The following is a 57,671-nucleotide window of genomic DNA, read 5'->3' on the forward strand; positions in this document are numbered from 1 at the left end:
ATGAAAAAAAATGTCTGGTCGATAAGAGTTCTTGAAAAGATTGGACTTCAGTATGAAAGAGATATAGAATTCGATGGATGTGAAGGTGCAATTTACAAAGTTGAAAAATAATTAGCATAGAAATATCACCAATAGTCTTGTTTGCCGATATAAGGACATTGTCCAAAATGATGTGTAAATGAAAAACTACAGGCTGTAAGGCTTGTAGTTTTTCATTTATTAATAACTTTATAAAAAGTGTTTATTATGGACGTTCCAAAAAATTTGTTTAGTAAAGAGTTCTTATCTCAATTTAAGACACGCGAAGAAGTTGATTCCTTTTAAAGCAGCTTCACGTTCAGGTTTATGAACAGATGCTTCAGGCAGAGATGGATAACCATTTAGGCTATGAAAGGCATCAAAAAGGAGATTTAATCACCGACAACTCCCGCAATGGGATCTATACCAAGAAAGTTCAGGGAGAATATGGAGAATCCACCATAGAAGTTCCCCGTGACCGTAATGGCGAATTTGAACCGGTGGTTATCCCCAAACATGAGAACCGTGGTTCGAGTATTGACAGATTAATAATCTCTTTGTATGCCAAAGGTATGAGCGTTTCGGATATTGAACAGGAAATGCATGAGATATCCGGTTTTAAACTATCCACATCTTCCATCCCCACATTACCAATAAGGTAAATCAGGAAGCTTTTGAGTGGCAGAACCGCCCGTTAGAAAACTTATACCTGATAGTTCGGATGGATGGGATTATTTTTAAAGTCAGAGAGGCAGGTAAGGTTATCAATAAGACAGTCTATTTGTGTGTAGGGCTAAATAAGGAAGGCTTTAAAGAAGTCCTGGGCATGTGGGTTGGTAAAACAGAATTTTCTTCGTTTTGGATGGGTGTCCTAACTGACTTAAAAGCCCGTGGAGTGCAAGACATCCTCATTACAGTTACAGATAATCTGTGTGGATTTACAGATACAATAAAAAGTGTCTTTACTGAATCAACGACTCAAATATGCGTAGTCCATCAAATCCGTAACTCGTGCCGTTATGTTGTTTGGAAAGAAAAGAAAGAGTTTACTTCTGATTTAAAGAACATCTACAATGCTCCTACAAAAGATGCAGCTAAACTTGAATTGGATGATTTCGAACAAAAATGGGGTTCTAAATATCCTTATGCTATCCGTTCGTGGCGTAACAACTGGGATGAACTGACTTCTTTTTTTGACTTCCCGCTGGAAATCCATAAAATCATCTATACCACCAATCTGATAGAAAATCTGAACGGTAAGATACGCAAATACACCAAAAACAAGTTATCATTCTCAACGGATGATGCCTTGGAAAAGTCTGTATATCTGGCTATCAGCGAGATTGAGAAAAAATGGACGATGCCCATTCATAACTGGGGTTTAATACTCAATCAATTTTTAGCTATCTTTGAGAGCAGAGTAGTACGATAAAGAAATATATAGGATAAAAGCCCTAAGGCTAGTTTTTCATTTACACAAGGTTATGGACAGTCCCTTTTATTTTTTTGATAATTCAATAGATACTTTACGGAATTCGTTGAGTACAAGAAGAGGACTGTCATAGATTATTGCTTCAAATTACAGAATGTTGTGCAATTTTATATATTGCAGTAACATGATTGTTTTACCATCCCTAATCTCTCCATTTTTTATCATTTCCATTGCTCTGTCAACCTTCAACTCTAGAACTTCTATGTTTTCTTGTTCTTCATCGAGCCCCCCTCCTTCGTTCACTTTCATATCCTTGGTGTATTCAGCAATAAAAAAATAAACAATCTCGGTAACAGAACCGGGAGACATATACGCCTCAAAAATTTTTTGAACTTGTGAAATTTTGTACCCTGTTTCCTCTTCTGTTTCTCTTTTAATACACACTTCAGCATTGTCTTTATCTAATAATCCAGCACAAGATTCTATAAGCATTCCTGAATCATTGCCATTGAGATAAGTGGGCAACCTAAATTGTCGTGTGAGAATAACTGTTTGGTTCTCCTTATTATACAACAAGATAGTAGCGCCGTTACCTCTGTCATAAGCCTCTCTGCTTTGTGTATCTATAGTGCCATCCTCTTTTAAGTATTCATAGGTTACTTTTCGGAGTGTGTACCAATTGTCTGACAATACTTCTGTTTTTATTATTTTTACTTTTTCATTCATATTCATTTATTTTATGCATACTAAAGTTAAGCTTTTTCTGATTAGTCCAATACTGTTTTGATCTTTCATAACTGATCTCTTTAGTATAATTAATAATTTTTAGTCTGATATCTGATAATACTTTAGTTATTATAAAAGATGAAAATTAAGATCATACAAATTATTAATATTTTAATAATCAGTCAACCTTAGTTTTGATTTTCATGATAGCTCCTCTTCTTATTTTCTATACAGATTTCCTCTTTCTCATCTATAAAATTATACCATCTTCTTTCAATAGTGCAAAAACTTTTAATACACCGGGAACCTGAGCCGGTTCTAGCTTGTACATCCCTAAGTCAAAAAATTTCACTGCAGTAATTTCATGGCTTGGCTGTATCTCTTCTGTTAAATTATATTGAAAAGTATCTTGTTCCATTATTAACTCAGGACTTTCTCCATATGCCGGAGCTGAAATGTGTTTGTAATTTTCAATTTTATCTGGTTGCAAGTCAATGTTTAACTCTTCCTTAATTTCTCTGATAAGTGCTTCTTTGGCTGTTTCTCCTTTATCTACTTTCCCTCCGGGTAAATACCATGCATTTTTATTACTACTGTATGCTAAAAGCAATTGATTGTTTTTTGTAACGACCAATCCTGCTGTTAATAATTTCATTATTATACTTTAATTTATTGTAACCCAATGGGGCAAAATACCTTTGCTTTCAATGCTATTAAATCAAAATAAGATGAATTTAATTACATTCTTATTGAACTTCCTTATAAAATTTAGCTATGTATTCTTCCATAAAAGAATGGCGTTCTGCTGCTATTAACTTAGCAGATTCAGTATTCATCATATCTTTTAGCTTAAACAGCTTATCATAAAAGTGTTGAATACTTGAATTCTCTTTCTCTTTTTCATCAGGACTATATAGAATTCGATTCTTACTACCACCATATGCAAAGCAGCGTGCAATACCAATTGCTCCGATAGCATCTAAACGATCTGCATCCTGTACAATTTCTGCTTCTATGGAGGATGGCTTATTTCCTTTACTGAAAGAAACTTGAGAAACAATCTCGACAACTTTGTTTATCGTAGACTGATCAACAAGTAATGATTTAAGAAAAGCATTGATTAACTCTTCAGATTTATCCAAACCATTATAAAGCTTATGATCCCCTAAATCATGTAACCAAGCTGCTAATTCAACCAGAAAGCAATCAGCCTGTTCTGTTTGCAAAATCTTTCGGGAATTGATTACCACTCGTTCTATATGACAGTAATCGTGTCCTGTTCCTTCTTTGAGAAAAGTATCTTTTATATATTCCTGTGCTTTTATCAAAATATCTTTATTCTCCATTCTTTTACTTATTGAAAAATCTCCATAATGGTAAATTCACATTCTTTAGATTGATGCTTATTAATCAAAGGAACCAACCGTCTGAAATGCTCTGTCTGGCAATGCCTGTCCAATGCATCATGATCCGGCCATTCTTCAATGAAGATAAAGTGAGTTTTATCGTCCTGATCTATATAAAGGTTGTATTCTATACAATCCTTTTCCATTTTGGTCTTAGCAACCAATTCAGCATAAAGAGGTTTTACAATATCTAAATATTCTTCTTTAATAAAATCCTCGGCTATAACTTTTATCATTGTTTGAATTATTATTTACAGATACTTATTTCTCTCTACAAATATACAGAATGAGGCAGATAAAAGAGTAAGTATATTCTCTGCTTTTATGTATAATAAAGCTGTTCGATAAATTATATTGATTATTTTTTAGCATTTATTCACTATAATAAAAGAGTATTTTATATCTTTATACATGGAATCAGCTAATTAAGTAATTATCTATGAAATCACGTTTTAATAAAATTCTGAAAGGGATCTTTTTGACCTCTTTAACATCTATCGTTGCTACAACAAATACGGAAGCCTCTAACTATGACATTAGTAAGTTGAACTTAGATAATGCAAAAAAGGAACCTGAAATAAGTCCTAAAAAAGATAATTCTCAGAAATTTGTTTTAAAATTTCAGAATGATAATTCTTACCTGATTGCAGGCCATAGAAGCCACAGATCACATTCTTCGCATAGGTCACATTCCTCACACCGATCAAGTAGTTCTACTTATTCTGGTGGTTCGAGCAGGTCTTCTTCGTCATCTTCTTACTATTATTCCTCACCTTCTACTGGTACGTCTACAGGAACGTCAAATACAAAACCGTCAAGTAGTAAAACGACGGGAAATAGTGGCACATCCACTTCAACTCAAAGGACAACATCAACAACGGCTGTCGGTGAGAAACTCAATTTGGGCGATAGAATTCTCAAAAAAGGAATGACCGGAACAGATGTTACACAGCTGAAAAACATCTTAATTGATAAAAAATATTTATCAGGATCTTTTGCAAAAGGAGCTATTTTATTTGATAATGAAATAGAGAAGGCAGTTATTTCTTTTCAAAATAAGATAGGAATAGATGCAGACGGTATTGTAGATACACAAACTGTTTATTTCCTGAAAAAATAGTAAGATGACAGATTTTAGAAAAATAGCAGAGAACTTCATCCGTTTTTCAGTTGACACCCAGATTTATAATGATACAGTTATATCAAAGGTACTATATTGGCTGACTGACTCATACCTGATAAGTCGTAATACTTCAACCGATACAATCCAATCTATTGAGCTCAAGAAGAAAGAGGGTATTTTTATTCAAGAAGAGATTGATCAGCTAGAAAGAAAACTTAATCAGGACTTTATCGATTACAAAGTTCGGGATATTGTCGGACAAGAGACTCATAATATTCGGGATATTCTTTATGTGAAAGCTTTTGCGAATAATGATGAGTTTGAAGATTATATGCTAACCGGAGAATAATGTATTACTTATTACCTTTTCGATTTGATCGTATCGACAATAATGAGATTCTGGTTAATGAAGTTGGAGATTATCTGATTACTCCTGTTGGGACAGCCAGCAGAATAGTAAACCGGGAAATTGAAACAGATGAAAATTTATATAAAGATCTTATTTCTTCGTATTTTATCAGTGAAATACCAATTCCTTACCTGATAGATAGTCTTGCGGCTCGACTGCGAACAAAGAAATCATTCCTGGATCATTTTACATCCTTACATATATTTGTATTGACCTTGCGATGCAATCAAAATTGCATCTATTGTCAGGCATCCAGTAAAGAATGTTACGGTTCATTATACGATATGAGCAAAGATACGATGCTTAAATCCATTGATCTGATGTTTAAATCTCCATCACCTTCCATAACAATGGAGTTTCAGGGAGGAGAACCATCTCTAATGGCTGATTTATTACTCTTTGCAATATCAACCACACAAGAAAAGAATATCCTTTACCGGAAAGAGATTACTTATGTCTTGTGTACTAACAGCGTAAATCTGACCGACGAAGTTTTATCGATTTGTACAACATACCAGGTACTGATATCGACATCTCTTGATGGCCCTGAGGAACTGCATAACCACAATAGAGGGAAGATTGACAGTTATTCGCGTGTTATAAAAGGAATTGAGAAAGCACGGGATGTTTTGGGGATAGATCGAGTATCCGCTTTAATGACAGCCTCAGAAGAATCAGTTAATCATCCAAATGAGATTATTGATGCATATATAGACAATGGTTTCCATAGTATCTTCTTAAGAGCTTTAAACCCTTATGGTATGGCTTCCCAATATGCAGATTGGAATGAATATTATGATAGGTTTATTCTTTTTTACAAGAAGGCGTTGGATTACATTATAGAACTGAATAAAAATGGAACTTACTTTATCGAAGAGTTCACTGCTTTAGTTTTGAGGAAGATCTTGACTCCTTTTTCTATTGGTTTTGTAGACCTTCAGTCTCCGGCAGGAATCATCAATAGTGTGATTGTATACAACTATGACGGTTATGTGTATGCTTCGGATGAATCTAGAATGCTAACCGAGCATGGAGACAATACATTTCGGCTTGGACATGTTAATGATACTTATGAGAATATACTCTATGGAAAAAAAGCTCAGGAGATAGCATTGATCTGGGCAAACGAAACTATTGCAGGATGTTCGGAATGTGCTTATCAATCTTATTGCGGCGCCGATCCTGTAAGAAACCATTCAACACAAGGTGATATGTATGGTTTTAGACCAACATCTTCTTTTTGTAAGAAGCATAAACAAATAATACAACATATCTTTTCATTATTGATAAACAGAGAAGAAGAGGTATTACCTATATTCAAACGGTGGATTAATAACAGTGTCGGATGATTAAAACTGAATTAGATATTAACTCCAACGACAACTCCCTTTTTGTTACAGCACAATGTAATAATAGGTGCCTGATGTGCTCACAGCCTCCGCTAAACAGGAATGATATAGACTTATTATTCGAACGTAATTTGGCTATTATTGAGTCTGCTCCTTCTGAATTAACTGATATTGGAATAACAGGAGGAGAACCTACATTATTAGGTGACAAACTCTTTTTGTTGATAGAAAAAATAAAGGAGAAGCTACCCGAAACTCAAATACATATACTATCCAATGGCCGTGCTTTTGCAAACCGTGACTATGTAAAGAAACTTGCTGCTGTTGGAGCTGACAGATTATTATTGGGGATTCCTCTACATTCCGACTACTTGCATGATCATGATCATATTGCACAGGCAGTAGGATCATATAATGAGACAGTAAAAGGATTATATAATCTGGCTGAATTTAATATTCGAATAGAACTCCGTATTGTTATCAATAAGATAAATTATCTACGCTTACCGCAGCTATCGAATTTTATATATAAGAACTTGCCCTTTGTTACTCATATCTCTTTTATGGGATTAGAAGATACTGGCTACAGCATAAAGAATCACGAACAAGTTTGGATAGACCCAATTGATTTTCAAATTCAACTAGAGAAGGCTGTAATAAATCTTGCTACATGGGGATTGGATGTCTCGGTTTTTAATCTGCCTCTTTGTTCTTTACCCTCATCATTACATGAGTTTGCTCGTAAATCGATTTCTGATTGGAAAGTAAAATATCTGGAGGAGTGTAGGCTTTGTTCAGTGAAGGATATATGTTGTGGGTTATTTGCTACATCCAAAGGAGAATATAAAATAAGACCAATTATTTAATAAAAATAGGAATCTATGGAAAAAGTGTCCTTAGTATATTCAGGACACCATGGTTAAAATATAGGGCGGTTTAGTCGGCAGCAGTTTGAAGATCATTTATGCTACCAAATCGGTATCTAGTCTTAAATGAATATAAAATATGATGTAATCAAACAAATTTCCAAACTTCAAATCAGGTGTTGAAAGGCCTTATATAAAGATGTTTATTTTATACTCTATTATGGTATAGCTGTTAATATGTAATAGTAGAAAGATAGTCAGATGGCTATCTCTCTCCATTGATAAGATTGTTGATCAGATTGATACTGAAAACTAGTATCCAATTTGGATATCCAAACAACATTTTGTGTAAATTTGTATCATAATTGTTTTACTAAAGCATACATTCCATGTCGGAGCTGAAGGTTACAGAATTATTAACAGGACAAGACTTCAAAGACTTTTACTTTGTAGACTCGAAAGATTCTTTTTGCGAGATTCAGGGTTCTACTTCTTGTCAGTACGGTAGTGGCTTTTTAGAAATTGCTGACTTGGATGTGCTAAATAAAAAACGTAAACCTACAAATGTAGAGAATATGGTGACGCGGCAACGCTTCTATACCATTACTTTTCTGACAGCAGGAGAGATCATAGAAACAATTGGTTCTAAGAAATATCACTTCAAGCCCAATACACTTTTCTTTATTCCCCAAAATCAACTTAACAGTGTAAAATCATGGAGTGATGATGTGAGAGGTATCTTTTGTATGTTTGATGCTGACTACTTTCTATTGGTGGCTAAGCAAGTTGTTAGACTACAGCAATTCCCATTTTATCAGTTAGACAAAGATCCCTTTGTAGAGTTGGCTGGAGATGAGGTGATAACGATGAAACAACTCTTTTCTAAATTACAAGAGGAGAAATGCTTCAAACAAAGCCTGAATGATGATACTCTAACACGTATGTTTCTGAATATAACATTAATGGAAGCAGAACGTATTTATGCAAACAAACAAGACTCGTGTAACTTATCATTAACTAGAGGTGATAAATTGGTTGCCGAATTTCAGAGACTGGTCAGTAAACATTTTATAGAAAAAAGACTTGTATCTGATTATGCTGATCTATTGCATGTACACCCTAACCACTTGAATAGTATGGTAAAAGATGCTAGTGGGGTCACAGCAAGTGTTATGATTCAAAATCAACTTATCGAAGAGGCTAAATCTCGTATACTCCAGTCTACTGATAGTATTTCAGCCATTGCACTGCAACTAAACTTTAAAGATGAATCCTACTTTGGTCGATTCTTCAAAAAACTTACACGGCTTACTCCGTTACAATTTCGAAAACTACATAAGCTGTAGTATATATATTCTTTGATTTATACCATTTCTCCTTTGCTAAGTGTCAGCATTGAAAGAGATGAGCTGCCTAACTTTGTCGCATTCAATAATACATAAAAAAAAGAATGATGATGAATGTAAGTGATTTGATAATCAGTTCCGTATTTATAGGTGTGGGTGCTACAATAGTAATGGATGTTGTAGCAATAATTCTAAAAAAGGTGTTTAATATTTCAACCCTTAATTATAGTTTAGTGGGTAGATGGATTGGTTATTTTCCCAAAGGAAAATTTATGCATCAGAGTGTAGCAGATCTAGCTCCTATAAAAGGAGAAACTGCACTAGATTGGACTGCTCATTACTGTATTGGTATTACTTTCGCTTTTCTGATGTTGCTAATATGGGGAGATTCGTGATTGTTGCACCCAACTGTCGTTTTACCAGTCGTTTATGGTATTGTTACTACTCTGGCTTCGTGGGTACTGATGCAACCAGCCTTTGGACAAGGAATAGCAGCATCAAAAACTCCACATCCGTGGAAGGCGAGAGCACGAAGTCTAATGACACATGCCGTCTATGGATTAGGCATCTATATCGTTGCTTGGTGTTTTAATTATATTTCTATATAATAACGCAGATTTGTTTTATCATTAAACATATGTATACCAGCAAACTGAGGGGCTCTGCTCTCTTATATTCGAAGATGGGGAGTTCTTTGTTTCCGGTAAAGAGACTCCTCATTAATCTTTTCGATGTGACTTACGTTGACTAGATACGAATTATCTATTCTAAAGAAATATTGTTTAGATAAGATTCCTTCTAGTGAAACCATTGTTTGATACATGACATAGGTTTTACCTTCTACGTAGCCAGGCACACATTTGCCACAACGGTTACTTTAGCCAATAAAGTAACTATGGAAAATGTTGCTAAGATGCTTGGTCATTCTTCTACCCGTATGACACAACATTATGCAAAAGTTCTTGATCAAAGTATTATGGAAGATATGATAAATGTAGATAGCAAAATTTCGAACCTTAAATTGAAATAGTTATAGATTTGCAAGTAATTCAAAATCGGATATATGAGATAAGAGGCTGTAGAGTTATGTTAGATTTCGATTTAGCCGAGCGTTACCAAGTTTCAACAAAGGCCTTAAAGCAAGCAGTCAAAAGAAATTTGCAGAGATTTCCTGAAGACTTTATGTTTGAAATGAATAGTGAAGAGTGGGAAATCTTGAGGTCACAAATTGTGACCTCAAGTTGGGGTGGTACACGATATATGCCCTTTGTCTTTACAGAGCAAGGTGTTGCTATGTTATCCAGTGTATTAAGAAGTGAAATCGCGATCGAAGTCAATATCTCAATTATGCGGGCTTTTGTAAAAATGAGAGAGCTTTCTTCTCGCTATAGTGAATTAAACCAAAAACTTGAAACCTTTATGATTGATACTAACATCCAATTCAATGAAGTTTATCAGGCTCTTACTGAATTGGCTAGTAAAAAGGAATCAGAGGATAAACCCAGAAAGAAAGTCGGGTTTGTGAAAGATGAATAAGCTTAAAGGTCACGGAGTGTGATCTTAAAATAAGAAGTAGATAGCCGGTCACAAATTGTGACCGGCTATTTTTTTGCTGCCCCTTCCCGAAAAAGACAATTTGAATCAAACCGACAAATTCCGACAAAACCCGACAATTACCCACACAGCTATGTATATCAGGTATTTATGTAATTTATAATTCTATATTCGCTTTTGATTTGCAAATCATCAAATAGTTTATGTTGTTTAATTAAATGAATCATTATGGAAATAACGAACATAGATAAAGCTGTATTTGAAGCTATGATATTACAGTTTCGAAGCCTGAAGGATAGAATTGATCTCTTATGCAGTAAGTATAAAAGTAAAGGATTGGATCAGTGGCTCGACAATCAGGATGTATGCCTGATGCTTAATATATCTCCCCGTACTCTACAAACTTATAGAGATACAGGAAGGATTAGTTTCAGCCGTATGAATAATAAAATCTACTATAGGGTTTCGGATATTGAAGAGATTCTGAAATCAGACAAATAAAAGCATAAAACATATAACTAAAATATTATGGAAGAATTAATTACAAAACGCAACAAAGATGTTGTTGTATTTTTTGAAGGTCTGGAAGAAATGATTGCCTGTTTGGAAGAAACATTCGAGGAAACCAGACCCTTAGTTAATGCAGAACGCTATCTGACAGACAAGGAGGTTGCCGGAATATTGAAAGTCAGCCGCAGGACTTTACATGATTATCGCAATCAGGGAGTACTTTCTTACATACTGTTAGGCGGTAAGGTCTTATATAAAGAATCGGATTTGGAGAAGACATTAAATGATAATTATGTCAAAGCTTTTCAAAACTGAACAAGTTGGAGGATAATCTATTTTTAGACAGAGAAAGAAGGGGCTAGACCCGACCTCTTTCTCTGCTCTATTACTATAAACAGTTACAAATAAATTAATATGGAAAAAGAATTTATAATGATTGAGAAAGATGTTTTCAATAAAATGTTGGAACGCCTGGCCAAGTTTGACAAACTTGTCAATGTTCTATTTAACAAGAACAATCGAGGGAGTACCACTAAATGGCTGGATACACAAGAAGCCTGCTCTATTCTGTGCATTACTCCCCAAACACTAAAGATTTACCGGGATACGGGAAGACTTGGATACTCCAAAATTGAAGGAAGAATTCTTTACCTGAAAAGCGACATCCAGGATTTTCTGAATAATAATGAAATGCCTAACAAATAATTATATGATTATGAAAAAGATAACAGAATCAGATGCCAGAGTCTCATACTTCTTTAACACCATAGATCGTATAACCCTGCTGCTCGAAGATTTGCTAGCCAGCCAAAAGCCTTTATTGAACGGCGAGCGTTATATTACAGATGAAGATCTGTCGGAACTCTTAAAAGTACATCGGCGTACATTAAATGACTATCGTAAGAAAGGGATCTTGCGCTATATCTATTTTGGAGGGAAGGTTCTTTACCGCGAGTCAGATATACAGCGGGTTTTAAATGAACTTTATATGCCTAAGTGGCGATAGTCCCGAGTTTGAACAAGAGATATGTAACTATTTTCAAGAAAATAAGGCAGAAAACATATCTCATTTTCTGCCTTATCAATCTTATACAATATACTCTACCTCATGTACTTCCATCAATTGAGGAATATCCAGTTTGGAAAGTAACTTATCCAGAACATTTTCAGGTAAAGGGTATTCCCTGTTACGATTTTGGCTTCGCCACTGTTCATAAGGCTTTTCCAAATATACAATCTTCACTTTTGCTCCATAAGAGACAAATAGATCAAGTAACTGGCTTCGCATCTGTTGAGTTATGTTCGTAGCATTCCAAACAAAGTTTTGTCCTTTCCGTAGATAAGTACGGGCTTCTTCCTTTGCCGTTTGCACGACCCATCCATTACCTGATTTATCGGTCGGACTGATCTTATGTTTGCGACGGATGACATCAAGACTGACAACAGGAATATCCTTATCCAAGGATTGGATATAATGATCTTTACCCATTCCCGGCAGGCCGGACATCATAGTTACTTCACACTTGAAATTCTCGAACGGAACATATTCCACATAACTATCTTCTGTATTGAAATAGTGAAAACGGGCAGCATCGGTCACAAACTCTTTTTTCTTATCCCAGCAATCATGCTCTTTGCAAAATAGTTCGAAATACTCTAAAGCATCCAATACTTTGCCGGCATCTTCACAAATACGTCCTCGAATATCTGCTTCAGCCAATATTCGCAGATGTTGCATATTGGTACGTTGATTTATCTCCAGCATTTTTCTCAAAGGTTCAGGCTTATCCATCATCCAAAGAGGAAATCCGTGAAAGCGAACCAATGATGTGATCTGCTCGCGAATATCAAACGGTGTCGGTACATCCCTGAATAAAATTGTACGTGCAGTATATTCTCCCCTTCGGGCATGACCGTTCGCCGAAATATTTCCATTGCCTTCATCTACTGATGTTGAGCGTTTTTCTATATCGTGCATTAATGCTGCAGCCCAAAGGATTTCTTTATCCTGTTCATCTAAATTCTGAAAGGATGATAATTTTAGTAGCTCATCTAATACCATCTGAGTATGAATAGCCACATTTCCCTCTGCATGATGAATCTTATGTTGCTCCACATACTTCATTTCATCAACCCACGAAAATTGCCTTTCAAGGGATGCCCAGTCTTTATTCTTTGTCAATTGCCAAATCATAATTTATCCTCCTTTCTATATTCTGTTTCCCAATAAAGTTTTGCACGTTTCCAGTTACGAGTCCAATGTTCATCCGTTTTTACATGACCTTTACGGACATACTTGAAAACATTATGCATAAATTCCTCAACAGGATATTCTTCTATATTCCGTGTCACGACACCCTCACGCGTACAGTCTTCGCCTGTAAATGGACTGAGAGAGCCAAAAACGCTTTCTTCTTTTGCCCAACTTTCTATTTTAATTTGTAATGCTTCTTTTGTTAAATCTTTTGTTGGTTCGATAGCTAATTCGGGAACGGTTGGTAAATCAAATATCGCGGCATAAAACTTTACCTCTTCCCACGACAGCCATTTATCTAGCTGCCGTACAGCGAAAATAAAATAATATTCCTCGATGTGCTTATATTCAATCGAATGAACTGCATAAAGATTTTCGCCAAAGAGTTCTATATTTCCCAAGTCATTTTTCATCAGCTCCCAACGTTCTCTCAATTGGCTTGTCCAAAGTGATGTCGTGGGGGCAACGTGTGATCGGGCAAATACCCCAAATTGATTGAGACAATTATTCTCTCCATCCAGTTTCTCTGTATGTACAAGGGTTTCTATCCGTTGGATATCTTCCCAGTAAGCATGATTGAATCGGTCGTCACTTGTTGTTCCCGGTGAAAAGGGAAAGTGGTAGGTACGACCATATTTTTGTGATAACATAATTGTAATTGTTTCGTTTATAAATATATAAATTTCTTATCTGATAAATTTTCAGGTTTATCAGACAGATAAAATAGGGAGCATATCCCTTATGAAACTAACAATTACATGATTTCTAATTTTTTATACTGTTATTTACTTCGATATATATTTCACATCTACATAATCTGTCAGCCAAACTCCATTATCCGATTGATAAAAAAGAATGCCATCCTGGTGCATTTTGCCTGTCATAATAGTTAAGACAATAACTTTTCCATGCCGTGAACCGACCTTTGTTGCTGTTTCCTTATCCTTGCTCAGATGTACATGCTGGCGACTACCTTTTATTATGCCTTGTTCCATAATGGACGAAAGAAATCGGGTAGCTGTTCCGTGATAGAGAAATTCAGGTGGCTCTACCGGAGATAAGGCAAGGTCAATATCGATGGAGTGTCCTTGATTAGCTCTGATTTTATTTCGCTTTTCATTAAACGAGTAGCGTTGCTTATCATTCGTTTCCACAATTTCAATCAGGTCTTCCATTGAAAAGTGATAACGATGCTTCTTGCATTTATCAATCAGATCTTTCACATTCGCCCAACCTTGCTCGTCAAGTTCCAATCCGATTTTGTCGGGATCGTGTCTAAGTATGAGACTCAGAAATTTACCGATCCGTTTTTTATCTTGTTCTGTCATAATTATACTCTTTTGTTAAAACGGAAAGTACTCAAAATACTTGTTCCATATAATTTCTTCATACTTGAAAGCATAACTTTCTGCATATTTTTCACCTCTGGCTATTATTCTTGATCTGGTATTAATTCTGTCGTGATGATGTCCCAGTTCATGAAGGAAAATATGTAGAAGCAGATATGCTTTTATCTGATTTTCTGTGAAATCGCAAATAACATGATCTTTCTTTACCTGACACTTAACTCCCAATCGGTCAAATATACTTTTATGAGCTTTGTAATACCCTAAACTATATTCTTTTGTCATTTCTTTTTCCCATGCACATATAGCAATTACTCCATTCTGATACCATCCATCAGTATAGTAATCACCACTTGCTAATAACACTGCATCAAACATGACATCAATCTCTTCTCGGTTTGGTAATATTTCCAAAAATTGCTTTATATCCCTTTTCTTCAGAAAATGCTTATACCCTTTTCCCGGATTCTCAATATCAATTTGAATTTCGTCTTGGTATGTATTCCAGTAATTAGGGGTTTTAGCATGTCTGTTTTTCCTTTGTACAGTTCCGTTCTTTATTCTGGTTGCTGTTCGTCTCGCAAACATAATCTACTTTATTAATGGTTCTTGTATTACTTTCACCGGATTTCCTCTTTCGAGGCTATTATGATTATCCCAATTCTCCTGTGCTTTTTGCATAGTCTGTTCTATATTCCATGCCGAAAGTTTAATTAATAGCCGCTCAGTTGCCAACTTCTTGTTTTGTAATTGCGACCGCTGATCAGATGCTGTTACACTCATTCCCGACGGAGCATGAGTAGCTCGTACAGCCGATTCTGTTTTATTGACATGCTGACCGCCGGGACCGGAAGATCGTAATGTTTGATAGGTGATATATTTTGTATCTATTTCACTCAGTTCTGTCGAAGTAAAGGAATTTACTCCAACAAACCAGTTTTTCCGTTTATGATAGATACGGTAAGGGCTTTGTGCTATCCATTGAATAGTTCCTTCCCATTCATCCACTATTTCATCTACCTTACTGCCTTCAAGAAATACAATTGCTGAAAACAGCGTGCGATTCATATCTACTTCCTCCCGTTCAATAACCTCAGCTATCAATCCCACCTTTCGGGCTTGTATCAGGATCTTCTCCAATACCAATGCTACTACACGGCAACATTCGGCAGGACCACGTCCGGAAGTTATTTGTAAGTATATTTTATTATTATTCATCTAGTTTGTTTAATAAAAGGGTCTGCGACCCTATTCTTTATTCATTCTTACTATCCGTGGCATAAATTTACCATGAATTTCTACTAATGACTCCTGTGCCGGCATTATACGGTCGATGTCTTTATAAGCTAGAGGCATCTCCTCTACACTACCACCGATAAGGGTCACTTCATTCTGAGAAAGCAGTTTTTTTAATGCCGATTGTGTAAACTGGCTTTTTGCTTTCTGGCGTGACATGGCTCGTCCTGCTCCATGTGATGCCGAGTTGAGCGATTGAATTTCGCCTTTTCCACAAACCAGATAGCCTGCTGTTGCCATACTTCCCGGAATAAATCCTGCAACACCTTCTCCTGCAGGAGTAGCCCCTTTGCGATGTACGATTGCGTACCTGTTTGGAGCAATCTCTTCTCGCCATGCAAAATTGTGATGATTGTTCACATTGGCTATGGCTTTCAAGCCTAAAGCCTTTGACAGATTGATATGTATCCGTTCGTGGCATGCTCGTGCAAAATCACCTGCCAAATTCATACTCATCCAATACTCCTGTCCCGCTTCCGTATCCAGTCCAAGCCATGCAAAATGCTGCGCCTCTCTCGGCAACTTACACACTTCGCGGGCAATATCGCTGTAGTGCCTTGCAATAGCTGCACCCATTCCCCTTGACCCTGAATGTGAGAGTAATGCCAGATAGTTTCCTTGCGGAAGATTCAAAACATTGTTTTCAACTAATTCAATCTCTCCGAATTCTACGAAATGATTTCCGCCTCCGGATGAACCTAATTGGCGAACTACTTTGCCATGTAATTGCTTCAGCAAAGGAGTTAATTGAAACTCACTCCTGTCGAGAATCTCATGTTCCTGTGGAAAGCCTAAGCATCCGTCCATACCAAAATGGGTATATTCTTTCAAAGCCTCTTTGATCTGGTGCGAATAGCGTTTCAGATAATCTGCCTTCGCATCGAATACCGTCAGACTCATCCGACAACCTATATCTACACCTACAGCATAAGGTATAACTGCATTTTCTACAGCCAATACTCCGCCGATAGGTAATCCGTATCCTGCATGTGCATCTGGCATTAACGCTCCAGCGACTGTGATGGGGAGACGCATAGCGAGTTCCATTTGCTGCTTGGCTAAGCCTTCGATAAACTTGCTTCCATAGGTTTTGAATGATAAAGGTTCATGAAGGAGGTCGTAAACTGTGAATTGTTTTTCAGTTGTTATCGGCGAGAAATGTTCTGCCAGTTTGCCCCATACTTCATTGTTTTTATATTTTTCGGGATTATTCAACAAATCGACTAAAGTTATTTTAATCTCTTCTTTTGTATTGTATTTGCAGTGCTTGCTGATTGTATTTATTGCCAGACTGCGAGCTATATTGTTGGTATATCCCAGTTTACTTAATTCTTTTGGTTGTATGCCCATGTTTGTTTGATTGGTACACAAGAATATACAGGTATCAGACTAATCTTTATCCAAGACCAGATATCCTTTGATTTGTGATACAGTGCAGCCGAACGGATATAATAATCCCTCAAGCTGATATATCAGCAATTAATAATAAAATTTAATGATGAGTTTGAAACTAACCAATGTCTATCAACTTTGCAGCCGTGAATTGTGATAGATGTGTTTGAATATTGTAAGGTTCATCATCCCGATAAACCAAATTAGTTTCTTTGCGTGTATGTTATTTTTTGACCAACATAATTGTACCCTTTCTCTAAAATTTTAAGGGTTAGTATTCTATTTACGGATGCAAATATATAAAGGATTTTCATATTAACAAATTTTTAGAATAAAAAGATAATATGAAAATCAACAATATATATTCTTCCATATTGAAAATACTTTTCTAGTTGGCTTTGATATTCATTATTGGCTTGATAGAGTCTATGATTGTAGCTGTATCTTTTATAGCTTCCATAATTACATTCTTATCCTTATAAGCCATCGGTGACTCATCAAGGGTTGATTTGCAGACCGAAGTAGAATAAATGCCCTCCATTTCTTTCGAAAATTCTTGCATATCTAACGTTTTTAATGCTTGGTTACGAGCCAATACACGTCCGGCTCCGTGAGGGGCTGAGCAGTTCCAGTCCGGATTGCTTTTTCCTTCACAAATCAATATTCCGTCACGCATATTAAATGGAATTACCATTCTTTCTCCTTTATAAGATCGGATTGCTCCTTTTCGGGTAATCCAGTCGGTGGTATCTATAAAGTTATGCATCGAGTAAACGGAATCAACGGCATAACAGTCTTCTCCCAAATCCTTGAAAATAGCCTTAGACATGGCCTTATGATTGAATTGTGCATAAGTCTGTGCAATTACCATATCAACCAGATATTGGTACATGTCATCCCCTTCGAGCATGTATTCTTTTTTATCGACTTTATATCTTTTTGCCAGTTCTGCCAGTTTCATTGGAATATCGGAGGTTGGCTGAGTATTTTTGGTGATTTGTTTAAACTCATCAAAATACTCCTGTGTCAACCCTCTTTCGGCAAGCATTTTTTTAGCATGATAGTTACATACTTTCAGTCCGAAATTACGTGACCCGGAATGGATGGTCAGGTAATGTGAACCATCGTTTACCGACTCTCCCACTTCAATAAAATGGTTTCCGCCACCTAAAGTTCCGATTGAATAATAGAAGTTTTCTTCTTTAATCCCCACTTTTTTGCAGAGAGTTATAATATATTCTTTATCTATTATAATTGAACTTTTCTCTTCTCCGAAGCGGTTTGCCCATTCTTTTTGGAATGCCTGAAGATTTGTATTTACAGCTTCAAAATAAGATTCTACCCACCAGTCATCGTAGTTCTTTTCTTTTCGGATATTCATTCCCATTGGAACCGAACGTCTGATGGCACGGTCGAGCGTTGGCAAGTAATCAGCTTCGATACGCTTATTCAGTTTATGCGTAGTAACCGAGCAACCGATATCCACCCCTATATAGTTAGGATTAACCATCTTTGTCATAGGCATAGTAAATCCGATAACAATACCCTTACCTACATGGGTATCTGGCATGATACGTACCTGTACACCTTCTGACACCTCATGGTTCAGGATATTCTTTATCAATTCTATTGCTCCATCTTCTACTTCATTCAAGAAGATTTTACAGTCTTGGTTATATTTTCCTTTTAATTCAATCATAATATCTTCTTTTTTATAAAAAGTCAGGGTAATAAATCGAAAAGGCCTTACATACCGGTGTTTTACTCTAAACTACCAGCTTTTGCATGGCAGGAATTGCACCTGCGTCGCCGGAGCCCAACGAAGAACTCCTTTTCTACGACACCTGACTAAATCTTAATTATATAACGAAGCAACAAACGGAAAAAGCTCGTGCAGGATTCGAACCTGCGGTGGCCACTTGAACGAAGTAACTCTCTCCTACGGCATTCGTTTATATGAGAAACAGAAGTAACAAACGAAAAGAGAAACGGGGCATAGCATTGCCGGAGTCGAACCGGATAGTCTCGCCGATTTTACGGCCTCACTATTCCTCCCCTAAATTGAGCTGAAGTAACTCTTCTCTACGACATTCTGTTTTTATTCTTTTATTAAAAAGCAAGGTAACAAGCAATAAAGGACTTATATTTTACTGAGCTACATCCTGAAAGATGATGAGAATCGAACTCATGCCACAATACTCTTTCGAGTATCTGCTCTACCGTCGAAGTAACCCTTACTTACGACACTTGCTATTTCTTCAATAAAAACAAGGCAACAGGCGAAAAGAGACTGTATTCCTGCTCTACCTTCTGAGCTACACTCCCCTTTTATATTATTACTTGCTTGTGGGAGTGGTGAGAATCGAACCCACGACCCGGGCATTAAAAGTGCGAAGTAACTCTCTTCTACGGCACTTGTTTATCTTGTTATATCAATGATCTCTTTCTTTGATGATACAAAGTTAGAATAGCGATGCGCAGTCTTTTTGCGCAAATGAATTTATTTTAATTTTTTTGTCCTGTTTTTTTACAATCTTATGATACGACTCGTGAAAAGTACACATTAAAATCGACTTGCTTTATTCCGACAAACCTTATATAGAAAGTTATAACAACTTGTTGTCTAATTATATTAATCTGATTACAAGTGTGTTTTGTTTATCCCTCTACAATTTCATAATTGGTACTTCGTCCGCCCTCATCAGTCTTTCTTAATACTCCTTTATTTACCAAGTCTTGGATATCACGCAAAGCCGTATCAGGGGAAGTCTTTGTTATCTTCGCCCATTTAGAAGTTGTCAGTTTACCATCGAAACCATCCCAAAGCATATTTATTATTTTGGTCTGTCGGTCATTCATGCTGATTTTACGATTCTTCTCCCAAAACTTCGACTTTTGTAAAATTCTGCTTAATGAGTTTTCAGAATCCAACAACGCAGCTTCTAAGCAGTCTAAAAACCATATAAGCCAAGCAGTAATATCAAGATTACTCTTTTGTGTTTTCTCCAACACTTCATAATAGAGTTTCCTCTCTTTCCTTATTTGGGCTGACATGCTGTAAAAGCGTTGCGGTATGCCATCGGCACGAGTGAGCAGCATATCGGCTATTGTACGTGCCAACCTGCCGTTACCATCATCGAAAGGGTGGATAGTGACAAACCATAGATGCGCTATTGCAGCCCTCAAAGCGGGATCGGTTCTATCTTCACAATTGAGCCATGATAGAAAGTTTTCCATTTCTTGGGGGACATCGTTAGCTTCCGGGGCTTGATAATGAACTTTCTCTTTACCCATAGCACCCGACACAACTTGCATTGCTCCGCCCTCGTCTTTGCGCCAATCACCAACCGTTATTCTGTGCATTCCGCTTCTTCCTGTCGGAAACAATGCGGCATGCCAACTAAAAAGCCGTTCTTGTGTCAATAGCTGTAAATAGTTTTGTGTTGCATCTATCATTACTTCTACAACACCATCAATATATCTGTCGGCTTGAGGTAATCCCGAATTATCTATTCCCAGATGTCGGGCGATGGATGAACGAACTTGTTCGCTGTCCAATATTTCACCCTCTATTTCTGACGATTTGGTGATTTCCATAGTCAAGGTGTCCAATTCGGCTGAACTCTTTAAATCGAATCCTAACAGGCTCATCTTACCTATAAGCCTGCCTTGTATGGCTCTTACTTTACCTAAATGATAAGATATTTCCTTATCATCCCATTCGAAGTTTGCCCAATCGTTTTGCTGCCAAATATAAATCTTTCGCATAATCACCGTATATTTTGCGGTAAATATAAAGATTATTTTCCGCATAGCAATTTTATCGCTGTATATTTTGCGGAGAATAAAAAATAATTACCGCATAACGAAAAAGGGCAGCAATAATGCCACCCTCTACTATCTATTGTTAAACCTTATTCTCGACAATTAGCTAAAGCTGATTTACGCTTCACTCCAATTCTATTTTCCGTATCTCGTCCAAAGCATCGCCACCACGGTCTATGGCTGCTATGATGTCGAATACCTTATCAGACCAGCCTGCTATCAGATATACATCCTCGCGGGTGATATCCAAAGGTGTGGTTCCGTATCCCGACAGGTCGAACAAATACAGCTTACTGTTTGGCGACACTTTTTTGTAATCATTCCACAGGTTAGCTATTTTCTTATCGTTGCGGTTGTTCCACAGCTGGCAGTCGGTAAACATCATTACTTTATCTACCTGCCGTTTGCTTTTCAGCAAATCTTCTATCACCAGATAACCGTTGGTTGCATAACCTACTTCTCCTTCGCGACGGTAGAAAGCATCTACATTGGACAATATACCTTTAGTAGGGACATTTATCACTTTCCATTTATCACCGAACATCCCTGTTATAGCATTCTTGCAACGCGACTTCAGCAGCATGGCGAGCATAAGTCCTATATCGTAAGACAATATCTTGCTCTTTGGCGATATAGCCTTTTGCATGGAACCCGATACATCGGCTGCTATCAGCACTTTTGTATCTTCACCGAATCCTGCTATGTTTTCTGCAGATACGGCGACAGCTTTTTCCAGTGCATCCAAAACACGTCCGGCATAAGCCGACTTCACTTTCGATATTTCACGATAGGCTGCAAGGAAACGGAATGGCAGCTGTTTGGAACGATGTACAGCTTCTGCATTCGACAATGTTTCACAAACTTTCGTTATATGCTGTTGTGATACTCCAGCCTCCAATATATTACGCAGGTTACGCATTAATGCCATATATCCGATTTTACGGCTGTCTATCAGTTCTTCCCACTTCATACGGAAAGCGATTTCTTTTTCTGTATCGGAAACAAACCCTGTTTGTCCCAATGCCGAAAGTTCCGTTTCCCAGGTGTATGGAATCTCCAGTTCGTTGTTAACTATTTTATTGAACAATACTTGTTGCGATTCGTCTTTTGCTTTCGGGTGAACAAGAAACAGGGCATCGCGTAATTTGACTTCCGCATCACGGTTGTATTTAGCAAACTGATATTCATCGAATTTGTTGAAAGCACCCTGCAAACCCGATTGAAGCTGTTTTGACAAGCGGTTCAGTTTTTTTGTATCCTGACGCTGGTTAGCCAACTGGTAATATGCCAACAGTTCGGTTATCTCATCGGCACGCTGTACGATACCCGATACCATTTTGTTAACGGTAGAGTCTCCACGGTGTACTTTTGCCAGCTCTACTGCCAATACCAAAGGGATGGAACGCATATTCATCTTCTGACGGGCATATACTGCCAGTTGTGCCACGAATACAGGATCACACCGAACGATCAGTTTACGCAATGTTTCTATTCTTGCATCTGCCTTTTCGTAAAACTTGTCACTCAACGAAGAGGTAACGGCAGCAGTATACAATTGCCACTCTGGTGACAGGCGGTATGCTTGTCCGCCTTCATAATTTGTCACCTTGTTTTTTCCTTTTGTTGTAAAATTAAATTTCATCTCTGTAATTTTTAATTGGTAAGGTCTTTTACGACACTCTTTGTTTGTTTGACATTACAAAGATTTCGACACTGCTACGCAGTATTTTTGCGTAAACGAAATTATTTTTATTATTTTTGAGAAAACAAAAATATGAATCGATATTTACTACTTCTTTCATACATATTGGTATATGGCACATTTGGTTTATTTGCACAAACAAAAGATGATTTTAAATATTTTTCTCAATTTGCCATTATAAATGATAAAGACGGGTATACCAATATCCGAGATGAGAATAAAAAAATAATAGGAACACTTAATGATGATGAAGTGTTTGTCCGATCAGAAATCGAAGAAGCTATAGGTGACTATATACCTATCGTATGGGGGATTGGTTCTAATCTGGAAAGAAGTGGCTATATACATAAATCTCGGATTAAATTCTTATATCAATTGCCTCTCTTAAAAAGGACAATCTCGAATAATTTAGCAACTTTTGAGGGTGAAAGTGTAAAGGTGGAAATTAGCATAGGGACTTTAGACCTCACCAATAAAAGAGTGGTTTTACATCCGGAATACGGGTATCCAATTAAAATAAGTGGGTGTGATGTTTTTGGAAGCGATTGTGTTTCATTAGATGATTTTTATCGAAACACCGAGATTAAGTCCATAAAATATTCTACAAATGGAGCATTTTCTCAATTTAATTTAAAAGATATTGCAGGTTACTTATTTCCATCTTTACAGAATACATTTGTTTCTGTTAGTAATAATGGAACTATCTATATTTCAATGAATAATGGTGATGGAGCCGGATCATATTGCCTTCTATGGATTTTAAAGGAAGGTAAAATCACGAAGAAAATAACATACATAGGATTTTAGATTAATTTTCAAGACCATGCCAATTAACCGTAACGCCCTCATCCGTTATAAAACGATAGATACTTGTCTGCGAAACAAATACAGGCAATGGACACTCGAAGATTTAATAGATGCCTGTTCGGATGCCTTGTATGAATATGAAGGTATAGACAAAGGTATCAGTAAACGTACTGTGCAAATGGATATCCAAATGATGCGCAGCGAGAAACTAGGTTATAACGCGCCTATTGTTGTATATGATAATAAATACTACAAATATGAAGATGAGGATTACAGCATAACCAATACCCCTTTATCAGAACAGGACTTAAAAACAATGTCGGAGGCAGTAGAGGTGCTTCGCCAATTCAAAGGCTTTTCTTATTTTTCAGGAATGGGAGATATTGTCAGTCGTCTTGAAGACCATGTAACATCTGCAAAACAGAAAACCATACCCGTTATTGATTTTGAGAAAAATGAAAGCTTGAAAGGATTGGCCTATCTTGATATTATCTATCATGCAATTGTGAATAAGCAGGTACTGAGTATGAAATACCGATCCTTCAAAGCCCGTTCTGCGAACACATTCATGTTTCACCCATACTTGTTAAAGGAATACCGTAACCGATGGTTTGTATTTGGTCGCCGAAAGGGAAATCTTATCAACTTAGCATTGGATAGAATCCATCATATTGAAATAGCAGAGAAAGAAAGATTCATTGAAAACGATTTATTCGATCCTCAAACATTCTTTGACGATTTAGTGGGAGTTACGAAGAACGTAGGGATGAAAGCCGAAACTGTCCGCTTTTCGGTAAATAAGGAAAATGCACCCTATGTTCAGACTAAACCTTTTCATAAAAGCCAACAGCTGATCGACGCACAAGAAGATGGTTCTATGGTGTTTGAAATAAAGGTTGTTATCAATCAGGAGTTACAGAGAGAGTTCTTCGGATATGTAGATACCATAAAAATTTTATCTCCGCAATCATTGGTCGATTTTATGGCATGGAAATTCAGGGCGGCACAAGAGAGATATTCCTGATTTAATAATTACATAATCATATTTCTTTCAAAGATCGAAGCAAGGGACTCTAAATTAAGAAATATGGCATATATCTGAGTCGTTTTCAGGTCGGAACAGGAAAAATATATTCCGTCTTATTCCTGTACTTCTCAAATAATCCAATACCACGACACCATATCACACAAAAAGCGGCAAACCAAAGAAATCTTCAATTTGTCGCTTTTATATTTATTCTTTCCTAATGGTCGAAAATCAATCAGTCTTCTTTATAACGTTTCTTGCCACTTCTATTTTATATTTCTTACCCTTCATCTTCTCATCTCTGATATTACCCAAAAGAGTTTTTACGGCAGATGTTCGCACTGCAACAAAAGAGATAAAATCCTTAACGTCAATCAATCCCAAGTCTGATTTATCCAACTTTCCTTTTTGCAAGAAGAAGCCGACAATATCGCTTTTATTTAGTTTATTCTTCTTACCTCCACTAATATATACAGTCTGATATTCAGGACGATTTGGTAATTTCTTCCCCGGCGCAACTTTCAGAATATCCAAAGCATCGGAAATATAATCCGGCATTTTTTCGTCTTTAAATTGTATGATATACGAGGTTCCTGAAGCATGCATACGAGCTGTACGCCCGTTACGATGAACAAATTCGCTCTCTTTAGCCGGAAGGTTATAATGTATCACATGTTTCATTTCGGGAATATCCAATCCTCTGGCTGCCAGATCGGTTGTAATCAAATAATTCAGACTGCCATTTCTAAATTGGATTAAGATTCTTTCCCTGTCATCCTGATCCATACCCCCATGATAATACCCTGCCTGTATGCCTTTCTTGTTCAATAAATCACTGATACGCTCCGTAACTTCTCTGTGATTGCAGAAAATAAGTGCGGGCTCGGAATTAAATGAACATATTAAGTGGAATAAAGATTCTATCTTGTCTTTTTCGGGAGATAAAACGAGTTTAATTGAAAGGTTATCGCTTTTTTCTTCTTGTATATAATCAAGAACCACCGGCTTTTGCATTCCTACAAATTCAGGAATTTCCACATCGGAAGTAGCCGAGAGGAGAACCCTTTTTTGCAGGTTGGGCAGTTGGCTAATGATTGTATCCATTTCCTCCTGAAAACCTAATTGTAACGATTTATCAAATTCATCGAGAACCAGAATACGAATGGAATCTGTATCAAAAGATTTCCGTTCCAGATGGTCGGTCAACCTGCCCGGAGTTCCGATAAGTAAAGCGGGAGGATTGCTTAGGTTTTTCAACTCGGTATCAATAGAGTGCCCGCCATAACAAACATTTACTTTGAATTGTGTACCCATCTTTTTCCAAACTTGCTCTATCTGAAGAGCCAACTCCCTTGATGGAACAATTACAAGGCATTGTACTTTCTTTATATCCTCTTTCAGCAATCGGAAGATAGGTAGTAAGAAAGCAAGAGTTTTACCCGAACCTGTAGGAGATAATAGTAATGTATTTTGACTATCTATTATCGCCTTTTGGGCGGCAAACTGCATTTTATTCAGATTGTCAATCCCCAGATTGGATAATATGGCTGTATGTTGGTTTTCTGTATTCATCCCACAAAGGTAATATATTATCTTATAGCACTCTATTTCGTTTCTTATTTAGAATATCAAAATCGGTAACCCACACCAATCATCCATCCTATATATAATTGTTTGAAGCTATTGGGACTATAATCTTTCCACAAACTATGGGAGGAAAATAATTTTAGATTGTCTATTTTGGATGTTTGTAAAAAGTTAAATGTAGGTCCTGCAAAAATATTAATATTACTATTAATATTGTATGCCGGTAGAACCCGGTAAACAAAACGATAAAGAGTTTTGTGATCATAGTTTCTAAGTATTTCCTTCTCTCTTTCCTCTTCTTCTTTACTTTGTTCTCCAACTCTTATACTTGACCTTATTTTGGTCAATATGCCAGCTATAATTTCTGTATCTATTCTAAATTTATCACTTAATTGTATATGTGCACCCAAACCTCCCTCTAAGACAAAATGAGTATGTGGAGAATAGATATTATACCCGAATCCTACAATTCCATACAAAGATTGTCCTCCCGAGCGAAAACTAACTACCATATTCTGCATATCATCAAATGTCAATGCAAGATTCATATCTCCACCAGATTTTACAATATTTACCAACCCAATGGGATATTTATTATTATCCGAGATATTGATAATTCCAATTTGTAGACCTTTCATTATCTTAGCGTAATTGAACCCTCCAATCTGTACACCAACAAGCGTATCAGCCTCATTGCCCATAGCTATTTGTACTCCTTTTATTTTTTCACTGTTATTGAAAAAACCTATTTGTGCTCCTCTTATATTTTTGTATGCAAGATTAATTATCCCTATCTGCATACCTTGCATATTCCATATCACATTGTTGAGTCCGCCAATTTGTATACCCTTTATATCTCGCGCAACATGGATTCCCCCTATTTGTACACCATTCACGCAATCTCCCATTTGCACTCCTCCTATCTGCACACCACTGATGTTTTCTATATTGCTAAATGGAGAAATAACCACACCCTTTGCTTTGGTTATTTGATTATATAATCCACTAAATGTAAAACCTGATACATTTTCAGATCGTCCATATACTAGATTTAAAGATATATTATTGGTGTAATATTTTGTTTTGTAGCCATTGGTGCTTATTGTATTCCACAATCCGAGATTGAAAAATGTTTTATATTTTGGACTCTGTACATTTTGCTGATATTCGGAAATAGAATCTACTCTAATAGCAAGACTATCCTGTGCTAATAGTGATGCATTATAAAAAAGGACTAAAAATGTTATAATAAATGATTTTTTCATATATCATATTTTGTATCTGCTAGTGCAAAGATAAATTTATATGAATAATTAAATTAATTTCTATCCTATTTATAACATTGAAAATTTATCCGAATGCCAAGAATTAAAAATATGAAACTCCCCACTCTCACAAAACCCTACATAATAGTTAAATATCTGATCATTTTACGCTAAAAATTCAAACTCTAACAATCCATCTCTTAATAAATCTTTTTTTTAACAACCAAATGGCGAGGCTCATTGTTTAAATACAAATTATAAACATAATTAAAATCAGACTAGCTATGAAGTATTCTTTTTCCTTGCTGGTATTAACTGCAAGCATCATTTTTACTAGTTGCGTTAGTAAAAAGCAGTTTACGAATTTAGAAACAGACTATAATCGCCTGCAAACAGAACAGAAAGATTTACAAAGAAATTATCAGGAGAGCCAATTGCAATTAGCTGAAAGCCGTACCCGGGTAGCGAGCCTTGAAGAACGATTGGCAGAAGCCCGAAAAAACAATGAAGATTTACGTGCTGCCTATGCTGAGATGCAAGGTCTATTGAACAAGAGCCTTTTGCAAAACACGCAAGGCAATGTAAACATCACGAAGCTGGTAGATGAGATCAATTCGTCTAACCGCTTTATCCAACATCTGGTACAGGCCAAAAACCGATCCGACTCTTTGAATATCGTAATGATAAATAACCTCACACGTTCGCTTACACGCGACGAAATGCAGGATTTGGATATCAAAGTATTGAAAGGTGTTGTATATATTTCTTTGGATGACAGAATGCTGTATCGTTCGGGTGGTTACGAGATAAGCACCAAGGCGGGTGAAATTCTTAGCAAGATAGCTAAAATCATTATGGATTATAAGGATTATAGCGTATTGGTGGAAGGAAATACCGATACAGATCCTATTTCGCGTCCTAATATCCGAAACAACTGGGACTTGAGTGCTTTGCGTGCTTCTTCTGTGGTTCAGGCACTTCAAAACAATTATGGTGTGGATCCTAAACGTCTGACAGCAGCTGGACGTGGAGAATATAATCCGGTAGCAACAAATAGCACTGCCGAGGGAAAAGCTCTCAACCGTAGAACTCAGATAATTATCACTCCGGAACTGAATCAGTTTATGGAACTTATCGATCAGGCACCAAAAGGCCCTTCGAATATAGATTGATTATTCCTACAACAAATAGCTCATATAGTAAAGGTTGCTTCTATCGATAGAGGCAACCTTTTTCAATAAAATATACTCGCTTATTAATATTTGTCAATAATTCTATAACTTTCGGTTCTGAAAATACTAATTCAATTTACGACAGTGATACTATGAAGAAAAGAATTGTATATCCATATACTCTGGAGAAAAAAGATAAAATGATTAAATTAGAGATATCCGGAGGAAAGTTTTATATATTCTTGCATATATTAGTTTTCTTTTTGGCTATAGTTTCTGTGATTGGTCTCACTTTCTCTTTTTTCATAAATGATAGTTATACTATAAAAGATTATTTTTTCGTATGCTGTCTTTTGGTATTCATGTTCCTAATACTTCTTTTTACTTTCTACACCTTGAAATGGAAAAGAAAAGGTAAAGAGATATTTATTTTGCATCCTGATAAACTTGAATATATAATAGAAAACAAACCTTTTCGTACTCAAAGGAAGATTTATTATTTTACAACCATGATGATTGCATATAATATTGAAATTGAGTATGATAATAATAATGACTACGAGATAAAGGTAGATACAGATTTACAAAATATAGAGGGAAACTTCTCTATCATCTTTTACATGGACGAAGGGGAAAACATTATCTATTCTGAAAGGGAAGTTCCTATTGAAGTAATGAGAAAAATAAGAGAAGAGTATCTAATAAACATCAATGAAGATAAGGAAAATACAGATACTCTTTCTCATACACAAGTATAAGTAACCTTTATTTGTTCTCCTCAGGCAAAGCAGATTGAATAGTTGAATACACTTTATCCATCAATTCCGCAATGTCATCCGCTTTAAGATCCTTAGTTTCTATAGGGTCATGAAATGTCAATTTTATCTTTGCCGGACTCATTTTCCACGAGTGTATTGGCAAAACTTTATATGCCCCATCAATCGTAAGAGGGACAATAGGTAATTTCAAGCTCACTGCCGTCTGAAAAGCCCCTTTCTTAAATTCTGCCATCCGTCCGTCCGGTGAGCGATGCCCTTCGGGGAAAACTACGGTAGACATTCCGTCTTTCAGTGTATTTTTGGTATTTCTCATTGTATCTACAATCCCCTTTCTTGTAGTAGAATCTACAAAAACATGTCCCGCTTTTGCTGATGCAAAGCCCACTAAAGGCATTTTTTTGAGACCTTGTTTCATCAACCACTTAAAGTTGTGATCGAGATAACCATATATAAGAAATATATCGAACGCTCCCTGATGATTGGCTACAAAGACATACGATTGGTTTTTATCCAATTTTGAATTCCTATTCACCTTGATCTTCAACAGAGCAGCCATACAAACAAAACGCCCCCATATCACTCCGGGATAGTAGCCCCAAAACTTATTGTTTCCTAAGGTCGATCCGATAATAATAGTAAGGGTACACCAAATTGTAGCTAATATTAACAGCGGAACAAATATGATCCATTGGTATAAGAGGTAGAGAATCTTTATCATTCGTTTAAATTTGAATAATTTTATTTGAAACTATATTTTGTGTAAAAAGGAGCTATCTGAACATAGCTCCTCTCCTACTTAATATCATTTGTTCAGATTTGCAATACTTTCCTTAATCGTCTTTATCTTGCTTTCGGCATCAACTTGCTTTTTACGCTCGTTTTCTACGATTTCAGGCTTAGCATTAGCAACAAACTTCTCGTTGCTTAATTTCGCTGCAACTGATTTTAGGAAGCCTTCAAGATATTTAAGCTCGTCATTCAGCCTTTTCAATTCGGCTTCTATATCTATATTATTTCCAAGTGGAACAGAAAACTCTGTAGTGCCAACAAGGAAAGAAACCGAAGTAGGATCTTTTTCGGAAACAGTATTTATCGAAGTAAGGTTACCCATCTTAGAGATCACAGTATCGAAATCTGTATTATATTGTCCTATTACTTCTAACGATAATTCCTCTTTATTCGGAATGTTCTTTTGCAAACGAATAGTACGCACACCTGCAATCACCTCTTTCACTTTCTCGAAAGTATCAATCAGATCATTGCTGAAAGAAACCTCTTTCGGCATTTCAGATACCATGATACTCTCTCCTGCTTTGCGTTCAGCAAGAGCCTGCCATAGCTCCTCTGTAATAAACGGCATAAATGGGTGAAGCAAACGAAGCAGAGAATCAAAGAAGCCTAACGTTGCTTCATAAGTCTTCTTATCTATAGGCTGTTGATAAGCGGGTTTTGCCATCTCAAGGTACCAAGAAGAGAACTCGTCCCAGAAAAGCTTATAGAGAGACATTAAAGCTTCAGAAAGGCGATATTTTCCAAACAAATCATCAAGCTCCGAAGCAGTCTTAGCCAATACATTCTGGAACCATTCTATTGCTATTCTCGACGACTCAGGCTGTTCGATAGAGTTGCTTACCTCCCACCCTTTTACCAAGCGGAAAGCATTCCATATTTTGTTATTGAAATTACGTCCCTGTTCGCAAAGACTTTCGTCAAAAGGCAAGTCGTTACCCGCAGGTGCTGTAAGTAACAAGCCCATACGAACACCGTCAGCTCCGTATTTTTCCATCAGTTCGATAGGATCGGGTGAGTTGCCAAGTTGTTTAGACATCTTGCGCCCCAATTTGTCGCGAACGATACCTGTAAAGTATACATTATTAAAGCATGCTTCGCCACGATACTCGTATCCTGACATGATCATACGTGCCACCCAGAAGAAAATAATATCCGGGCCGGTAACAAGATCATTCGTTGGATAATAGTACTTAATATCCTTATTGTCCGGATTATTTATACCATCGAATACCGAAATAGGCCACAACCATGACGAGAACCATGTGTCGAGACAATCTTCATCCTGACGCAAATCTTCCATCTTGAGGTTTGGATTTTGCTTTTGAGCCTCTGCCAAGGCTTTCTCAGGGGTCTCTCCTACTACAAATCCACCTTCGGGCAGATAGTAAGCCGGAATCTGATGTCCCCACCACAACTGGCGGCTGATATTCCAGTCCTTTATATTTTCCATCCAATGACGGTAAGTATTCTTAAACTTCGCAGGGTGGAATTTGATTGTGTCATTTTCCACAGCTTCCAAAGCAGGCTTTGCCAGATCTTCCATCTTGAGGAACCATTGCATAGAAAGCTTCGGCTCAATAGGTACATTCGTACGTTCAGAGTAACCCACACTATTTGTATACGCCTCTGTTTTTTCCATCAAGCCCAATTCTTCAAGGTCTTTTTCGATTTTCTTACGTACATCGAAACGATCCATCCCTTCGTATTGAAGTCCATGAGAATTTAACGTTCCATTATCGTTGAAGATATCAATAACCTCAAGATTATATTTTTCGCCCAGCATATAGTCATTTACATCGTGGGCAGGTGTTACTTTCAAGAATCCTGTACCGAATTCCATATCCACATATTCGTCTTCGATAATAGGTACTACACGATTGGCAATCGGCACGATCACTTTCTTGCCTTTCATGTGTGCAGTCTTCGGATCATTCGGATTGATACATACCGCAATATCTCCAAAAATTGTTTCGGGACGAGTGGTAGCAACAACAATATACTCAGCGGCCCCCTCAACTCCCCCATAAGGGGAGCTATTAAGTGCAGTTTGAATTATATCTAAAATAAATTCAGTGTTAGCTATTACTTCTTCATTAGAAAAACGTAATACTTTATACCCTAAATCTTCTAAAATATCATCCCGCAGTTTATCAGCATTTTCTATTTCCGGCTCGTTATGATATTTTCCATCTACCTCAATAACTATTTTTTTATCAAGACAGACAAAATCAACAATAAAATTTTCAATTATATGCTGTCTTCTGAATTTTTCTCCGAGCTGTTTTCTCCTCAACATTTCCCAAAGCGCATTTTCTGCTTCTGTTGAGAATTTACGCATCTCTTTAGCATGTTCCTTCAGCAAATTATAGTTATCCCACTTTGCTGTTTGATATTTCGGAGCTTTAAGCGCGTCAGCCGCATCCCCCTCCTGGGGGGTCTGGGGGGCCACTTTATATCTTAAATAATATAATTTACCGTTTACTTCGTGATGTATAACTTCCTCATCCGAAACAGCGGTTTTAGCCGACGGATCCCAGTTTACCATACGTATTCCACGATAGATAAGACCCTTATTATATAAATTTACAAAAACTTTCAATACGCTTTCGGAACGTATAGGATCCATAGTAAAAGCCTTACGATCCCAATCACATGAGGCGCCAAGCTTTTCTAGCTGTTTTAGAATGATGTCCCCATGCTTGTGAGTCCACTCCCAGGCATGTTCAAGGAATGCTTCACGGCTCAGGTCGTTTTTGCTTATTCCTTCGGCAGCAAGTTTACCCACTACCTTTGCTTCTGTAGCGATAGATGCATGGTCTGTTCCCGGTACCCAGCACGCATTTTTACCCATCATACGGGCACGGCGTACAAGTATATCCTGTATCGTATTATTCAGCATATGCCCCATATGAAGGACACCTGTGACGTTTGGTGGAGGGATGACGATTGTATAAGGTTCGCGACTATCAGGTTCTGAATGAAAGAACTTATTCTCTAACCAGTATTTATACCATTTATCCTCTACTTCGGCAGGATTATACTTACTTGCAATTTCCATATTATGTGGTTAATATATATTTTGAGATACAAAAATACAAAATAGTTGCTTATATATTTGTATTTTCCTTTTTATAAAAAGCCTCAGATACTCGAAGATGAATACCTGAGGCGAACTGTAAATGTAGAAAAGTTATAATTAATATGGTCTAATCTGTGATTTTACATATTCGTAAGTTGTTTTACTGCCCCATATGCCCTCTAGTTCAGAATTGGGACGATATACAGACTCTTTAGCATAGTATTCGGAGTTGTATCTATACATATTTTCTGCGAAAGGTGTTTCTTTGCCACCATGCACAACATATATTTCTCTTATATTATGAATACGTCCTTCGTTTCCGAAAAGAGCAATAAACAACCATTGAGGGATATTCATATGTTTATATACTCCATTAAAGCTATCATATAAATATTTTTCTTCACTGGCATACCTATCATCCAATAGTGAGATATAGTTGTACTGCGAAACATCGCCTTTACTATTATACTTATATTCCTCTGTATAATTAATCGTATTTTCTTCAGGAGGGTTAGAAAACCTCACTTTATTATATTTTACGGCTAAGCCCTTGGATAACTCGATAGTTTCTTTGAATTTTCCGTTCAGGGTAATTTCAATAAGATTATTTTTTTCGCTTTTTAGATCATATACTCGAGTTTCGGTATGTGTAGAATAGTCATTATCCTTAATCCAGCTTTTTATCACATCTGTTTGTGTAATACCTACTAGATCTGTTGAGCTAAGAGACTTCTCAGATGTAGAATATACAGAATATTCCAATTTTCGGGAGATGCTGTATACTAATACATTTTTATCTGCTTTTTCGTTATTCAATCTACGATAAGTTTCCTTTAGTATATTTACCGGACGGTCAGAATTATCATATTCAAAAGTTGTAATATGCGTATAATCATACTGAGGCTCGGCATCATAAGACTGCTCTGTTTTTATTGTTTTTGGCAATAAACTATTATCCCTTTCTATAGGCTCAGAAGTATCACATCCTGCAAAAAATATCAGGAAAAAAGAAGAAAGAAAAAATATCTTTTTCATAATATTGTAATTAAAGTTAATCATCTAATAAGATAGATGAATAACATGCATGATTTGTTGCGTCCTACAAAAATTATGAGCTTATTTCTCTCCTATCGAATCCCAGCCTTGCGCTTTTATTTCTATTTCTGCCCCATCACGGGTTTCAAGAATAAAGCTATTACCCTCTTTGGTGATATGACCGATCACATGTACTCCCTTTATCTTCGATACTTTGTCGTGCATAAACAAAGGAACAGTAAACAACAATTCATAATCCTCTCCCCCATTCATTGCCACAGTAGTTACATTCATATTGAACTGTTCGGCCATCATGGCTGTCTGATAATCGATAGGAAGTCTTTCTTCATAGATATGACATCCTACATTACTTTGTTTGCAGATATGTTTCAGCTCGGAAGATAATCCGTCTGAAATATCGATCATCGAAGTCGGCACAATCCCTTCTTCAGCAAGAAACTTCACAATATCTTTCCGTGCTTCAGGTTTCAATTGGCGTTCCAAAAGATACTCTTTTCCTGTAAAATCAGGTTGAAAATCGCTTTTCCCGTCGTATATGGCCTTTTCGCGTTCTAATAATTGAAGCCCCATAAATGCAGCACCCAAATCTCCTGAAACACAAACCAGATCTGTTTCTTTTGCTCCGTTACGATACACGATTTTCCCTTCTTCTCCTTCGCCGAGGCAAGTAATACTGATAGCCAAGCCGGTAAGCGAAGCAGAAGTATCGCCACCAACAAGATCTACGCCATATTCCTGACAAGCAAGGGCAAGACCATCATAAAATAATTCTAAATCTTCAACAGAAAATCGCTTTGAAATACCCAACGATACGGTCACCTGTTTTGGTTGCCCGTTCATTGCATAAATGTCTGAAAAATTGACTATCGCTGATTTATATCCCAAGTGTTTCAGAGGAACATACATCAGATCGAAGTGAATACCTTCAAGCAGCAGATCGGTTGTTACGAGTGTCTTCTTATTTCCATACGACAAAACAGCAGCGTCGTCCCCTACCCCTTTTTCTGAACTTGAATTTTTTAGTTCTATATTTTTTGTCAGATGATCTATTAGACCAAATTCTCCTAGACTGGCAATTTCTGTTCTTTTCATTTATCTAAAAATTAATTGAATACAAAAATAGTCATTCTATCCTACAATGGCAGTAAAACAAACCGCCCTTTTTTATATATCAATATTTAAGTCTACATTTGCAGACTTTTACTCCATTTTTGATGAAAACAACAACGCAAACAGGAACAGCTTTTGCTATACTTTCGATGTTGGCTGTATGCCATATGTTGAATGATATGCTGCAATCGATCATTTCGGCGGTATATCCCTTACTGAAAGATTCGCTATTGCTCAACTTTACTCAAATAGGGCTTATCACACTCGTCTTTCAGTTATCGTCCTCCATATTCCAGCCTGTAGTGGGGCTTATCACAGATAAACGACCTCAACCCTATTCTTTGCCGATAGGAATGGCATTTTCTATGATCGGAATCCTTTCACTTTCTTTTGCAGGAAGTTTTATTCATGTGTTGATCGCCGTATTTCTTACGGGACTTGGATCATCCATCTTCCATCCTGAAGCATCCCGCTTGGCCTATATGGCTTCGGGTGGAAAGACAGGATTAGCACAATCTATCTTTCAGGTAGGAGGAAATTTCGGATCATCCGTAGGCCCATTATTAGCCTTATGGATAATTACACCATATGGTCAACAGAATATCAAGTGGCTGTCGCTTATAGCTCTTGTATGTATTGGTATTATGCTTGTTATAAGTAAATGGTATAAGAGCAATCTTTATAGACTTAAACCCGCCAAAAAAAATGATAGCTCTATAGAAAAACAGTCTGTATATTCTTCGGGCAAAGTAGCCTTTGCCATCACGATTCTACTCATACTCATATTTTCAAAATATGTATATATGGCGAGCCTGAACAGTTATTATATGTTTTATTTGATCGATAAGTTTGGTGTTTCGGTAAAAGATGCACAACTATTTTTGTTTGCATTCTTATTTGCTGTGGCACTTGGTACAATTATAGGAGGTCCTATAGGAGACCGTATCGGACGAAAATATGTAATTTGGGCATCGATATTGGGTACAGCTCCTTTCGCTCTCATTATGCCTCATGTAGGGCTTGTATGGACATGCGTACTGAGCATCTTTATAGGATTTATACTTTCTTCTGCCTTTTCAGCGATTCTGGTATATGCACAAGAACTTGTTCCCGGAAAAGTAGGGTTAATTGGTGGTTTATTTTTCGGACTGGCATTTGGAATTGCCGGCATAGCATCTGCCATACTGGGAAAAATAGCGGACGAAACCAGCATACAGCATGTATATGATATCTGTGCTTATTTGCCTCTAATCGGACTTGTTGCAGCGTTTTTACCTAATACGAAGAAGGAAAAAGCTTAGTTCAAATATTCTACATCAATGTCCCAATTCCATTGGTTGAAATAGATATTTCCTCCCCACCATTCTAGTTCGCCTCGCTGAAAATCAACCGTTTCACTCCGAGGATATATTTTTTCAGGGAAAAGAGGCTGTGAGTAATCATCGTTTACGATCCAACGATATGCATCGATACCATTGGCATAGAAATATTTAATATCGTCACTCATTTCTAAGTCTCGTCGACCAAAAGACTGGTCGACAGGTACCCAGCCTATACCCTCAAAATAAACCTCTGCCCAGTCATGTAAATTGAGCTCATTGGGATGCATCATAAATCCACTTTGCCATTTTGCCGGAATACCATTATAACGAGCAAGCGTAATGAAAAGTAAGGATACTTGCCCACAGTCTCCATGATGGTTTTCAATCACATACTCAGGTATATTCGGTATCGTAGAATATTCACGAGCACCTGCCCAAGGATAGTTATCACTGATGAAGTCGAATATCTTCCTGACCTTCAGGTATGGATTCTTTTCATTCCCTATGATCCGGTCAGACAATCGTTTTATCTGATCAGTAAAAATTATATGAGCCTCCCTCTCCGCAGTATATTCTTTATACAAATCTGAATTCGTATCATAATCCTTTATACTTTCAGGTTTTATATTGAACCACTCGGCAGCCGAAGCATAAGAAAATTCGAATGAAAAGGTTAACGGCTTATCCTTTTCTGCTATTTTTTGCATATACAATGTCCGCTGAGCATAATCGGATGGGGATATAACATAGTTATTATCATTTACAGAGAGTAACTTTACGTCTGTCTGCCGACGATTATCTTCGCGCGGATAAGGCAGCCAACACCGCACCATTTCTCCGGCTGGAACAACATTCTGCTTAAGGGTTACTCTATATTTTACTTTCATTTTCACAGGAGGCATTTGAGTGTTTCCTGTATTTTTCAAACCATCTACAACAGATGGTAAATGTGTTTTCAGTACATTCTGTAATTCATCTTTTTGGTTTCCGTCTATTTCCAATTTACGTTTTATCGCCTGTTTATTTATTCTGAATAGATTTGGAGCAGCTCTGCTCATATACTTTTTTTCTCCATTGATAATCATCGATTCGAGAGATTTCTCATTTTCCCACTCGGAGAGCATCTTATCATTTACATCGGGATAATATTTTTTAATGAACTCAACAACATCAGATTTGTTTTTCGAAAAATCTATCGCTATCCTATCAAGCACATCTTTCTTAAAATTCAGATTATAAATTTCCTCTGACGATAAGCTGTTTTGAGCAATGTACAGGTCTATCATTTTTTTCGATTTGTCGAAGTTTCCCTTCGATATCTCAACATTTATCTGATTGATTGTCACTTGCTGCTGCGCATAAGATACAGTGGAAACACAAAAATATAGGATGATAATAGATATAATGTATGTTTTCATAAGAAATGGATTTGAATAAAACCTACCTATAAAGATAAATAAAAAAGGATACAGAAATTCTGCATCCTTTATATTTCTAACATTTTCAATTTGTTAATTCAGTCTCTTTATCACCTCTTGCATAATATAGGCCATCTTGGGTTGTGCTATTTTAGCGGCTTCCTGTACATCTTCGTGCGTCACCTCTACAATCTTTCCTATGATACCTATATCAGTGATTATAGAAAACGCCAGTACTTTCATTTTTGCGTGATTGGCAACAATTACTTCAGGTACTGTAGACATACCAACGGCATCGCCACCGATAATCTTAAACCAATTATATTCGGCAGGAGTTTCGAAAGTAGGGCCTTGTGTACCTATATAAACACCGTGCTGCAACTTAATATTATTTTCTTTGGCAATATTCATAGCCATCAGACGAAGTTCTTTGTTATACGCTTCGCTCATATCGGGAAAGCGAGTGCCAAGCTCTTTGTAATTCTTACCTCTTAATGGGTGTTCGGGAAATAAATTTATATGATCATCGATAAGCATGATATCGCCTATATCGAAGCTTCCATTCATTCCTCCCGCTGCATTTGATACAAACAAGTACTGAATACCCAATGCCTGAAAAACACGAATAGGGAATGTTACCTCCTGCATAGTATAGCCTTCGTAGTAGTGAAATCTTCCTTGCATAGCCAATACGGGCTTTCCGCCAAGCTTTCCAAAAATAAGTTTTCCGCTATGTCCTTCTACTGTAGAAAGTGGAAAATTAGGAATTTTTTCGTATGGTATTTCTTTCTTATCGCTTATTTCGTGCACTAATTCTCCCAAACCTGTGCCCAAAATAATAGCTATATTGGGTACAGTACCCACAACATTTTTTATAAACGATACTGTTTCGTATATTTTTTCTAGCATATATTTTATTTGTTATTCCTAAAACAGTTTAGTTAAGTTTAAATCTACTGTCTTCTACGTGCTTTAATATTTTATCTTCAAAATCGTCTCCTTTGTCCATAAATGCAACTTCGATAGGAAGATAATACAGATATTTTCTTATTTCTTCATCTATATCTTTCAAAACTAATCGGCTTGCATCTTTTTCTGTAACCAGAATTATTTTTTTCTCTGAACTTATATTTCTAAACTTATCGGAAATATACTTTATGTCCTTTGTCTTAAAATTATAATGATCAGGATATGTTATTGTTTCTATTTTACGGGTATACTCCGATAGTTTTTTTATTATCACTTTAGGCGAAGCTATACCTGTAGCCAATAAAACAGTCTTGTTTCGTAAGAATTCTAACGACCTGCTTTCTCCGCTATTGGGAAATACAGGTTTTAATTCTAAATAATCGAAAGTAGTAAAATAGAGACTTTGATATGGGAAAGGATTCACATCATGCAAAATAATGCGATAATCGATAGGCTGCAAGTCCCGAGGACATTTAGTTACGATTATCATATTTGCATCATCTATTTTTGAAAAAGGTTCTCGCAAACGTCCTGCAGGAAGCAAAGTATCTGCATATATAGGACGATTGAAATCTGACAGGATAATTGTAAAAGATGGTTTTACATAACGGTGCTGAAAGGCATCATCCAATAAGATTATTTGAGGTGGGTTCTTTAGCGATAAAAGCTTTTTTATACCTCTACGCCTGTCTCCATCGACAGCTACGATAACATCCGGAAATTTGTTTTTTATTTGGAACGATTCGTCACCAATGTCTTTACTGGTCGTATTGTCGTCTGCAAGAACAAATCCTTTGGTTCTGCGCTTATATCCCCTGCTTAACACCCCTACCCTATATTTATCCTTCAACAAACGGATAACGTACTCGGTATGCGGAGTTTTTCCCGTACCTCCTACAGTGATATTTCCTATGCAGATAACAGGGATATCAAACTCTTCCTGCTTAAGTATTCCCCAATCGAAAAACTTATTTCTAAAAAATACAATCAGCCCGTACAACCATGAAAATGGTAGCAGCCATTTGTTGATATGCACGGGCTGTTGTTTTATCATTATATAGTTACAATCTTTATCTTATGCTTATGTCATAAGGCATGCGAGCTTGAACAAAATCTTGTTCCTTTATCTCTTTTATAGTCTTGAATAATTCATAATCCTTACCAAGATATTCTTTCATTGCCTTTGTTGCAAATTCTTCTTTCTGGTTGGATAATAAACTTTCTAAAAAGTCAACTTTTTTAGGATAATCCTGCAAAGAATAATCATCAAGTTTGGCAAGTTTCGCTGCTTCTTGTATCGCTGTATCTATATTTCCAAGAGCATCTACCAATCCTATCTTCAAGGCTTGATTACCTGTCCATACCCTACCCTGAGCAATATGATCTAACGAATCTTTCGGTATATTACGTCCTTCTGAACAACGAGTTAAAAACAGGTCATAGCCATGCTCAATATATTGCTGCAATATTACTTTTTCCTCAGGTCTCATCGGGCGGGTAGCATCTCCAAAATCAGCAAATTTATTTGTTTTCACATTATCAAACGATAATCCTACCTTTTTAGTCAATCCCTCAAAATTTGGGAACATACCAAAAATACCGATTGATCCTGTCAATGTATTTGGTTGAGCAATAATTTTAGATGCATTACATGCAATATAATAGCCTCCCGATGCGGCATAGTCTCCCATAGATACTACCACCGGTTTCTTTGCTTTCAGGTCGGTAATGGCTTTCCATATTTGTTCCGAAGCATAAGCACTTCCTCCGGGCGAATTGACACGGAAAACTACGGCTTTTACTTTATCGTTATCTTTTAATTTTTCAATTTCCTTCACATATCTCTTATCAGTTATACCATCTTTACCGGATCCATTGTTTATAGATCCTTCGGCATAAAGTATAGCAATAACATCTTTAGAATTACTTTCTTTTACAAATGGTACCGAGGTCATATCCTTGATAGATGCCATTCTCACATCTTTCGCTTTTTCTACTTTAAGCAAATCTTTCAGATATTCTTTTACTTCTGTCTCATACATTAACGTATCCACAAGCCCATCACTAACTGAAGCATTGGCTAATTTGAATGTTTGTAAAGAATCTGTCAGTTGGTTTATTTTATCTACTGATATTTTTCTCGAGTCTGATATTTCGGATGTAATAGTAGACCATATATCGTTTATATATGCTGTAACCTGCTCTCTATTTGCATCACTCATTTTATCAAGCATAAAAGGCTCAACCGCAGATTTGAATGTACCTACTTTAAATATCTGCATCTCGATACCTACTTTATCAAGCAACCCTTTGTAGAAAGTAGGTGAAGATGAAAGTCCATGCAAATCGAGATTACCCTGAGGGTTCATTATTACTTTGTCTGCTACTGACGATAAGTAATAGCATCCTTGTGAATAAACATCGGCATAAGCAATAATAAATTTTCCACTTTCTTTAAAGTCTGCTAACTGATCGCGTATTTCTTTCAACGAAGCATTAGAAGCAGCAAATGCACCGGCATTAATATAAATTCCCTTTATATTATCATTCTCCTTTGCTTTCTTTATAGATGAAAGAATATCATCCAATCCTATTTCTAAATCCGTATTTTGACCTATCAAGTCTAAAAACGAATTTGGTTCTACTCTTTCAGACAGAGTACCTTCAAGTTTCAATGTCAATACAGTATTATCTTTCAAATTATATTTATCAGATGAGCCGAAAGACATAGCGGCTATTATAAGAATAAATATAAAAATAAAAATACCTATAACGATAGAACAGCCTACTATAGAGGCTAATAAACTCTTAAGAAAACCTTTCATCTTTTACATTATTATATTAATGAATAACAAAATTATATATTTATCTGTGAATATGCTACTTAAATTAGTATTTCTTATCAATTGTTTCTTATTCTTCATTTACATATTTCGATTATCAAAAAAGATTGTTGATAAACTGTTGATAACTGTTAATAGATTTTTAAAACAAAATCAATTGTTTTATGAAACTAAACAACATATATGAAATAAGTCGCAGATAACAATTAAAAATCACAGGCTTTTATCATTCTGCTATGAAAGGTTTATCAACAATTATTAATAGATTAAAAAATGAAAAATTATCAACAATCATAGTTATTAACATTGTTTTAATAAAGTTCATAATACGCTTTATATAAATAATTTGTATAATTTTACTCTGTTTAATAACTCACTTTTATAAGTGAATGAACTTTTAATATCGATATTTACAAGTATTCTTCCAAAAAAGAATAAACACAATTAACAGTCTATTACAAACACAATGATTTTTTGTTAAGTTTAAATTAAAAATTAATAATATATATAATGTTTAATAAACTCCTTTTAGTTTTTAAATATATCCTTTTTATAATAGCATGTTGTTTTGTTACCAACTCCAATTGGTGCAATCGGGTAAATAATCAGATCACTTATAATTGAGATGAAAAAGAAATTTATTTATACCATTTTTGTTATATCTGTATTACTTAATTTGATATTGATACCATACATAGGATATAGGTTATACAAAGACAGATTGAATAACGATATCTTTAAGCTAAATGCTTATGCATGGGCTAACAGTCAACTGAAAATACCTGAAGTTAATGAAAATAGGGTCGTGTTTATAGGGAATTCTATCACTGAAAATTGGGTACATCTACGATACAAATTCTTTGTAGATAATAATTACGTATGCAGGGGAAAGGGTGGACAAACAAGTTCATTGATGCTTTTACGTTTTAGGCAAGATGTTATAGAATTGCATCCTAAAGTTGTTGTCATAAGCGCAGGTATAAATGATATAGCCGAGAAAACAGGTGAGTACGATCCTGTGTTTACGATGGATAATATAAAATCGATGGCCGAATTAGCTGATATGAATGACATAAAAGTAATATTAGTTTCTCTTCTGCCATGCAAAGGTCATGGATGGGAACCGATTAAGGATGTACCAGTGAAAATAGATGAACTGAATGAACGTATAAAAATTTATGCTGACGAGAAAGGTTATTACTATTTAGATTTGAATACTCCTATGCGGGATAGTGAAAACGGTATGATAAATAGTTATTCTCTTGATGGATTGCATCCTAACGAAGAAGGGTATAAAAAAATAATGGAACCTTTGGTACAAAAGGCTATTAATGAAGTTTTGAATAAAAATGATAAAAACGAATGATATGAAAAAAGTAATTTTGATTCTGTCTTTAATATTAAGTACCGGTCTAGCTTATTCGCAATATGGAGGAAGTTATAAGGTTGGTTCCGGCTTTGATCCTTCTAAACTTACTTTCGGAGGTAATATGAATTTACAATTCGGGAATTATACAGCTGTGGGTATTTCTCCTCAGGTTGGTTATAATTTTTCTAAATATTTTACTGCCGGGGTAGGATTAGGATATAACTATTTCAGAGAGAAAAATTATGATGTTAAATGGAGCAGGCATTATGTAAGTTTTGATGTTTTTGGACGTTTTTATCCTGTTGATTTTCTTGTCATAAGCCTTCAGCCCGAAGCCAGCCGTGTATGGGAGACTATAGAAAATAGTGGAAATAAATATAAAACTAATAAATTTGTACCGTCTGTTCTTATAGGAGGAGGTTTGCGGTACATGAATATGATAGCCATGATACAATACGATGTAGTACAGGACGAATATTCACCTTATGGTAATAATCTTTTCTATAGTATAGGATATTCATTCAATTTTTGAAATATAAATACTTATTTATCATGAAAAAAGTAATTTTAATTATGTCCTTTTTTTCCTTTTTTGGATTATTCTCTCACGCACAGGAATTTAATAAACTTATAAATCTCGATAGGTATGCCGAAGCGAATGCTGCATTGCCTGCACCTGCCAAAGGTGAAAAGAGAGTTGTCTTTATAGGGAATTCTATTACTGATGGATGGCCTAATGCACACCCTGATTTTTTTAAATCAAACAATTATGTAGGTCGTGGAATAAGTGGACAAACCAGCCCGCAATTGTTGTCCCGTTTTCGTCAGGATGTAATTAATCTTAAGCCGGTTGCAGTATTGATAAATATAGGTACAAATGATGTTGCTCAAAATACAGGTCCATATAATGAAGAATTTACTTTAGGAAATATCATGTCGATGGCCGAGCTGGCTGATGCTAACGGCATAAAAGTGATATTATCATCTGTAACACCTGCGGGCGAATATCCTTGGAGAAAAGAGATAAAAGATGTACCTCAAAAAATAATGTCTCTGAATGCGAAAATAAAAGCTTATGCCAAGGAAAAAGGATTTTCATATATAGATTATTTTTCGGTGATGTGTGACGAAAATAATGCTTTAAAAAGTAATCTAGGTACTGATGGAGTACATCCTAATGAAGAAGGTTATAAGATAATGGAAGCTACAGCTAAAAAGGTAATAGATAAAGTAATAAAATAAGATATTTTTATTCTTAATTATTTGGAGAGTGTCCTTCGTTTAGGATGCTCTTTTTTGTTTGTATAGAAGTATTTATCGATTATATATGCCTATATGTAGATATTGTTTTAATGATCAGTACAATTATTATAAACTTGGTTTTTAAAAATAAATGAAAACCAAAAATGATTAATTTCTTTGATACTTTATATACATTTATACATATAAAACATAATCCTTTATCCAGATATTTCTTATATCCGTTTCTACGTATTCCGACCCTCTATTTCGTTAATTTGTTTGTTCCAATATATTTCAGAATAACAGCAAATAAAGATGAATATAAATTGAAAAAATCGGATAAAGCAAGTAATCGTATTATAGTTTCATTGACTTCTTTTCCTCCACGTATAAATAAAGTATGGCTTGTGATAGAATCTATCATGAGACAGGAATTAAAACCTGATAAGATTTTATTATGGTTATCTAAAGAACAGTTTTCCTCGTTATCAGAATTGCCAAAAAACTTACTTCGGTTACAGGACAGAGGACTTGAAATAAGGTTTTGTAATGAAAATCTGAAGGCACATACAAAATATTATTATACTATGCAGGAGTTTCCTGATGATATTATTATAACTGTTGATGATGACATTTTATATAATTCATATATAACACAACATCTTATCGAATTATCTGAAAAATATCCTCAAACTATTTGCTGTTGCCGGGGATGGGAAGTAAAGATTAATGATAGAAATCTGGCAAAGTATAATGAATGGAAAATGATAAATGATGCGAAGTCACCTTCTATTGATATATTCCCTACAGGTGTAGGAGGAGTACTTTATCCTCCTCATTCTTTGCATAAGGATGTCTTTAATATTGATTTATTAAGAGAATTATGTTTTTATGCAGATGATGTTTGGTTGAATGTTATGGCACATCTGAAAGGAACAAAATACGCTAAAACTGAATATTCGTCACACTATCTACCTATTAAATTTAAAAATAGAACCCGACTTAGGGATATAAATGTAACTGAATCTGCGAATGATACTCAGATAAATAATCTCAGGAATTATTATAAGAAGATATTGGATAAAGATCCTTATCATATGTTATTTAGATAATTATTTACGGAGATCTTTACTTCGTAAAATCAAAAAACTGTATGTCATTGATTTTTCACTACCTTTGTACCCTGAAAAAATAATTTATATAAAATAATGGCATTACAATGTGGTATTGTAGGACTTCCTAATGTGGGTAAGTCTACTCTTTTCAACTGTTTATCGAACGCAAAAGCACAATCGGCAAATTTTCCTTTTTGTACAATAGAACCAAATGTAGGAGTAATAACCGTTCCGGACGAAAGATTAAATAAATTAGCGGAATTGGTTAAACCCAATCGTATTTTGCCTACAACAGTAGAAATAGTAGATATAGCCGGGCTCGTTAAAGGAGCTAGCAAGGGGGAGGGGCTTGGTAATAAATTCCTTGCCAATATACGTGAAACGGATGCAATTATTCATGTACTTCGTTGTTTCGATGATGATAATATCACTCATGTGGATGGAAGTATAAATCCTGTGAGAGATAAAGAAATTATAGATATAGAGCTCCAACTGAAAGATTTGGAAACAGTACAATCCCGTATTCAGAAAGTAGAAAAACAAGCGAAAACAGGAGGGGATAAAGAAGCTAAACGTGCTTATGATATCTTGGTTCAGTTCAAAGAAGCGCTTGAGCAAGGTAAGTCGGCCCGTACTGTGAAATTTGATAACAAAGAGGATGAAAAAATAGCGAAAGAGCTTTATCTTCTTACATACAAACCTGTGCTTTATGTATGCAATGTAGATGAAGCCAGTGCTGTTTCGGGAAACAACTATGTAGAGCAAATACGTGAATCTGTAAAGGATGAAGATGCTGAAATTCTTATTGTAGCTGCAAAAATAGAGTCTGAAATAGCTGAATTTGAATCTTACGAAGAGCGTCAAATGTTTCTTGAAGAAATTGGACTTAAAGAATCGGGAGTAGCAAGGCTGATTAAATCGGCTTACAAGCTTCTCGGCTTACAAACATATTTTACAGCCGGAGTTCAGGAAGTACGTGCTTGGACATTCACTTCAGGATGGAAAGCTCCTCAGTGTGCAGGTGTTATACATACCGACTTTGAAAAGGGATTTATTCGTGCCGAGGTTATAAAATACAATGATTTTATAACATTGGGTTCGGAAGCTGCCGTGAAGGAAGCCGGTAAAATGAATGTAGAAGGAAAAGAATACATCGTTCAGGATGGTGATATAATGCATTTCAGATTTAATGTATAAATCTTAGGCATTTAGGATATTTTTATCATTGTTGCTAATATTCATGCTATTATACTACTATATGTGATATAGTGTCATGATTGATATTAGCAACAATTTTATTTTATAATCGCCTCCATATTTCTTTAATTTATAACTTTACAAATTCTCACTAATATTCTTATGATTATTAACTACGATTCTCCGGGTCAGTTGTGTAACAGAATATGGTCTCTTATTCCATCTATAGCTTATGGATTGAAGTACGAAGAGAAAGTATTGGTTATAAATTTCGATGAATATTTACCTGTTTTTTCCAATCTGAACAGAAATAAACTTATACGTTTTAAGTCTAAAAAACTTCTGCAAAGAATATTCCTTTCACTTAAGGCAAGAGGATATATACAAAACGGAAGATCTAATGTATTCAGAAAATTATTCAATCTTAATTTAATAGAGGGCTGGTCTAATCGTCTCGGAAATAGAGAAATGGTAATAGAGCAGTCGGATAATATACGTCCTTTATTTGATTTCAGAAAAGATGTAGTGATTGCTGTAAACGATTTTTTATCTTCTCAAGAAAAAGTTGTTATAGTTGGTGTACATATACGTAGAGGAGATTATAAAGAATGGCTCGATGGTATATACTATTTCTCTGATGAAGCTTACTCTCGAGCAATGAAAGATTTAGAAAAACAGCTTTTAGAGAGAGGAGAGAAGTTTAGATTTTTGATTTGTTCTAATGAAAGAATAGACCTCCATAATTTTTCAGAATTAGATTGTTTTGTCATACCCGAATCATCCTCAGAAAAAGAATTATACGCTTTATCTAAAAGTGATTATATAATAGGTCCTCCCAGTTCATTCTCGCAATGGGCTTCATTTTATGGAAAAGTGCCGGTGTGTTATATGATGTGTGAAAACCAAGAATTAAAACTTTCCGATTTTTCTAGAATCATATCTTTTAATACCTTTGAAAACGGAAATATTCTTGATATAGACTAAAGTTTAACCTAAATAATTTTACACTATGATTAGTTCTGCTGAGAAAAAAGATTACCCTGTATTAATAGATATTTGGGAGAGTGCGGTAAAGGCTACTCATGATTTTTTATCAGACGAAGATTTTGAATTTTATAAAACTCACATTCCCATCTATTTTCAACATGTTTCTCTATATGTTTATAGAAATCAAGAGGGTATCATAAAAGGATTTCTAGGTATAAGTGATGATAGCATAGAAATGCTTTTTGTAGAGAATGAAAGTAGGGGAGAGGGTATAGGTAAAATCTTGATGGACTATGCTGTAAACACACTGAATGCGCGAAAAGTGGATGTAAACGAACAAAATACACAAGCCTTGGATTTTTATTATCATTTAGGTTTTAAAGAAGTGGGCAGAGACGAATATGATGGAGAGGGAAAAGGCTATCCCATATTACATTTAGAGAAAAGCTAATATTTTAAAATACGAATCATTAACATTTATTTTTATGAAAAAACTACTAATTGCCTTAACACTAATTTTAATATGTTCTCACACTGCAAATGCGCAGCTGGGAGGACTAAAAATTAATAAAAAGCATCTTGACGCAGCTACTAAAACAGCAAAGGCATTAACACTTACCGACGAACAAATAGCTATCTATTGCCAGGAATATATTGACTGGATGGATGCTCATAACCCGGTTTGTAAAACAACCGACTCTGATCCCGGAATGAAAGCCGTAGCAGATCGTCTCGAAAAAATAAAAGCAACAATGCCTTCAGATGTAAAACTTGATATTCAGGCTTATTATGTTGTAGATCAGAATGCTTTTGCTTGTGCAAACGGAAGTATCCGTGTATTTGCGGGCTTAATGGAATTGATGACAGATGATGAAATATTGGGAATAATAGGTCATGAAGTAGGTCATATCGTTAATAAGGATTCTAAGGAAGCATTCAAAAAAGCATTGCTTACTTCTGCTCTTAAAGATGCAGTAGGTTCTACCGGAGATGTAGCAGCCACACTGACCGACTCTCAGTTGGGTGAACTTGGCGAAGCACTAGCCGGTGCTCAATTTTCACAGAAGGCAGAGTATGCCGCTGACGATTATGGTTATGAATTCTTGAAAAAGAGTGGTAAAGATCCGATGGGAATGGTAACAGCTTTACGCGTTATTCAAAAATTGTCTGACGATGCAGGTGTAGACAAAAGCAAGGCTAAACAATTGTTTTCTACTCATCCCGAAAGTGGCAAAAGAGCAGACAAACTTGAAGCCAAATATAAGAAGGAATATAAATAAGAAATTATAGGCTACGATATCTTAAAAACGGGGACATCATCATGTTTCCGTTTTTATTTTATGATGATATATAGCAGGATTCCCAATAAAATTATCTTACTTTGTTCAGTTTTTATTATTAGCTAATAGTATTAATAAAATAAAATGGCAAAAAGTAAAATAACAACCGTACTGTTTGGTTTAGATGGTGTTGTCGTAGACACAGAGCGCGCTTATGATGAGTTTTGGAGTAAGATAGCACAAGAGAATGAGTTGAAAATTAATAACTTTTCGGACGTAATAAAGGGAATGACATTGAGTTCTATCATTGAACTTTATTTTACGATTTCAACTCTCGAAGAAAAACAAGCTATAAGAGATGCATGTTCGAAGATGGAACAAGCTATTGATTATAAAAAAACGGTTATTCCTGGCGTTCTTGATTTTATAAAATACCTTAAAGATGAAGGTTATAAAATAGGGCTTGTTACCAGTTCTCCTTCTAGCAAAGTAAAGGTTGTATTAGATCAGTTGTCTTTAGGCGATACTTTCGATACAATAATTACATCTGATAGTATAAAGAAAGGAAAGCCCGACCCGATGGGATATGTATTGGCTAAGACAAATCTTGGAGTACAATCGGGAGAGTGCATCGTATTCGAAGATGCATTTACCGGTATCAAAGCTGCTACTTATGCATTTATGCGTGTAATAGGTGTATCTACAACCTTATCTGTCGATTTCCTGAAAGACTATACATACGGTGTGATAGCTGATTTTACTGATACAGAAAAGCTAAAAAGTTTAATGGCTTAAATAGTCTATAAAAATATAATAAAGAAGAGAGAGCATCTGAATGATGCTCTCTTTTTGTTAGTTTTCAATAAATAGCAAGTTTGGAAAAGTAACTATATTGCAGTATATATAATTTTGTAACAGAAAGTTATAAGTATGAAGCAGAAAATATCAACCAGGGAAGATTATGCGAAACGTATTAATATCATTATCGAATACATAGGCAATCATTTGAATGATGAAATGGATTTGAAAGAATTAGCAGACATATCAAATTTTTCGGAATTTCATTTTCATCGTATTTTTAAAGCTATAATTGGAGAATCTGTAGGAGCATTTGTTGTAAGAATGCGCATCGAGACTGCAGCTCGTTTATTAAGATATTCCAATCTTTCGGTACAAGATATTGCATATAATGTAGGATATAATACTCCTTCTTCTCTTACAAAAGTTTTTCGCCAGTACTATAATATTTCACCATCAGATTATAGAAATAACAAAAGTTATAAAATTATGAAACCATTGCAAGTATCTTCTGATATACAACTGAAAAATCCAAAAATAGTAGAGCTCGACTCCAAAAAAGCTATATACGTGCGTCTTCAGGGTGATTATCGTACTCTTGATTACGGAAGTGCATATAGTAAACTATGGTCTTTTGTAAAAGAAAATAAACTGTTTACCGCAGGTATCGAACATCTTACTATGTCTCATGACGACCCTCATGTAACGGATTCGGATAAGCTTATAACGGACGTTTGTCTGGTGATCCATAAGGAAGTGTCACCAAAGGGAGAAATAGGCGTAAAAAACGTTTTAGGGGGTAAATTTTTAGTATTTACTTATATTGGACCTTATAATAATTTGTCCTCTGTGTTTGACACTATATTTAGATGGGTTCCTGATAATGGATATGAATTACGGATCGATCAGGGGTTTGAGAAATATTTAAATAATCCGGATCGTACAACTCCGGATAAGTTGAAAACAGAGATTTATATTCCTATCCAATAAGTAAAAGAGCAACTTTAAGGAAGTTGCTCTTTTATTAATATACTCTTTTTATAATATAATCTACTGTGGCTTCGAGTGCTTCACGCACATCAGAATCAGGAATAGTTTCTATAATTTTTTCGGCTTGTTCCTTAAATTCTTCTATTTTCCTGTATGCATAATCTATTCCTCCATGCTCTTTGGCATAGTTGATCAGATGCTGAATATTTTCATCTGTATAGTTATAAGAATATACGATAGATAGTATTTCCTTTTTTTCTTCTTCCGAAGCATTTTTAATAGCATACAGAAGCGGTAAAGTTATTTTCCCTTCACGTATATCATTTCCTGTTGGCTTGCCAATAGCATCGGTAAAATAATCGAAAATATCATCGCGTAATTGAAAACACAATCCAAATAATTCTCCCAAGCGGGTAAATTTTTCTATTTCTTCTTCCGAAGCACTTACAGATATTGCCCCTATACGCATACATACCGACATCAGAGAGGCGGTTTTTTTCTTTATTACCTGAAAATACTCATCTTCGTCAATAATCAATTCTTTTACTAGCGAGAGCTGATTAAGTTCACCTTCGGCCAAATCGCGCCCTAAGTCAGATATATTGGATATGATTTCTATATTTCCTGTCAACACGCTCTTTATAAGAGCAGTAGATAAAAAGTAATCACCTGCCAGAACAGCCATTTTATTATCATAAATAGCGTTCAACGAAGCTTTTCCCCTTCTTATTTTTGATTCGTCTACAACATCATCGTGTATAAGCGAAGCTGTATGCAAAAGTTCTACAGTGATAGCAGCGTTGTAAGTAATATTATTGATCTCGCCACAGGCTTTAGCAGCCAGAAGTAATAAAATGGGACGGATTCTTTTACCATCCGATTTCATAATGTGATCTATAATTTCCTGAATCCTTACATTATTGCAAAAAACAGAATCTTTGTAATAAGTATTGAATATTTTTAATTCTTCCGCTACAGGTTTAGCTATTAAAAGCTTTTTATCCATATCTTGTTTTGTTGAGTTGCAAATTTAAGAATATTTCGGCTTTAAGCATTATATATGGGTAACTTTACATACATATAAGGAATTTTTTAAAGAATAATTGCATTTTAATGTTTTTGAATTCTTTTTTAATACTTAGTATCCTCAAATAGTCCTTGATATTTGGTTCTATTACTCTGTTTTTTTACTTTTTTGTAAAGAAGAATATCAATAAGTAAAGCTGTTTATTTTTTTCTTTCCCCCTCGGTTACGGATAGAGGGTCTTACGGTGAAGATTGATTATCTATTTTAATTTGTCTCTTTTGTAGTTCATCAGTTTTTCCTTAACTTTCCACTGTTTTATAATATAAATATATTCCCCAATGAAATTATTCCTATTAGACGCGTATGCGCTCATATACCGTTCTTACTATGCATTTATAAAGAATCCGAGGGTTAACTCTAAGGGTCAAAACACATCTGCTGTGTTTGGTTTTGTAAATACATTAGAGGAACTTCTTCGCAAAGAAAACCCGACACATATTGCCGTCGCATTCGATCCTCCGGGAGGAACGTTCCGTCATGATGCTTATGAGAAATACAAAGCGCAGCGTCAGGAGACTCCTGAAGATATAAGGGTGGCCGTTCCTATTATCAAGGAGATTATTGCAGCTTATAATATCAAAGAGTTGGAAGTTCCTTATTATGAGGCTGACGATGTTATTGGTACTATTGCGAAGAAAGCAGAAAAGGAGAATATAGATGTTTATATGATGACTCCCGACAAGGATTATGGTCAGCTTACGTCCGATCATATATTCATGTACAAACCAAAGTTTGCAGGATCGGGATTTGATGTATTAGATGCTAAAGCCATCATGGAGAAATATGAGCTATCTTCTCCCGACCAGATGATCGATTTACTCGGTCTTATGGGTGATGCTTCCGATAATATACCCGGATGTCCCGGTGTAGGCCCTAAAACTGCTCAGAAGCTGTTAGAAGAATACGGAACTATCGAAAACCTCCTTGAACATACATCGGAGATTAAAGGAGCATTAAAACAACGGCTGGAAGATAATAAAGAGCAAATTATATTCTCAAAATTTCTGGCTACTATAAAGACTGATGTACCTGTCGATTTCAACAAAGATGAATTTGCTCGTAGAGAAATAAACGCTGAAAAAATAAGTGCTCTTTTTGAAGAACTTGAGTTCAGAACACTTATCAGCAGGGTTCTTAAGACTGATGGTATCCCATCACACCCTGTGAGAAATACTACAACGCATGAAGCTATACAGGGTGATTTATTTGCCGAATTATTGCCGCCTGTAGACTCTTCTTCAGATAATACAACCGTTAACTATTCGGCCTTACAGGAGTTGAAAGATATACCTCACTCTTATCATCTTGTGGAGGAAGAGAAAGAGATTTTGGAACTGATAAGTACTCTTTCTAATCAGGAATCTTGTTGTTTCGATACCGAGACTACAGGTCTCGACCCTATAGTGAGCGAACTGGTAGGGATGTCCTTTGCCTTCAAAGAGGGAGAAGCTTATTACGTTCCCGTTTCTGCCGACTTTGACGAAGCGAAGAAACTGATAGATAAATTCCGTCCGTTTTTTGAAAATGAGAAGATACTGAAAATAGGACAGAATATAAAATACGATATTATTGTTCTCAAAAAATATGATATTCATGTGCGAGGCAAATTGTTTGATACAATGATTGCTCATTACCTTATCAATCCTGAGTTGAGACACAATATGGATTATATGGCAGAAACATATCTGAAATACAGAACAATACATATTGATGAGCTGATAGGGGCTAAGGGTAAAAATCAGCTGAATATGCGTTCTCTGCGTCCTGATCAGATTAGTGATTATGCATGTGAGGATGCAGATGTTACATTGAAACTGAAAAGCATACTTGAAAAGGCGATTGAGAAACAGGATTTAAGTAAATTATTTTACGAAATAGAGTTACCTCTTATCTATGTTCTTGCAGACATGGAATTTATCGGTGTAAGACTGGATACGGTTGCTTTAGGAGAGTATTCAAAGACTCTTACCATCGAATTGCAGAACATCGAATTGGAGATATATAAGCTTGGAGAAACAGAATTTAATATAAATTCGGCGAAGCAGGTAGGAGAGGTGCTTTTCGACAAATTAAAGATTGTAGATAAGCCCAAAAAGACTAAAACAGGACAGTATGTAACCAGTGAAGAGACATTGGAAAGCATTAAAGATACGCATCCGATTGTAAATAAAATATTAGAATACAGAGGTCTTAAAAAACTTCTGAGTACTTATATTGATGCACTTCCGCTGCTTGTTGACCCCAAAGACGGGAAGATACACACATCTTTTAATCAGACAGTAACAGCTACCGGAAGATTAAGTTCTACGAATCCCAATCTTCAGAATATTCCTATACGTGATGCACAAGGAAGAGAGATTCGGAAATCATTTATTGCCGATGAGGGATGCTTGTTTTTCTCTGCCGACTATTCTCAGATCGAGCTCCGTATTATGGCACATCTTAGCCAAGACCCATCGATGGTAGAAGCTTTCAATAGCGGGGAAGACATACACGCTGCTACAGCTGCCAAGATTTATAAATTGAAGATAGATGAAGTAACAAGTGATATGCGTCGAAAGGCAAAAACAGCCAACTTTGGTATCATATACGGGATTTCTGTTTTTGGATTGGCCGAACGACTTACCATTCCAAGGGGAGAAGCTAAAGAGCTTATTGACGGTTATTTCGAGACTTATCCGAAGGTGAAAGAATATATGGATAAATGCATAACCGATGCTCGCGAGAAGACCTATGTAGAAACTGTTTTTGGACGAAAAAGATACCTGCCAGATATCAACTCACGAAACGCAACTGTACGTGGTTATGCCGAGCGAAATGCCATAAATGCACCCATACAAGGGAGTGCGGCTGACATTATAAAAGTGGCTATGAATAATATTTTTAAACGCTTCGAAGAAGAGAATATCAAATCGAAGATGATTCTTCAGGTACATGACGAGTTGAATTTTAATGTTCTTGAAAATGAACTTGATAAAGTTCAAAAGATAGTAATTGAAGAAATGGAAAATGCATATAAACTGGCTGTTCCACTAAGAGCTGATTGCGGAAAAGGAAAGAACTGGCTGGAAGCGCATTAAAGTATTATATGGTTTTAATAATAAAGAGGTTCTTGGTTTTTACTCACAATGACAATTTAGATGTATAAAATAGTGAAATAAATCTTTCTGATTATCTTTACCCAAATTTACTTGGTTTATGAATAATCTTTTAGACAAAATAATGCAAAGCAAAAGGTATCAGTTTTTGGTATTTTTTGCTTTGTTGGTTTTTCTGTCTTTGTTGATGATGTATTTTTATCAGCCCTTATGTCCGGGGCAGGATTTCTTTTTTCACTACAGAAGGCTACAGGCATTGATGGATGGTCTGAAAGATAGTCCGTGGCTCATCTATCTCGATTATAGTGCCATCGATGGTTATGGCTATCTTACAAAGGCTTTCTATCCCGACTTTATACTTATACCTTTTGCTTTGATTGGTAATCTTACCGATGCTGCGTTTGCATATCAGTTTATGATATTTACCATGACTGTTTTGTGTGGTGTATTCACTTACATAACAATCAATACCATTTATAAAAGTTCGTACGCTGCTGCAATAGCAGCACTGTTGTACACGTTTGCTGCTTATCGGTTGCTTGATATATATCACAGGGCTGCAATAGGAGAGGCCTTGTCTTTTACTTTTGTGCCTATTGTCTTTTTGGGATTGTACCATATTATCACGGGTGATTGTAAGAAATGGTACGTTTTGACTATAGGCTTTAGCCTGATGATATTTACGCACCTTATATCATCGGTTCTAATGTTTGTGACTATACTTATCTTTTTAGGGATTTGCTATAAATCATTGCTAAGAGAGCCTAAACGTATAAAATATCTTGTTTTTGCAGGTGTTGTAACTTTGATCATAACCGCTTACTATATTTTCCCGATGATGGAGCAAATGCTTTCCAATACGTTTTATTATGAGAGCAGTGGATTGATGTCTAAAGCTCAGGATTCTGCACTTGGACTGCATTGGATTATCTGGGGAATGTTTGTAGGAATAATTATTCCGGAGCAAGCTCTTATTCCCGGTGTAGGTCTCTTGCTTACATTTGGTATCATTTTGCGGTTGTTTGTATATGAAAAATCGAAAGAATTAAGGAGTCTTGATATCGCCGTTATTGTAGGTTTTATCTATATTATCGCTTGTCTGCCGATATTTCCTTGGTCGGTATTTCCGTTCAGCTTGTTGAACTTTATTCAGCTCCCATGGCGTTTGCTTGAGTTTTCGTGTTTCTTTTTTGCAGTGGCAGGGGGATATTACTTATCACGAATTTTAAAGACGAATAAGCGATTTTTGGCTGGGGGGATAATGATTGTTGCCGGAATAGCTTTGGTGCTTGTAAACGATGCGCAATCATACAAAAACTATCGTTGTGGGCGTCCTGTTACTCAGAGTGCAGATATTTCGAATGATTATCATTTAGGAGGGCTGGAATATATTCCCGATAGAGTACCTTCTGTAGAATATCTTCATCAGAGAGGGGACAGTGTGAAGTCAAATTATGGAGGGATGCAGATATCTGACTTTAAACGGTCAGGAAGAGTAACGGCTTTTAACCTGAATGCAACCAATGGAGAAGCTCTGGAATTGCCATTGATTTACTATAAAGGTTATACCGCCCGTCTTGATGGGAAAGCTATTCCTGTTTCGGAAAGTGATGATGGATTAGTTCAATTATCGGGTAATCAATCGGGTAGGGTAGAAGTATATTATGAGGGAACTATTACACAGAGAATAAGCCTGTGTATAACAGTTTTGAGCATATTGAGCTTGTGTATTTTTATATTTTTACAGAAAAGAAGAGAAAATGAAGCTAGATAGTCTTATAGCAGATAAGAAATATCATTTTTGGATTTTCTTCTCTGTTTTATTATTTCTTTCTGTTTTGTGTTCTTTTGCATACGGAACTCAGTTTTTGGGTGGCGATGACTATTACTTTCACAATGCTCGCTTCGAGGCCTTAATGCAAGGGCTGAAAGATGGAACATTTCCTTCCTATATAGACTATCAGGGGCTTTATGGCTATGGCTACCTTGTAAAAACATTTTATTCCGATTTTATTCTCATTCCATACGCTCTATTAGCTAATTTGACGAGTAAGGATTTTGCCTATTGGTTCCTTTATTTTTCTATGACAATGATGTGCGGAACTTTTATGTACATTTTTGTTCGTAGAGTTTATAAGAGTGCGTATGTGGCATCTATGAGCTCGATACTGTATACTTTTTGCTTATATCGTCTGCTCGATTTATATTATAGAGGAGCATGGGGCGAAGCCTTTTCATTTACTTTTCTGCCGATTGTTTTTCTAGGACTTTTTTATATCATTAAGGGTGATTATCGGAAGTGGTACGTTATTGCCATTGGATTTTCTTTGATGATTTTTACGCATGTCCTTTCCACTTTGCTGTTGTTTATTACAATAAGTATCATACTGGTTGTTTATTATAGAGATATGATAAAAGAGCCCAAGCGTATATACTATTTGATTTTGGCAGGCGTGGTTACAATCGTTTTGACGAGCTATTATTTGTTTCCATTTTTTGAACAAATCTTATCCGATATATTTTACTTTCAGAAGTTTAAATACTCGCCTTACACTACTGCACAGAGCAGGCTCGATTGGTTGACCATCTTGAGAGGTTCAGTTGAAGGCTTTACGCTCGGTCAGAAATCTACAGGGATAGGGTTGTTGCTCCTTGTTTCGTTATGCTTGCGATTTTTTGTGAGAGGAAATAAGGAACAAAAGAAATATATAAGAAGTATCGATATAGG

At 35.9% G+C, this 57,671-nt stretch carries 53 protein-coding genes and 3 pseudogenes (1 of these 56 running past the window's edge); 31 read left to right on the top strand and 25 right to left on the bottom strand.

Going from position 1 to position 57,671, the window contains the following annotated elements:
* Nucleotides 1-246: 246 nt before the first annotated feature.
* Nucleotides 247-1,450: pseudogene (locus E4T88_RS09915) on the top strand (IS256 family transposase).
* A gap of 147 nt (nucleotides 1,451-1,597) precedes the next feature.
* On the opposite strand, the gene nudK reads toward E4T88_RS09915, so the two are convergent.
* The 4 genes from nudK to E4T88_RS09935 form a co-directional block, all read right to left on the bottom strand.
* On the bottom strand, nucleotides 1,598-2,176 hold the full coding sequence (gene nudK / locus E4T88_RS09920) for a GDP-mannose pyrophosphatase NudK (RefSeq protein WP_135105291.1): 579 nt from the start codon (nucleotides 2,174-2,176) through the stop codon (nucleotides 1,598-1,600).
* A 250-nt stretch (nucleotides 2,177-2,426) separates the two neighbouring features.
* Nucleotides 2,427-2,831 (bottom strand): NUDIX hydrolase, encoded by a 405-nt coding sequence (locus E4T88_RS09925; RefSeq protein WP_221411798.1) that lies wholly within the window; start codon nucleotides 2,829-2,831, stop codon nucleotides 2,427-2,429.
* A gap of 91 nt (nucleotides 2,832-2,922) precedes the next feature.
* Nucleotides 2,923-3,522, bottom strand: coding sequence for an HD domain-containing protein (locus tag E4T88_RS09930; RefSeq protein WP_135105293.1), 600 nt, complete (start codon nucleotides 3,520-3,522; stop codon nucleotides 2,923-2,925).
* 8 nt (nucleotides 3,523-3,530) lie between these two features.
* Nucleotides 3,531-3,818 (bottom strand): putative quinol monooxygenase, encoded by a 288-nt coding sequence (locus tag E4T88_RS09935; protein WP_135105294.1) that lies wholly within the window; start codon nucleotides 3,816-3,818, stop codon nucleotides 3,531-3,533.
* A gap of 203 nt (nucleotides 3,819-4,021) precedes the next feature.
* Between E4T88_RS09935 and hxsA2 the strand changes: the two genes are divergently transcribed.
* From hxsA2 to E4T88_RS18280, 6 genes and pseudogenes are all read left to right on the top strand, one after another.
* On the top strand, nucleotides 4,022-4,702 hold the full coding sequence (gene hxsA2 / locus E4T88_RS09940) for a His-Xaa-Ser repeat protein HxsA2 (RefSeq protein WP_135105295.1): 681 nt from the start codon (nucleotides 4,022-4,024) through the stop codon (nucleotides 4,700-4,702).
* A 4-nt stretch (nucleotides 4,703-4,706) separates the two neighbouring features.
* Nucleotides 4,707-5,054: a His-Xaa-Ser system protein HxsD gene (hxsD, locus tag E4T88_RS09945; RefSeq protein WP_135105296.1), complete on the top strand. Its 348-nt coding sequence runs from the start codon at nucleotides 4,707-4,709 to the stop codon at nucleotides 5,052-5,054.
* Complete coding sequence (hxsB, locus tag E4T88_RS09950; RefSeq protein WP_135105297.1) at nucleotides 5,054-6,463, top strand: His-Xaa-Ser system radical SAM maturase HxsB; 1,410 nt, start codon at nucleotides 5,054-5,056, stop codon at nucleotides 6,461-6,463. Before hxsD ends, hxsB begins: the two co-directional genes overlap by 1 nt.
* Nucleotides 6,460-7,329 carry a His-Xaa-Ser system radical SAM maturase HxsC gene (hxsC, locus tag E4T88_RS09955; RefSeq protein WP_135105298.1) on the top strand — a complete coding sequence of 290 codons (870 nt, stop codon included), beginning with the start codon at nucleotides 6,460-6,462 and terminating at the stop codon, nucleotides 7,327-7,329. Before hxsB ends, hxsC begins: the two co-directional genes overlap by 4 nt.
* Before the next feature lie 389 nt (nucleotides 7,330-7,718).
* Nucleotides 7,719-8,675, top strand: coding sequence for a helix-turn-helix domain-containing protein (locus E4T88_RS09960; protein ID WP_135105299.1), 957 nt, complete (start codon nucleotides 7,719-7,721; stop codon nucleotides 8,673-8,675).
* Nucleotides 8,676-8,785: 110 nt separating this feature from the next.
* Nucleotides 8,786-9,283 (top strand): annotated as a pseudogene (locus tag E4T88_RS18280) (DUF2938 domain-containing protein).
* A 62-nt stretch (nucleotides 9,284-9,345) separates the two neighbouring features.
* On the opposite strand, the gene E4T88_RS18395 reads toward E4T88_RS18280, so the two are convergent.
* Nucleotides 9,346-9,498, bottom strand: a complete 153-nt coding sequence (locus tag E4T88_RS18395; protein ID WP_135105300.1) for a LytTR family transcriptional regulator DNA-binding domain-containing protein — start codon at nucleotides 9,496-9,498, stop codon at nucleotides 9,346-9,348.
* Between the two features lie 12 nt (nucleotides 9,499-9,510).
* On the opposite strand from E4T88_RS18395, the pseudogene E4T88_RS09975 reads away from it, so the two are divergent.
* From E4T88_RS09975 to E4T88_RS10000, 6 genes and pseudogenes are all read left to right on the top strand, one after another.
* Nucleotides 9,511-9,705: pseudogene (locus E4T88_RS09975) on the top strand (tyrosine-type recombinase/integrase); the annotation flags it as partial.
* 2 nt (nucleotides 9,706-9,707) lie between these two features.
* Nucleotides 9,708-10,211 (top strand): ORF6N domain-containing protein, encoded by a 504-nt coding sequence (locus E4T88_RS09980; protein WP_135105302.1) that lies wholly within the window; start codon nucleotides 9,708-9,710, stop codon nucleotides 10,209-10,211.
* Between the two features lie 246 nt (nucleotides 10,212-10,457).
* Nucleotides 10,458-10,730 (top strand): helix-turn-helix domain-containing protein, encoded by a 273-nt coding sequence (locus E4T88_RS09985; protein ID WP_135105303.1) that lies wholly within the window; start codon nucleotides 10,458-10,460, stop codon nucleotides 10,728-10,730.
* A gap of 27 nt (nucleotides 10,731-10,757) precedes the next feature.
* Nucleotides 10,758-11,054, top strand: coding sequence for a helix-turn-helix domain-containing protein (locus E4T88_RS09990; RefSeq protein ID WP_135105304.1), 297 nt, complete (start codon nucleotides 10,758-10,760; stop codon nucleotides 11,052-11,054).
* Between the two features lie 99 nt (nucleotides 11,055-11,153).
* Nucleotides 11,154-11,444, top strand: a complete 291-nt coding sequence (locus tag E4T88_RS09995) for a helix-turn-helix domain-containing protein (protein WP_135105305.1) — start codon at nucleotides 11,154-11,156, stop codon at nucleotides 11,442-11,444.
* A 10-nt stretch (nucleotides 11,445-11,454) separates the two neighbouring features.
* Nucleotides 11,455-11,745, top strand: coding sequence for a helix-turn-helix domain-containing protein (locus tag E4T88_RS10000; protein ID WP_135105306.1), 291 nt, complete (start codon nucleotides 11,455-11,457; stop codon nucleotides 11,743-11,745).
* Between the two features lie 81 nt (nucleotides 11,746-11,826).
* Here the strand turns inward: E4T88_RS10000 and E4T88_RS10005 are convergent, their stop codons facing one another.
* The 9 genes from E4T88_RS10005 to E4T88_RS10045 form a co-directional block, all read right to left on the bottom strand.
* On the bottom strand, nucleotides 11,827-12,933 hold the full coding sequence (locus E4T88_RS10005) for an AAA family ATPase (RefSeq protein WP_135105307.1): 1,107 nt from the start codon (nucleotides 12,931-12,933) through the stop codon (nucleotides 11,827-11,829).
* Complete coding sequence (locus E4T88_RS10010) at nucleotides 12,930-13,643, bottom strand: RNA ligase family protein (protein WP_135105308.1); 714 nt, start codon at nucleotides 13,641-13,643, stop codon at nucleotides 12,930-12,932. Before E4T88_RS10010 ends, E4T88_RS10005 begins: the two co-directional genes overlap by 4 nt.
* Nucleotides 13,644-13,778: 135 nt before the next feature.
* The gene (locus E4T88_RS10015; RefSeq protein ID WP_135105309.1) at nucleotides 13,779-14,321 is read right to left on the bottom strand and encodes an RNA 2'-phosphotransferase; all 543 of its coding nucleotides are present in this window, start codon (nucleotides 14,319-14,321) and stop codon (nucleotides 13,779-13,781) included.
* 15 nt (nucleotides 14,322-14,336) lie between these two features.
* On the bottom strand, nucleotides 14,337-14,927 hold the full coding sequence (locus E4T88_RS10020) for a hypothetical protein (protein WP_135105310.1): 591 nt from the start codon (nucleotides 14,925-14,927) through the stop codon (nucleotides 14,337-14,339).
* Between the two features lie 3 nt (nucleotides 14,928-14,930).
* Nucleotides 14,931-15,557 (bottom strand): peptide chain release factor H, encoded by a 627-nt coding sequence (prfH, locus tag E4T88_RS10025; RefSeq protein WP_135105311.1) that lies wholly within the window; start codon nucleotides 15,555-15,557, stop codon nucleotides 14,931-14,933.
* 30 nt (nucleotides 15,558-15,587) lie between these two features.
* Entirely contained in the window at nucleotides 15,588-16,985 is a 1,398-nt protein-coding gene (locus E4T88_RS10030) for an RtcB family protein (protein ID WP_135105312.1), read from the bottom strand.
* A gap of 430 nt (nucleotides 16,986-17,415) precedes the next feature.
* The gene (locus tag E4T88_RS10035; protein WP_135105313.1) at nucleotides 17,416-18,726 is read right to left on the bottom strand and encodes an RtcB family protein; all 1,311 of its coding nucleotides are present in this window, start codon (nucleotides 18,724-18,726) and stop codon (nucleotides 17,416-17,418) included.
* A 959-nt stretch (nucleotides 18,727-19,685) separates the two neighbouring features.
* A complete protein-coding gene (locus tag E4T88_RS10040) occupies nucleotides 19,686-20,795 on the bottom strand; it encodes a Fic family protein (RefSeq protein WP_135105314.1) in 1,110 nt (369 codons plus the stop codon).
* A gap of 181 nt (nucleotides 20,796-20,976) precedes the next feature.
* Nucleotides 20,977-22,494, bottom strand: a complete 1,518-nt coding sequence (locus E4T88_RS10045; protein ID WP_135105315.1) for a TROVE domain-containing protein — start codon at nucleotides 22,492-22,494, stop codon at nucleotides 20,977-20,979.
* A 132-nt stretch (nucleotides 22,495-22,626) separates the two neighbouring features.
* Here E4T88_RS10045 and E4T88_RS10050 point away from each other — a divergent pair, with 132 nt between their 5' ends.
* Both E4T88_RS10050 and E4T88_RS10055 read left to right on the top strand, forming a co-directional pair.
* Nucleotides 22,627-23,361 carry a hypothetical protein gene (locus E4T88_RS10050; RefSeq protein ID WP_135105316.1) on the top strand — a complete coding sequence of 245 codons (735 nt, stop codon included), beginning with the start codon at nucleotides 22,627-22,629 and terminating at the stop codon, nucleotides 23,359-23,361.
* Between the two features lie 16 nt (nucleotides 23,362-23,377).
* A complete protein-coding gene (locus E4T88_RS10055) occupies nucleotides 23,378-24,385 on the top strand; it encodes a helix-turn-helix transcriptional regulator (protein WP_135105317.1) in 1,008 nt (335 codons plus the stop codon).
* Nucleotides 24,386-24,619: 234 nt separating this feature from the next.
* Here the strand turns inward: E4T88_RS10055 and E4T88_RS10060 are convergent, their stop codons facing one another.
* Both E4T88_RS10060 and E4T88_RS10065 read right to left on the bottom strand, forming a co-directional pair.
* On the bottom strand, nucleotides 24,620-25,960 hold the full coding sequence (locus E4T88_RS10060) for a DEAD/DEAH box helicase (protein ID WP_135105318.1): 1,341 nt from the start codon (nucleotides 25,958-25,960) through the stop codon (nucleotides 24,620-24,622).
* 56 nt (nucleotides 25,961-26,016) lie between these two features.
* On the bottom strand, nucleotides 26,017-27,240 hold the full coding sequence (locus tag E4T88_RS10065; RefSeq protein ID WP_135105319.1) for an LA_2272 family surface repeat-containing protein: 1,224 nt from the start codon (nucleotides 27,238-27,240) through the stop codon (nucleotides 26,017-26,019).
* A 284-nt stretch (nucleotides 27,241-27,524) separates the two neighbouring features.
* On the opposite strand from E4T88_RS10065, the gene E4T88_RS10070 reads away from it, so the two are divergent.
* Entirely contained in the window at nucleotides 27,525-28,412 is an 888-nt protein-coding gene (locus E4T88_RS10070) for an OmpA family protein (RefSeq protein ID WP_135105320.1), read from the top strand.
* 152 nt (nucleotides 28,413-28,564) lie between these two features.
* Complete coding sequence (locus E4T88_RS10075) at nucleotides 28,565-29,170, top strand: hypothetical protein (RefSeq protein ID WP_135105321.1); 606 nt, start codon at nucleotides 28,565-28,567, stop codon at nucleotides 29,168-29,170.
* Nucleotides 29,171-29,177: 7 nt separating this feature from the next.
* Here E4T88_RS10075 and E4T88_RS10080 read toward each other — a convergent pair whose 3' ends face one another.
* From E4T88_RS10080 to thiL, 4 genes are all read right to left on the bottom strand, one after another.
* Nucleotides 29,178-29,909 carry a lysophospholipid acyltransferase family protein gene (locus tag E4T88_RS10080; protein WP_135105322.1) on the bottom strand — a complete coding sequence of 244 codons (732 nt, stop codon included), beginning with the start codon at nucleotides 29,907-29,909 and terminating at the stop codon, nucleotides 29,178-29,180.
* Between the two features lie 84 nt (nucleotides 29,910-29,993).
* On the bottom strand, nucleotides 29,994-33,041 hold the full coding sequence (locus tag E4T88_RS10085) for a valine--tRNA ligase (RefSeq protein WP_135105323.1): 3,048 nt from the start codon (nucleotides 33,039-33,041) through the stop codon (nucleotides 29,994-29,996).
* A 138-nt stretch (nucleotides 33,042-33,179) separates the two neighbouring features.
* Nucleotides 33,180-34,097 carry a hypothetical protein gene (locus tag E4T88_RS10090; protein ID WP_135105324.1) on the bottom strand — a complete coding sequence of 306 codons (918 nt, stop codon included), beginning with the start codon at nucleotides 34,095-34,097 and terminating at the stop codon, nucleotides 33,180-33,182.
* 81 nt (nucleotides 34,098-34,178) lie between these two features.
* A complete protein-coding gene (thiL, locus tag E4T88_RS10095) occupies nucleotides 34,179-35,210 on the bottom strand; it encodes a thiamine-phosphate kinase (protein ID WP_135105325.1) in 1,032 nt (343 codons plus the stop codon).
* A gap of 122 nt (nucleotides 35,211-35,332) precedes the next feature.
* Here thiL and E4T88_RS10100 point away from each other — a divergent pair, with 122 nt between their 5' ends.
* Nucleotides 35,333-36,529, top strand: a complete 1,197-nt coding sequence (locus E4T88_RS10100; RefSeq protein WP_135105326.1) for an MFS transporter — start codon at nucleotides 35,333-35,335, stop codon at nucleotides 36,527-36,529.
* On the opposite strand, the gene E4T88_RS10105 is transcribed toward E4T88_RS10100, so the two are convergent.
* The 4 genes from E4T88_RS10105 to sppA form a co-directional block, all read right to left on the bottom strand.
* A complete protein-coding gene (locus tag E4T88_RS10105) occupies nucleotides 36,526-37,968 on the bottom strand; it encodes a transglutaminase-like domain-containing protein (protein ID WP_135105327.1) in 1,443 nt (480 codons plus the stop codon). The two genes, E4T88_RS10100 and E4T88_RS10105, sit on opposite strands and share 4 nt — an antisense overlap.
* A gap of 93 nt (nucleotides 37,969-38,061) precedes the next feature.
* Entirely contained in the window at nucleotides 38,062-38,877 is an 816-nt protein-coding gene (locus tag E4T88_RS10110; RefSeq protein WP_135105328.1) for a purine-nucleoside phosphorylase, read from the bottom strand.
* 28 nt (nucleotides 38,878-38,905) lie between these two features.
* Nucleotides 38,906-39,991, bottom strand: coding sequence for a tetraacyldisaccharide 4'-kinase (gene lpxK / locus E4T88_RS10115; RefSeq protein WP_135105329.1), 1,086 nt, complete (start codon nucleotides 39,989-39,991; stop codon nucleotides 38,906-38,908).
* A gap of 16 nt (nucleotides 39,992-40,007) precedes the next feature.
* On the bottom strand, nucleotides 40,008-41,762 hold the full coding sequence (sppA, locus tag E4T88_RS10120; protein ID WP_135105330.1) for a signal peptide peptidase SppA: 1,755 nt from the start codon (nucleotides 41,760-41,762) through the stop codon (nucleotides 40,008-40,010).
* Between the two features lie 643 nt (nucleotides 41,763-42,405).
* Between sppA and E4T88_RS10125 the strand changes: the two genes are divergently transcribed.
* From E4T88_RS10125 to E4T88_RS10170, 10 genes are all read left to right on the top strand, one after another.
* On the top strand, nucleotides 42,406-43,146 hold the full coding sequence (locus E4T88_RS10125; protein WP_135105331.1) for a GDSL-type esterase/lipase family protein: 741 nt from the start codon (nucleotides 42,406-42,408) through the stop codon (nucleotides 43,144-43,146).
* A 1-nt stretch (nucleotide 43,147) separates the two neighbouring features.
* Entirely contained in the window at nucleotides 43,148-43,681 is a 534-nt protein-coding gene (locus E4T88_RS10130; RefSeq protein WP_167755450.1) for a hypothetical protein, read from the top strand.
* 20 nt (nucleotides 43,682-43,701) lie between these two features.
* On the top strand, nucleotides 43,702-44,391 hold the full coding sequence (locus E4T88_RS10135) for an SGNH/GDSL hydrolase family protein (protein ID WP_135105333.1): 690 nt from the start codon (nucleotides 43,702-43,704) through the stop codon (nucleotides 44,389-44,391).
* Nucleotides 44,392-44,555: 164 nt separating this feature from the next.
* Entirely contained in the window at nucleotides 44,556-45,503 is a 948-nt protein-coding gene (locus E4T88_RS10140) for a hypothetical protein (protein WP_135105334.1), read from the top strand.
* 96 nt (nucleotides 45,504-45,599) lie between these two features.
* Nucleotides 45,600-46,703 carry a redox-regulated ATPase YchF gene (gene ychF / locus E4T88_RS10145; RefSeq protein WP_135105335.1) on the top strand — a complete coding sequence of 368 codons (1,104 nt, stop codon included), beginning with the start codon at nucleotides 45,600-45,602 and terminating at the stop codon, nucleotides 46,701-46,703.
* Between the two features lie 162 nt (nucleotides 46,704-46,865).
* Nucleotides 46,866-47,687, top strand: coding sequence for an alpha-1,2-fucosyltransferase (locus E4T88_RS10150; protein WP_135105336.1), 822 nt, complete (start codon nucleotides 46,866-46,868; stop codon nucleotides 47,685-47,687).
* A 25-nt stretch (nucleotides 47,688-47,712) separates the two neighbouring features.
* Nucleotides 47,713-48,141 carry a GNAT family N-acetyltransferase gene (locus E4T88_RS10155; RefSeq protein ID WP_135105337.1) on the top strand — a complete coding sequence of 143 codons (429 nt, stop codon included), beginning with the start codon at nucleotides 47,713-47,715 and terminating at the stop codon, nucleotides 48,139-48,141.
* Nucleotides 48,142-48,175: 34 nt separating this feature from the next.
* A complete protein-coding gene (locus E4T88_RS10160) occupies nucleotides 48,176-48,970 on the top strand; it encodes a M48 family metalloprotease (protein ID WP_135105338.1) in 795 nt (264 codons plus the stop codon).
* Between the two features lie 144 nt (nucleotides 48,971-49,114).
* Entirely contained in the window at nucleotides 49,115-49,765 is a 651-nt protein-coding gene (locus tag E4T88_RS10165; RefSeq protein ID WP_135105339.1) for an HAD family hydrolase, read from the top strand.
* A 135-nt stretch (nucleotides 49,766-49,900) separates the two neighbouring features.
* Complete coding sequence (locus tag E4T88_RS10170; protein WP_135105340.1) at nucleotides 49,901-50,758, top strand: AraC family transcriptional regulator; 858 nt, start codon at nucleotides 49,901-49,903, stop codon at nucleotides 50,756-50,758.
* Nucleotides 50,759-50,792: 34 nt separating this feature from the next.
* Here E4T88_RS10170 and E4T88_RS10175 read toward each other — a convergent pair whose 3' ends face one another.
* Nucleotides 50,793-51,764, bottom strand: a complete 972-nt coding sequence (locus E4T88_RS10175; RefSeq protein ID WP_135105341.1) for a polyprenyl synthetase family protein — start codon at nucleotides 51,762-51,764, stop codon at nucleotides 50,793-50,795.
* Between the two features lie 359 nt (nucleotides 51,765-52,123).
* On the opposite strand from E4T88_RS10175, the gene polA reads away from it, so the two are divergent.
* The 3 genes from polA to E4T88_RS10190 form a co-directional block, all read left to right on the top strand.
* Entirely contained in the window at nucleotides 52,124-54,925 is a 2,802-nt protein-coding gene (gene polA, locus E4T88_RS10180; protein WP_135105342.1) for a DNA polymerase I, read from the top strand.
* 118 nt (nucleotides 54,926-55,043) lie between these two features.
* Nucleotides 55,044-56,717 (top strand): putative glycosyltransferase family protein, encoded by a 1,674-nt coding sequence (locus tag E4T88_RS10185; RefSeq protein WP_135105343.1) that lies wholly within the window; start codon nucleotides 55,044-55,046, stop codon nucleotides 56,715-56,717.
* Nucleotides 56,704-57,671 carry the 5' portion of a putative glycosyltransferase family protein gene (locus E4T88_RS10190; RefSeq protein WP_135105344.1) on the top strand. Its footprint extends 718 nt past the window's final position, so 968 of the gene's 1,686 nt are visible here — the first part of the coding sequence; the start codon lies at nucleotides 56,704-56,706; its stop codon lies beyond the right edge, outside the window. Before E4T88_RS10185 ends, E4T88_RS10190 begins: the two co-directional genes overlap by 14 nt.

It is taken from the genome of Dysgonomonas mossii, assembly GCF_004569505.1.
Classification (GTDB): domain Bacteria; phylum Bacteroidota; class Bacteroidia; order Bacteroidales; family Dysgonomonadaceae; genus Dysgonomonas.

What these genes read in the sequence shown, in the direction of transcription:
- nudK (WP_135105291.1), bottom strand. Translation starts at nt 2,176, where the DNA reads ATGAATGAAAAAGTAAAAATAATAAAAACAGAAGTATTGTCAGACAAT.
- E4T88_RS09925 (WP_221411798.1), bottom strand. Translation starts at nt 2,831, where the DNA reads ATGAAATTATTAACAGCAGGATTGGTCGTTACAAAAAACAATCAATTG.
- E4T88_RS09930 (WP_135105293.1), bottom strand. Translation starts at nt 3,522, where the DNA reads ATGGAGAATAAAGATATTTTGATAAAAGCACAGGAATATATAAAAGAT.
- E4T88_RS09935 (WP_135105294.1), bottom strand. Translation starts at nt 3,818, where the DNA reads ATGATAAAAGTTATAGCCGAGGATTTTATTAAAGAAGAATATTTAGAT.
- hxsA2 (WP_135105295.1), top strand. Translation starts at nt 4,022, where the DNA reads ATGAAATCACGTTTTAATAAAATTCTGAAAGGGATCTTTTTGACCTCT.
- hxsD (WP_135105296.1), top strand. Translation starts at nt 4,707, where the DNA reads ATGACAGATTTTAGAAAAATAGCAGAGAACTTCATCCGTTTTTCAGTT.
- hxsB (WP_135105297.1), top strand. Translation starts at nt 5,054, where the DNA reads ATGTATTACTTATTACCTTTTCGATTTGATCGTATCGACAATAATGAG.
- hxsC (WP_135105298.1), top strand. Translation starts at nt 6,460, where the DNA reads ATGATTAAAACTGAATTAGATATTAACTCCAACGACAACTCCCTTTTT.
- E4T88_RS09960 (WP_135105299.1), top strand. Translation starts at nt 7,719, where the DNA reads ATGTCGGAGCTGAAGGTTACAGAATTATTAACAGGACAAGACTTCAAA.
- E4T88_RS18395 (WP_135105300.1), bottom strand. Translation starts at nt 9,498, where the DNA reads ATGTATCAAACAATGGTTTCACTAGAAGGAATCTTATCTAAACAATAT.
- E4T88_RS09985 (WP_135105303.1), top strand. Translation starts at nt 10,458, where the DNA reads ATGGAAATAACGAACATAGATAAAGCTGTATTTGAAGCTATGATATTA.
- E4T88_RS09990 (WP_135105304.1), top strand. Translation starts at nt 10,758, where the DNA reads ATGGAAGAATTAATTACAAAACGCAACAAAGATGTTGTTGTATTTTTT.
- E4T88_RS09995 (WP_135105305.1), top strand. Translation starts at nt 11,154, where the DNA reads ATGGAAAAAGAATTTATAATGATTGAGAAAGATGTTTTCAATAAAATG.
- E4T88_RS10000 (WP_135105306.1), top strand. Translation starts at nt 11,455, where the DNA reads ATGAAAAAGATAACAGAATCAGATGCCAGAGTCTCATACTTCTTTAAC.
- E4T88_RS10005 (WP_135105307.1), bottom strand. Translation starts at nt 12,933, where the DNA reads ATGATTTGGCAATTGACAAAGAATAAAGACTGGGCATCCCTTGAAAGG.
- E4T88_RS10010 (WP_135105308.1), bottom strand. Translation starts at nt 13,643, where the DNA reads ATGTTATCACAAAAATATGGTCGTACCTACCACTTTCCCTTTTCACCG.
- E4T88_RS10015 (WP_135105309.1), bottom strand. Translation starts at nt 14,321, where the DNA reads ATGACAGAACAAGATAAAAAACGGATCGGTAAATTTCTGAGTCTCATA.
- E4T88_RS10020 (WP_135105310.1), bottom strand. Translation starts at nt 14,927, where the DNA reads ATGTTTGCGAGACGAACAGCAACCAGAATAAAGAACGGAACTGTACAA.
- prfH (WP_135105311.1), bottom strand. Translation starts at nt 15,557, where the DNA reads ATGAATAATAATAAAATATACTTACAAATAACTTCCGGACGTGGTCCT.
- E4T88_RS10030 (WP_135105312.1), bottom strand. Translation starts at nt 16,985, where the DNA reads ATGGGCATACAACCAAAAGAATTAAGTAAACTGGGATATACCAACAAT.
- E4T88_RS10035 (WP_135105313.1), bottom strand. Translation starts at nt 18,726, where the DNA reads ATGATTGAATTAAAAGGAAAATATAACCAAGACTGTAAAATCTTCTTG.
- E4T88_RS10040 (WP_135105314.1), bottom strand. Translation starts at nt 20,795, where the DNA reads ATGCGAAAGATTTATATTTGGCAGCAAAACGATTGGGCAAACTTCGAA.
- E4T88_RS10045 (WP_135105315.1), bottom strand. Translation starts at nt 22,494, where the DNA reads ATGAAATTTAATTTTACAACAAAAGGAAAAAACAAGGTGACAAATTAT.
- E4T88_RS10050 (WP_135105316.1), top strand. Translation starts at nt 22,627, where the DNA reads ATGAATCGATATTTACTACTTCTTTCATACATATTGGTATATGGCACA.
- E4T88_RS10055 (WP_135105317.1), top strand. Translation starts at nt 23,378, where the DNA reads ATGCCAATTAACCGTAACGCCCTCATCCGTTATAAAACGATAGATACT.
- E4T88_RS10060 (WP_135105318.1), bottom strand. Translation starts at nt 25,960, where the DNA reads ATGAATACAGAAAACCAACATACAGCCATATTATCCAATCTGGGGATT.
- E4T88_RS10065 (WP_135105319.1), bottom strand. Translation starts at nt 27,240, where the DNA reads ATGAAAAAATCATTTATTATAACATTTTTAGTCCTTTTTTATAATGCA.
- E4T88_RS10070 (WP_135105320.1), top strand. Translation starts at nt 27,525, where the DNA reads ATGAAGTATTCTTTTTCCTTGCTGGTATTAACTGCAAGCATCATTTTT.
- E4T88_RS10075 (WP_135105321.1), top strand. Translation starts at nt 28,565, where the DNA reads ATGAAGAAAAGAATTGTATATCCATATACTCTGGAGAAAAAAGATAAA.
- E4T88_RS10080 (WP_135105322.1), bottom strand. Translation starts at nt 29,909, where the DNA reads ATGATAAAGATTCTCTACCTCTTATACCAATGGATCATATTTGTTCCG.
- E4T88_RS10085 (WP_135105323.1), bottom strand. Translation starts at nt 33,041, where the DNA reads ATGGAAATTGCAAGTAAGTATAATCCTGCCGAAGTAGAGGATAAATGG.
- E4T88_RS10090 (WP_135105324.1), bottom strand. Translation starts at nt 34,097, where the DNA reads ATGAAAAAGATATTTTTTCTTTCTTCTTTTTTCCTGATATTTTTTGCA.
- thiL (WP_135105325.1), bottom strand. Translation starts at nt 35,210, where the DNA reads ATGAAAAGAACAGAAATTGCCAGTCTAGGAGAATTTGGTCTAATAGAT.
- E4T88_RS10100 (WP_135105326.1), top strand. Translation starts at nt 35,333, where the DNA reads ATGAAAACAACAACGCAAACAGGAACAGCTTTTGCTATACTTTCGATG.
- E4T88_RS10105 (WP_135105327.1), bottom strand. Translation starts at nt 37,968, where the DNA reads ATGAAAACATACATTATATCTATTATCATCCTATATTTTTGTGTTTCC.
- E4T88_RS10110 (WP_135105328.1), bottom strand. Translation starts at nt 38,877, where the DNA reads ATGCTAGAAAAAATATACGAAACAGTATCGTTTATAAAAAATGTTGTG.
- lpxK (WP_135105329.1), bottom strand. Translation starts at nt 39,991, where the DNA reads ATGATAAAACAACAGCCCGTGCATATCAACAAATGGCTGCTACCATTT.
- sppA (WP_135105330.1), bottom strand. Translation starts at nt 41,762, where the DNA reads ATGAAAGGTTTTCTTAAGAGTTTATTAGCCTCTATAGTAGGCTGTTCT.
- E4T88_RS10125 (WP_135105331.1), top strand. Translation starts at nt 42,406, where the DNA reads ATGAAAAAGAAATTTATTTATACCATTTTTGTTATATCTGTATTACTT.
- E4T88_RS10130 (WP_167755450.1), top strand. Translation starts at nt 43,148, where the DNA reads ATGAAAAAAGTAATTTTGATTCTGTCTTTAATATTAAGTACCGGTCTA.
- E4T88_RS10135 (WP_135105333.1), top strand. Translation starts at nt 43,702, where the DNA reads ATGAAAAAAGTAATTTTAATTATGTCCTTTTTTTCCTTTTTTGGATTA.
- E4T88_RS10140 (WP_135105334.1), top strand. Translation starts at nt 44,556, where the DNA reads ATGATTAATTTCTTTGATACTTTATATACATTTATACATATAAAACAT.
- ychF (WP_135105335.1), top strand. Translation starts at nt 45,600, where the DNA reads ATGGCATTACAATGTGGTATTGTAGGACTTCCTAATGTGGGTAAGTCT.
- E4T88_RS10150 (WP_135105336.1), top strand. Translation starts at nt 46,866, where the DNA reads ATGATTATTAACTACGATTCTCCGGGTCAGTTGTGTAACAGAATATGG.
- E4T88_RS10155 (WP_135105337.1), top strand. Translation starts at nt 47,713, where the DNA reads ATGATTAGTTCTGCTGAGAAAAAAGATTACCCTGTATTAATAGATATT.
- E4T88_RS10160 (WP_135105338.1), top strand. Translation starts at nt 48,176, where the DNA reads ATGAAAAAACTACTAATTGCCTTAACACTAATTTTAATATGTTCTCAC.
- E4T88_RS10165 (WP_135105339.1), top strand. Translation starts at nt 49,115, where the DNA reads ATGGCAAAAAGTAAAATAACAACCGTACTGTTTGGTTTAGATGGTGTT.
- E4T88_RS10170 (WP_135105340.1), top strand. Translation starts at nt 49,901, where the DNA reads ATGAAGCAGAAAATATCAACCAGGGAAGATTATGCGAAACGTATTAAT.
- E4T88_RS10175 (WP_135105341.1), bottom strand. Translation starts at nt 51,764, where the DNA reads ATGGATAAAAAGCTTTTAATAGCTAAACCTGTAGCGGAAGAATTAAAA.
- polA (WP_135105342.1), top strand. Translation starts at nt 52,124, where the DNA reads ATGAAATTATTCCTATTAGACGCGTATGCGCTCATATACCGTTCTTAC.
- E4T88_RS10185 (WP_135105343.1), top strand. Translation starts at nt 55,044, where the DNA reads ATGAATAATCTTTTAGACAAAATAATGCAAAGCAAAAGGTATCAGTTT.